Annotated in this window: 20 protein-coding genes; 9 read left to right on the top strand and 11 right to left on the bottom strand. The window is 29.3% G+C overall.

The window, feature by feature from the left end:
• The first annotated feature begins 134 nt into the window (after nucleotides 1-134).
• Nucleotides 135-9,572: a hypothetical protein gene (locus V2E24_RS02995; RefSeq protein WP_330500945.1), complete on the top strand. Its 9,438-nt coding sequence runs from the start codon at nucleotides 135-137 to the stop codon at nucleotides 9,570-9,572.
• A gap of 191 nt (nucleotides 9,573-9,763) precedes the next feature.
• On the top strand, nucleotides 9,764-10,078 hold the full coding sequence (locus V2E24_RS02990; RefSeq protein WP_330500944.1) for a hypothetical protein: 315 nt from the start codon (nucleotides 9,764-9,766) through the stop codon (nucleotides 10,076-10,078).
• 140 nt (nucleotides 10,079-10,218) lie between these two features.
• Here V2E24_RS02990 and argS read toward each other — a convergent pair whose 3' ends face one another.
• The 5 genes from argS to gpmI all read right to left on the bottom strand — a co-directional run bounded on the left by argS (nucleotide 10,219) and on the right by gpmI (nucleotide 20,211).
• Nucleotides 10,219-11,904 (bottom strand): arginine--tRNA ligase, encoded by a 1,686-nt coding sequence (gene argS, locus V2E24_RS02985; RefSeq protein WP_330500943.1) that lies wholly within the window; start codon nucleotides 11,902-11,904, stop codon nucleotides 10,219-10,221.
• Nucleotides 11,905-12,049: 145 nt separating this feature from the next.
• Nucleotides 12,050-13,237, bottom strand: a complete 1,188-nt coding sequence (gene tuf / locus V2E24_RS02980) for an elongation factor Tu (protein ID WP_330500942.1) — start codon at nucleotides 13,235-13,237, stop codon at nucleotides 12,050-12,052.
• Nucleotides 13,238-13,493: 256 nt separating this feature from the next.
• Nucleotides 13,494-16,250, bottom strand: a complete 2,757-nt coding sequence (locus V2E24_RS02975) for a transglutaminase domain-containing protein (RefSeq protein ID WP_330500941.1) — start codon at nucleotides 16,248-16,250, stop codon at nucleotides 13,494-13,496.
• A 1-nt stretch (nucleotide 16,251) separates the two neighbouring features.
• Nucleotides 16,252-18,651: a hypothetical protein gene (locus tag V2E24_RS02970; RefSeq protein WP_330500940.1), complete on the bottom strand. Its 2,400-nt coding sequence runs from the start codon at nucleotides 18,649-18,651 to the stop codon at nucleotides 16,252-16,254.
• Nucleotides 18,652-18,705: 54 nt separating this feature from the next.
• On the bottom strand, nucleotides 18,706-20,211 hold the full coding sequence (gene gpmI, locus V2E24_RS02965; RefSeq protein ID WP_330500939.1) for a 2,3-bisphosphoglycerate-independent phosphoglycerate mutase: 1,506 nt from the start codon (nucleotides 20,209-20,211) through the stop codon (nucleotides 18,706-18,708).
• 254 nt (nucleotides 20,212-20,465) lie between these two features.
• On the opposite strand from gpmI, the gene tsaE reads away from it, so the two are divergent.
• The 5 genes from tsaE (at nucleotide 20,466) to V2E24_RS02940 (ending at nucleotide 24,422) form a co-directional block, all read left to right on the top strand.
• Nucleotides 20,466-20,864, top strand: coding sequence for a tRNA (adenosine(37)-N6)-threonylcarbamoyltransferase complex ATPase subunit type 1 TsaE (gene tsaE, locus V2E24_RS02960; protein WP_330500938.1), 399 nt, complete (start codon nucleotides 20,466-20,468; stop codon nucleotides 20,862-20,864).
• Nucleotides 20,864-21,424, top strand: coding sequence for a tRNA (adenosine(37)-N6)-threonylcarbamoyltransferase complex dimerization subunit type 1 TsaB (tsaB, locus tag V2E24_RS02955; RefSeq protein ID WP_330500937.1), 561 nt, complete (start codon nucleotides 20,864-20,866; stop codon nucleotides 21,422-21,424). Before tsaE ends, tsaB begins: the two co-directional genes overlap by 1 nt.
• Nucleotides 21,424-22,383, top strand: coding sequence for a tRNA (adenosine(37)-N6)-threonylcarbamoyltransferase complex transferase subunit TsaD (gene tsaD / locus V2E24_RS02950; RefSeq protein ID WP_330500936.1), 960 nt, complete (start codon nucleotides 21,424-21,426; stop codon nucleotides 22,381-22,383). Before tsaB ends, tsaD begins: the two co-directional genes overlap by 1 nt.
• Entirely contained in the window at nucleotides 22,365-23,180 is an 816-nt protein-coding gene (locus tag V2E24_RS02945) for an HAD family hydrolase (protein WP_330500935.1), read from the top strand. Before tsaD ends, V2E24_RS02945 begins: the two co-directional genes overlap by 19 nt.
• Before the next feature lie 123 nt (nucleotides 23,181-23,303).
• Entirely contained in the window at nucleotides 23,304-24,422 is a 1,119-nt protein-coding gene (locus tag V2E24_RS02940) for a restriction endonuclease subunit S (RefSeq protein WP_330500934.1), read from the top strand.
• 108 nt (nucleotides 24,423-24,530) lie between these two features.
• On the opposite strand, the gene V2E24_RS02935 is transcribed toward V2E24_RS02940, so the two are convergent.
• The 4 genes from V2E24_RS02935 to uvrA are packed head-to-tail and all read right to left on the bottom strand — an operon-like array spanning nucleotide 24,531 to nucleotide 30,312.
• The gene (locus V2E24_RS02935) at nucleotides 24,531-25,448 is read right to left on the bottom strand and encodes an NAD(P)/FAD-dependent oxidoreductase (protein WP_330500933.1); all 918 of its coding nucleotides are present in this window, start codon (nucleotides 25,446-25,448) and stop codon (nucleotides 24,531-24,533) included.
• 43 nt (nucleotides 25,449-25,491) lie between these two features.
• On the bottom strand, nucleotides 25,492-26,493 hold the full coding sequence (gene lgt, locus V2E24_RS02930) for a prolipoprotein diacylglyceryl transferase (RefSeq protein WP_330500932.1): 1,002 nt from the start codon (nucleotides 26,491-26,493) through the stop codon (nucleotides 25,492-25,494).
• Entirely contained in the window at nucleotides 26,493-27,419 is a 927-nt protein-coding gene (hprK, locus tag V2E24_RS02925) for an HPr(Ser) kinase/phosphatase (RefSeq protein ID WP_330500931.1), read from the bottom strand. The genes lgt and hprK overlap by 1 nt, the downstream gene beginning before the upstream one ends.
• A 52-nt stretch (nucleotides 27,420-27,471) precedes the next feature.
• Nucleotides 27,472-30,312 carry an excinuclease ABC subunit UvrA gene (uvrA, locus tag V2E24_RS02920; protein ID WP_330500930.1) on the bottom strand — a complete coding sequence of 947 codons (2,841 nt, stop codon included), beginning with the start codon at nucleotides 30,310-30,312 and terminating at the stop codon, nucleotides 27,472-27,474.
• Between the two features lie 278 nt (nucleotides 30,313-30,590).
• Between uvrA and rpmF the strand changes: the two genes are divergently transcribed.
• Nucleotides 30,591-30,788, top strand: coding sequence for a 50S ribosomal protein L32 (gene rpmF, locus V2E24_RS02915; RefSeq protein ID WP_330500929.1), 198 nt, complete (start codon nucleotides 30,591-30,593; stop codon nucleotides 30,786-30,788).
• Between the two features lie 119 nt (nucleotides 30,789-30,907).
• On the opposite strand, the gene V2E24_RS02910 is transcribed toward rpmF, so the two are convergent.
• Both V2E24_RS02910 and V2E24_RS02905 read right to left on the bottom strand, forming a co-directional pair.
• Complete coding sequence (locus tag V2E24_RS02910; protein ID WP_330500928.1) at nucleotides 30,908-32,209, bottom strand: DUF2179 domain-containing protein; 1,302 nt, start codon at nucleotides 32,207-32,209, stop codon at nucleotides 30,908-30,910.
• Between the two features lie 208 nt (nucleotides 32,210-32,417).
• Nucleotides 32,418-39,494, bottom strand: a complete 7,077-nt coding sequence (locus tag V2E24_RS02905; protein WP_330500927.1) for a hypothetical protein — start codon at nucleotides 39,492-39,494, stop codon at nucleotides 32,418-32,420.
• Nucleotides 39,495-41,412: 1,918 nt separating this feature from the next.
• Between V2E24_RS02905 and V2E24_RS02900 the strand changes: the two genes are divergently transcribed.
• A complete protein-coding gene (locus V2E24_RS02900; protein ID WP_330500926.1) occupies nucleotides 41,413-43,365 on the top strand; it encodes a DNA topoisomerase subunit B in 1,953 nt (650 codons plus the stop codon).
• Nucleotides 43,366-43,370: the final 5 nt, after the last annotated feature.

Raw genomic sequence — 43,370 nt, 5'->3', positions numbered from 1 at the left:
ATTCTATAAATACACGCTTATATATATATATATATCAGTGATTATTTTCAATATATATAATGAAAGTGCACAAAAGACTTTTGTGATTTTAATCATAAATTTTTTTGATGCTTTTTAACTTATAAGGATAAAAAATGAAGAAAAATAAAAAGATTATTTTAACGGGGGTATTAGCTGGAATTGGCCTAACAGCTATGGCACCTTTTGTTGTATCTGCAAGCGAAAATAATGAAACTTCTGAAGTTTCAATTATTCAGCAGCAAATTAATCAATTTAAACAGCAAATCAGAGAGTTAATTGAACAAAAAATGTATAACGATTTTTTACCAGGATTAACTAATACACAAAAAGTATACTTACTTTCTAAATTGGACGACGTTACCGATTATAATTCTTTTGTTAACTTAAGAAAAGAAGTTTTAAAATTGTCTTTTGAGTCTATTCAAGCATATTCTAACTTGGTTGTTTTTACATTTGGGGGTAGTGAATTTTCACAAAATCAGAACACATTTAATACTCAAACAAATGATTCAATTAGCGGTGAATTTAATTCATATAAACTTTTACAAAACCCAGATTATTTATCTAATCAACAATATAGAATGGCTTTCGAAGGTTTTAAAAACAAAAATGAACAATTATGAAATGCATTTAAAAATACACAAGATTTAAGTACAACAGAAAAAATTAGTGAATTTTTAAATTCTGCTTATGAAAATTACGAAACTTTTAAAAATGCTGTGCTCGCTTTAGAAACTAATGACACGCAACCCACAGACCCTTTTAAATATTTAAAGTTATTATTTGTTAATGGTTCTTTATATGATCAAATGATTAACAATTTTACAATAAAGAATACAAATGGATATACCTTGAGCGGAGACCCCAATGTTTGACAATTTAATAACAGCGTAAATGTTTCTTCAGGTATTATTGTTGCCCAACTTACTTTGGTTATTGGTATGCTAGAAAATGAACAACAATTACTAGATTTTTATCAAACTGAAGCGTCTGAAGAACAACTGAATTTAGATCCTCAACCTAACGATATCGCGACTAAATTTTTATTTTATTTTAAGCAAAACGTCAATGTACCAGATTTAAATTTTTATACAAGATCAAGATCATTAAGTTCTACAAATACAACAGATAATCAAGTGACTTTTGCATCAACTTCTTTATACAACTATTTTAAATCTGCGTATCAACCATATTACAATTATGATATTAATTATTCTCAATCTACTAATACTCAATTATCCAACATTTACAATAATTCGTTGGTTTATTTAAATCAATATTTTAGTTATAAAGTATTTATAAATAATTATAACTTTAGACCAGAATATTCAGCCTTTGCGTTTAATATGTATAAAACAGGTTTAGGTTTAAATAAAAATCAAACATTTAAAATTTATACAAAAACAATAAATTCGCCTACAGATGTTACTGGTGGTAAAAACAACGAATCTGCAGCTTTAATAAATTTATCAGGAAGTCAAGGTAATATTCCTTTAACACGACCAAAAATATGAGGTAATTTTGCTAGTCTTTACCCAAGAAGTCAAAGTGATAGAAATGCATTAATAAACACGTTAAACGGTGATCAAGTATATCAGCAAAAAATTGAACAAATTAATACCGTTAAACAACAGCTACAAAATATAGTTGAACAAAACCCTAATAACCCAGGATTACTAAAATATTATAACGATGCAATAAATGAGTTAGAGCAGTCATCTCAAATGGTGAACTCAGCAACACTCGATAAATTGATTAATAAAGCTACAAACTATAATAATCAAGTTGAAGAATTTAAACAAATTATTGAATTAGAAAACGAAAAATCTTCAAACGAATCTAACTATAACGAAGCTTTGACCGATGAACAAAAACGAGAAATTGAATCAATAAAACAAACATTGGTAAATGGGAAAATAATTGAAAATAATCCAGAAATTCAATCATCTCTAACAGCTGCCATTGATAACGTTAAACTTTTACCAGAAATTAATGCAGCTAGACAAAAAGCACAATCAGACATTGATCAAGCCAAACAAAAATTACAAGAATATCAAAATCTTTTAACACCTGATCAATATAATGAATTAAACAAACAAATTCAAAACTTAGAAGCAACACTTCAAAGCAATACATTTACACCTGGAACTACTGATAATTCATCGTTAGCAGGTAATATAAACAATGGAATTTCTGCATTAGATCAAGCACTTGAGATTGCAAAACGGCAAAATGATGCTGCTGCACAAGAATTATCTGATTACAAACTACAAGCTTCTTCTAAAATAGATGAATTAATCCAAAGTGTTCAAACTAATCCTCATAGCTTATTAGATGAATCTCAAAAAGAAGAAATTATTAGAGAGTTGCAACAACAAAAAGATGCAATCAATTCTTCTCAAACACTCAACAGTGCACAAACAACATTTAATAATTCTGTGGTTAATGCAAATACATCAATTGCAAATAACACAATTGATAAATTGATTCAAAATGTTCAAGCTAATGATGATAATAAATTTAGCGCCGAGCAAGTTCAACAATTACTAGAAGAACTTGAAGCTCAAAAACAAAAAGCACAACAAGCCATTACAGATAACTCTACTAATCAAACACCTGAAACTACATTAACACAACAAATTTCTACAATTGTTGATGAAGCTAATGCTGCTGTGGCAAAAGTTGAAAATAAAAATACACTTGAGAAAGTTAAACAAACACTTGATTCCCTAAATTTACCACAAGCAAATCAAGATGATTTTTTAACACCAGAGCAACAACAAGATTTAAGAGATATTGAACAAAAAATATCTTCTGGACAAAATCTTTCTCCAGAAGATGAAAATAAATTAGAGGTTATTAGCAAAAATGTTAATGAATACGCTGCTATAACAAATGCAAAAAAAGAAATTCAAACCCTTTTAGATGCTCAAAGACCGCTTAACGATGATTACAATAGCTTTTTAGATCCAGAACAAAAAGAAGCTTTAAGTTCAGCATTACAAGAGGCTGAAAATGCAATAACAGATAATAATTTTACTCAAGGGCAAACTTCAGCTAATCAAAATGCTTTAGAAGCTTTAAAACGAGCAAAAAATTCACTTAACTCTGCTATAGAAACTGCTAAAAATATTTACGAACCAGCTTTAGCTAACTTAAGAGATCAAGTTACTTCAAGCATTAACGAGAGTTTACCACAAGCAATCAAAAACAGTTTAACAACAAGCGTAACTCAGGCAACTAATAAACAAAATTTAGAATCTCTACAACAATTAGCTAACGATTTATTAACTAAACAACAAAGTTTAGAGAGTGCTTTAGAACAAGGATTGCAAAAATACGAAGCTATCAAAGACAATTTAGATCAAAGTGATCCAAATGCATTGAACAATTATATAAGTACTTTAAAACAAGAAATTAGTTCATACACAGGAATACCACAAGAATTCCAAAGTTTTTTAGATGAAAAAACCACCGAATTACAAACTAAAATTAAATTAGCTGAATCTCAAGCTGCGTTTAATCCAGCTAATACACTTTATGAAGCATTAAAAGCTAATGATCAATTAACTCAAGAACAAAAAAATGTAGTTGTTACACCTGATCAAGTTTCAAAATTTGAACAAGCTAAAGAATTGATTCAAGAAAACACACCTTTAGATAGTGATCAAATTCAATTATTAAATACAATAAAAAACAATATCAATGAATTTAATGCACTACAAACACCTACAAAACAAATTGAAGATATTTTAAAAGAACAAGAGTCATTACAAGATAAATACTCACAATATTTAGAGGCTGAAGATTTACAAAACTACCAAAACGCACTTCAAGCCGCTCAGCAAGCACTTAGCGATAATGCATTCGTAAATGGGAACACAGGCAAAAACGAAGAATCCCTTGAAAATTTAAGCACCGCTAAAACAGCATTAGAACAAGCTGTACAAACCGCTAAACAAAAATATGAAGCCGCTAGCCAAGGGCAATTATCTTCAACTCAAAGAATTATCACTAATTCAGCTTTACCTCAAAGTGTTAAAGATGATTTAACACAACAAACTCAAGGTGAATTATCAAAAGAACAATTGCAAGCAATTGAACAAAAAGTCTCAAATTTAAGCCAAAAACAAAGTGAATTAAACAAAGCTTTAGAAGTAGCTAAAACTAAAGCTCAATCACTTCAAAACGATTTAACAGAAACTCAACTTAGTGCATTAAATGACTTCATTAATTCAACAGAAACACAGTTAAGTTCATTTAATCAAAATGCAACAGAGTACGAAAGTCTTTTAGAAAACAAAACAACCGATTTAGCTAACAAGATTGCTTTAGCTGATTCTCAAGCTGCGTTTAATCCTGCTAACCAAGCATATAACTCACTTAAACAAATGCAAGGAGTTGACACTAGCGCTGTAGTTGATTCAAGTCAAGAGCAAGAATTTAACACAATTAAAGGTTTAATTGAAAGCAATCAACCTATAAGTGAACAACAAAAACAATTGTTAACTACAATTAAAAATAATGTTGATGAATTTACTCAGCTTAATACACCTACAACACAAATGCAGCAAGCTATTAGCGAACAAGAGTCAAAATTAAATGAATATGCTCAATATTTATCTGATTCACAAATGCAAACTCTTAAACAAGCTTTAGCTGCGGCTAAAAACGCTCTAGAAGAAAATGCTTTTGTAAATGGTAATTCAAAGAAAAATATTGAATCACTTGGCAACTTAAACCAAGCACAGGAAACTTTACAAGACGCTTTAGATGAAGCTAAATCTCAATACGAAAAAGCAAGCGGTGATCAAAAAGCTGCTGTTAATGAAATTATTAACCAATCTAATTTACCTGAAAGTGTTAAAAACGCTTTAAGAGAAGAAGCTAATACAACCAACAAAGAAACACTAGAGAGTGTTAAAGAACAAACAAATACTCTTAACTCTAATTTAGCTGCTCTTAAAGATAAAATAAATGAAGATCAAAATTCATTCAACTCTATAGCTAATTCGCTAGAAACTCCACAAAAAGAAGCATTTACAGAAACAATTAAACAAATTAATAACGAATTGCAAAACTTTAGTGGTAACCCTGATCAGTATCAAGAGTTATTAGCCTTAAAACAAAAACAATTGCAAAACGCTTTAGATTTAGCACAAGATAATGCTCTAAACAATAACACTAAAAAAGCAATTGAAAAATTGAAACATTTAAATTTAAATGATGAACAAACTAACATTGTTATAACACTAGCTCAAAAACAAGAATTTAACGAGATTCAACATAAATTAAAAGAAAACCAAACGCTCACAAAACCACAAAAAGACTTGTTAAATGAAATTCAAAATAACATTCAACAATATATTAATATTTATAACCCTACTAAAGCTATGAATGAAGCAATTAGTGCTCAAGAAAAATTAGCTGATGATTATAGTAAATATTTAAATGAAGAACAACAAAGAAATTTAAATGAAGCTTTACAAGCTGCTAAAGATGCTTTAGAAGCAAATAAATTTATTAATAATTCTGACAACAACACAAGTGCTGCAACTAACTTGTTACAAGCGCAACAAACTTTAGAAAAAGCTTTAAATGATGCCAAAGAAATTTATGATGCTCAAAACCAAAATCAAAAAGATAGCGTTAGAAGTGAAATTGATTCAACTTTACCTACAAGTGTTAAAAATGATTTAAACGCACAAATTGATAGCGCAAATACTAAAGATGCATTAGATCAAATTAGCTCATTAAGTCAAAACTTATCAGCTCAACAAGCTAAATTAAATCAAGATTTTACAAAAGCGCAAGAAGAGTTTAATCAAATTAAAGATTCTTTAAGCGAAGCTCAAAAACAAAGATTTAATGATTTTGTTACTCAAACTCAACAACAATTAAAAGATTTTAGTGGCAGTGCGCAAGAATACCAAAGTCTTTTAGATACTAAAATAAACGATTTAGCTAAGGAATTATCTTTAGCTAAATCTAGTGCTGCTAACAATAAAGTTAACGAGGCAATTGATTCTTTAGATGATTTAGGTATTCCGCAAGAAGAAATATCCAAAGTTGTAACACCTGAACAACAACAGCAACTTAACACAATCAAAGAAAAATTGGCTAGCGGCAGTGCTTTAGATGAAGAAGAAAACCACTTACTTAAAACATTACAAGACAATGTTGAACAATTCAAAAACATCGACAAAACTCAAAATCAAATTAATGATGCAATTGCTCAACAAGAAAAAATTAATGAAGAATATGCTAAATATTTAACTCCAGAGCAAATGCAAGAGTTAAATGATGCTTTAGAAGTTGCTAAAGCTGCTGTGCAAAACAATAATTTTGAGAACGCAAACACAACTCACAACACTGAAGCGGCAAATAATTTAACACAAGCCCAAGAAACTTTAAATGAAGCAATAGCTAAAGCACAAGAGATATTTAATTCTAAAAATCAAGATCAAAAAGATAATGCTAAAGCTGCTATAGCTGATGATTTACCTCAAAGCATTAAACAAGCTTTAGAAAATGACATTAATGGAGCGCCAACAAAAGAACAAGTTGAAGCTATTAAACAACTAGCAGAACAATTATCAAAAGATATTGAACAAGCTAAAGAAAATGTAAATGAAGCCTTAGATGATTATTCAGATATTCAAAATAACTTATCTATAGCACAAAACGCACAAATTCAACAACAAATTAATAACGCTAAAAACGCTATTAATAATTATGATGGTGCCCCTCAAGATTATCCAAAATTTATCGAAGATACTCTTAAAGAATTAAACAAAAACATTGAAGTAGCTAAAATCAATGCTCAAATTAATGAACAAAAAGAATTGGCTCAAGATCAAGTACAAGCTAAAGAAAAAATTGATCAAGCTATTGAAAATACAAATAACAATGATCAATTAACTCCAGCTCAAAAACAAGAAATTATTAATAACTTAACAAAAGCTAAAGATGAGATTGATTCTGCACAAAATGCTGATGAAATTAATCAAGCTGTGGAACAGGCATTAACAAAACAAAATAAAGATACAGCTAAAGCACAAGTAGATAATTTAATTGATAAAGTTAATAATAATACAAACTTAAGTGAGCAACAAAAACAAAATATTGTAAGTGATTTACAAAAACAAAAAGATTTAATTGATAATTCTGAACAATCACAAATACCTTCAATTTTAGACAAAGCTAAAGTTATTGAAAATGTTGATACTCAAAAAGCACTTGTAGATAATGAAATTAATAATGTTCAAAATAATGACTTATTAACTCCAGCTCAAAAACAAGAGTTAATAGATAACTTAAACACAGCTAAAGATCAATTACAGCAAGCGCTTAATTCAAATCAAAACCCTTCTGCTGATCTAGCGCAAAGCGCTTTAGATTCAACTCAAACTAAAGTTGATGAGTTTAAAGAAACTAATAAAGGGCTAAATAACACTAAAGCTGACGCTAAAGATCAGTTAAACAACTTAATTAATTCAATTCAAAACAACGAAGAATTAACACCAACTCAAAAAGCTGAAATTATCAACAAGGTTAATGAAGCATTAAATAACATCAATAACGCTTCAGAAATTCCTAATGTTGAACAAATTGCCACAGAAGCTAAAAACCAAGCTAATAAAGCTTTAGAAGCTGACAAATCTCAAAACACTGAATTAAACAGCGCTAAAAACTCAGCTAAAGAAGAAATTCAACAACTTATTAATAACATTCAAGCAAACGAACAATTAACTTCAGCTCAAAAACAAGAATTAGCAAATAAATTACAAGAACAAATCAATAACTTAAATAACGCTGAAAACAACACAGATGTGCAAAATACATTGCAACAAGCTAAAAACTTAGCTAGTGAAGAATCACAAGCTAACATTAAATTAAACAATGACAAAAACCAAGCACAACAACAAGTTAATCAGCTTATTGAAAGTGTTAAAAATAACCCTAATTTAAGTGAATCACAAAAACACGAAATTATAAATGAGTTAAATAACACTAAAGAGCAAATTCAAAACGCTAAAGATAGCGATTCAATAAACTCAAGTGTTGAAAAAGCTAAAGCAGTTGAAAACATCGAAACTCAAAAAGCACTTGTAGATAATGAAATTGATAAAATCCAAAACAATGACTTATTAACACCAGCTCAAAAACAAGAGTTAATCAACGCTCTTAACAACACTAAAGACAAATTAGATCAAGCACTAGAAAACAACACTAGCGTAGAAGATAATTTAACTGCTCAATCTTTAGAATCAGCGGAAAATAAAGTGCAAGAATTTAAAGAAACTAACAAAGACTTAAACGAAAATAAAGCTAATGCTAAAGATCAGTTAAACAACTTAATTAATTCAATTCAAAACAACGAAGAATTAACACCGACTCAAAAAGCGGATATCATTAACAAAATCAAAGAAGCTATTAATGATATTAACAATTCTGCTGATATTCAAAACGTAGCTCAAATTACTAAAGACTCTGCTCAAAGCGCTAATAATTCAGTTCAAAATGATAAAGAAACTAATATTCCACTTAATAACGCTAAAGAAGAAGCTAAAGCAGAAATTGATAAATTATTAGAACAAATCAACAATAATCCAAACTTAAGTGAACAACAAAAACAAAACTTAAGCACTCAAGCACAAGAAATCAAAGACACACTAAATAATCAAGAGATTATTCCTGATGTTAACAGAGTTGTGCAAGAAGCTAAAGAAAACTTAGCAAAAGCACAAGAAAGTGATCAAGCGCTTAATAGTGCTAGAGAAAAATTCTTAGATGCGTTAGATAATATTGAGCAAAGCATTAATCAACAAAATGATTTAACCCCAAATCAAAAACAAAGCTTAAGTGAAGTAGTTAACACTGAAAAAGCTAAAGTTGATCAAATCAACAACTTTAGTGATGTTGATGTCATGGTTGAGGCAATAAAAGCTAAAATAACAAGCTTAATAGCTCAAGAAATTGTTAAAAACAGAGAATTAAATATTGAAAAAGCTAATGTTGATAACAAAATTGAAGACATAATCAAATCAATTAGTGACAATAAATATTTAAATGAAACTCAAAAACAAGAAATTATCAACAACATCAAACAAAAACAACAACAAGCGCATGAGTCTAACACTTCAGAACAATTACAACAACAATTACAAAACATTTACAACTACGTTAACTCAAATGAGGTTAAAGGTCTAGAAGTAAATAATGCTAAAGATAAATTAGTTAATGAAATTAATGATTTAATCGAAAAAGAAATTAAACAAAATCCTAACTTAAGTGAAGAACAAAAACAACAATTAGAAAAACAAGTTAATGATTTAATAAACCAAAACATCAAGGATGCAAATTCACTTTCATCATTAAAAGAAATTCAAAATAAACTTGAACAAGAAATTAGTCAATTATTACCTCAAAAATCACAAACTGGTTCTCCATCTAAAGTCGCTTTAATTGTTGGTATTTCAATTATTGCTATCGCCTTAAGTTTAGGAACATACGGAATTTACTTATTAGCTAAAAAACGTAGAAAATAATTAAGTAAAAAAAGAAACTAAGAATAACTTAGTTTCTTTTTTTGCGCTTTAGCTAGCTTAAGTAATTTAGGTTTAAGAATTAAATTGATCAAATTAGTAAATAAATGCTATAAAAAACCAAGACATGAGTCTTGGTTAAAAAATAAAAAGGAAATTAGCATTTACATTCTTGAGCGCATGAGCAGCTTGATTTGTCAGAAGCACATTTTTCTTTTGAACAAGATTGTACAGCTTTAGAATCGCAAGAAGATTCACATTTATCTTTTGAACATTCTTCTGCTTTTTTGTCACATGTTTTAGCCATTGTGCATTCGCTTTTACTTTCACATGATTTTGATAAAGAACAATCTTTTTTATCTTTATCACATGAACTTTGCATTGAACATGATTTTTCTTTTGAACATGATTTTTCCATATTTAATTCTCCTTTTTTAGCGCAGAGTTTGCAAGAGAATAATCTTTTTTCAGTATCACAAGATTTTCCAAGTAAACAACTTCGTTTTTAATATATTGGTAAAAAATAATATTAATTTCTCATCACAAATACCGAAGAAATCAATATCATTCTTCCGTTTAATATTATAGCACTCAAAAAACAAAAAAATTAAAAAATGGTTATTTTTTTAACGAAAATTAACTTTTTTGGTTACATCTGTTCGGGGGCACTAACACCAATTAACTCTAAACCAACTTTTAAAATATTTTTAGTAGCTTGGGTTAAACTTAGCAGCGCTGCTTCATTTTTAGAACCTATAATTTTGTGTTCTGAATAAAAACTGTTGTATAAGTTTGAAAGAGTAACTAAATAAGTGGGCATAAGCTGAATTTTATTAGTTTGGACAATCGCTTTAATAGTTTCACTAAAAGAATCTAAATGTAAAATTAACTTAGCCATTTTAGGATATAAGTTAAATTCTTCGTCATAATTATAATTAAATTCACCAGCTTTTTTAAGCACAGATGTTGCGCGTGAATGGGCATATTGAACACTAAAAACAGGGTTGTTCTGATCTAGAGAATTACTTTTATCAATATCAAAATCAAATTTTGTGTTAGCATCTCTAGTTACCATCATAAATCTAACGGCATCTTTTGAAGAAGCTTCTAATAAATCAGCTAAAGTAACACTGGTTCCTGCTCTTTTAGACATTTTAAATTCTTGTCCATCTTTAATTAATCTAACTAACTGAACAATTAAAACATCTAATAGTTGCTTAGGATAACCTAAACATTGTAATGCAATACTCATTCTTGCAACATAACCTGAGTGATCAGCTCCTCAGATGTTGATTAATTTACTTGAGTGCTGCATTTTTTGTAAATGGTAGGCAATATCAGGAGTGAAATATGTAAGTGTGTTGTCACTTTTAATTAAAACACGATCTTTATCATCACCAAAATCACTAGTTTTAAGGAATAAAGCACCTTCACTCATATATGTGTATTTCTTTAACTTTTCTAAAGTAGCTTCGATTTGTCCACTGTTTTTAATAGCTAATTCAGAAGAAAATTTGTCAAAAACAACACCAAATTCTTCTAAATCTTGACGAATTTTATTTAAAAGAAAATCAACGCAAACATTTCTAAATTCTCATCTTTTTTGGTCAAAATCATTCATAAAATAATCATTATATTTTTGTTTGATTTCAATTGCTAAATTAATAATATCACTTCCTCTATAACACTCTTGAGGCATTGGTAAATTTATATTAAACAACTCAAAATAACGTACTTTTGCTGATTCTACTAAATTTTCAATTTGATTTCCTGCATCATTAACATAATACTCAGCCACAACTTTTTCTCCATAAAAACGCTTAATTCTTATTAAAGTATCACCAATAGCTGCTCCACGAGCGTGTCCTACGTGTAAAGAACCTGTTGGGTTAGCTGAAACGTATTCAACATTAATAGGCTTAATAGTTTCATCTCAAATAATTTGATTTGATCCATAAGCTTCTTGTGATTCTAAAATGTTATTTAAAACGTATGCATAAGCAACATTAGTAAAACTCATATTAATAAAACCAGGTGCCGCTATATCAACATATTGGAATAACTTTTGATTATTAAGGGTTAATTTTGAAAGTTTGTCACTTATTAACTGAGCTAATTGTAAAACATTTATTTTTGTATATTTTTTAAGTATAAACGCAATATTAGTAGCATATTCGTATGTTTTTTCACTTGCGTTATTGATGTTGGGTTCACTTAAATTGAAACTCAAGTCATTAAAATCAAAATCACTTTCAAAGATGTTATCTTCTTTTAACTCTAACGTGATTTTTTGTAGTTTATCTCTTAAAAGTGAATTTAAACTATTATTTTGCATTTTTTCTCCTTAGTATTTATTTTGTATCAAAATAAATGTACCCTAATTTTACCATTTTGCCCATTTTATATTGCTTTTAAATTAAAAAAGTTAGTACCTTAAAGATACTAACTTGATATATTATAAATTATTGTAGTTGAATCAATTATTTAATAATTTTTGTAACTGATCCAGCTCCAACTGTACGTCCACCTTCACGGATAGAGAATTTTGTTCCCTCTTCAACGGCGATAGGAGCGATTAATTTAACTTTTAAGTTAACGTTTTCTCCTGGAACAACCATTTCACGTCCAGCTTCAAATTCAACTCCACCTGTTACGTCTGTTGTACGGAAGTAGAATTGTGGTTTATAGTTTTTAAAGAATGGTGTGTGACGTCCACCTTCTTCTTTTTTAAGAACATAGATAGCAGCTTCGAATTCTGTGTGAGGAACGATTGAACCTGGTTTAGCTAAAACTTGTCCACGTTCAACATCTTCACGGTTAATTCCACGTAATAATAACCCTGCGTTATCTCCAGCCATAGCTTCTTTTAAGTTTTTACGGAACATTTCGATTCCTGTAACAACTGTTTTACGTGTAGGTTTTAATCCAACGATTTCAACTTCTTCGTTTAATGTTAATTTTCCACGTTCAACACGTCCTGTTGCAACAGTTCCACGTCCTGTAATTGTGAATACGTCTTCAACAGCCATTAAGAATGGTTTGTCAAATTCTTTAACAGGAGTTTCAATGTATGTATCAACAGCGTTCATTAATTCCATAATAGCTTCTTCGTATTTTGCATCACCTTCTAAAGCTTTTAAAGCAGAACCACGAACAACTGGAGCATTATCTCCATCAAATCCATATTCTGATAATAATGATCTAACTTCCATTTCAACTAAGTCGATCATTTCATCTTCACCTTCTAACATATCTACTTTGTTTAAGAAAACAACGATACGAGGAACACCAACTTGTTTAGATAAAAGAATGTGTTCACGTGTTTGAGGCATAGGTCCATCTGTAGCAGCAACAACTAAGATAGCTCCATCCATTTGAGCTGCTCCAGTAATCATGTTTTTAACGTAGTCAGCGTGACCTGGACAGTCTACGTGAGCGTAGTGACGAGCTTCTGTTTGGTACTCAATGTGTGATGTGTTAATTGTAATTCCACGTGCTTTTTCTTCTGGTGCATTATCAATAGAAGCGTAATCACGAGCTTCAGATAATCCTTTTTTTGATAAAACTGTAGCAATAGCAGCTGTTAAAGTTGTTTTACCGTGGTCAACGTGTCCGATGGTTCCAACGTTAACGTGTTCTTTACTACGATCAAAATCTAATTTTGCCATAATATTTTCCTTTCATTTTTTATGTAATTATTTGTTTTAGCGCTAAAACCAACCAAAGTCTAGCCTTTCAACTAGATCCTATCCATTAGCCCTAATAAATAGCATATATATTTTACCAAAAAAATTTTTAATCTTATTTTTATGGAATTAAAAATCAATACGCTATCAAAGCAATAAAACTTGTAATTATTTTAACAAAAACATGGTTTTTTTAAAATATTTTTACTTAAGTGAAATTTCAATAAATTTAACTTTTTTATAGTGCTTTTGGTTTTGTAAAATCTCCGCCAGTAGCCATTGAGGCATACTCTTGTTCATTTAATTTTTGAACTTTTTCTAAGAATGTAGCCATAGCAGCTCCGCTATAAAGTGAAGGCGAGGCTGATCATCTACCTTGTTGGATTGCAAAGTGTGAATTTAAATTATTTAATGCTTCGTGTTCATAACCTCTAAAGTGTGAATAATAATCAGTACCTACAGGTCATAAAACCAAAGCAACTAACATTGCGCTTCTACCGTGAATCATAGTGTTTTCTACCATCCCAATTGGTCCGATTCAATTTCAAGTAGGATCAAAGGTTAGTCATGTTTTTAAATCATTTGATCATATTTGTGCTCATGCATGATCAATAGTGTCACTGCTTCAACCATCAACTTTTTGCAAAGCATTACCAATAATTACTCTTGTAACCATTCCTGCTCTTTGAGCCATAACTGCAAAAAGATTAGCAAAATTACCACAAACACCCATCAAATGAGTAAAAGTACCATCAATAGTGTGTCCGTATGCATAATCAAAAGTATAGTGCATATTTTGTGAAATTCACTGACTTATGGCTGTAGCTTTTTCATAATCAGTTGATAAATCTTTAGTTAGTTTTGCTATAACCTCGTCCATTAATTTTGAAGGGTTGTATCAGTTTTTGTTAAATCCATCAGTCTCTAGCGATCCATCTCCATTAGTAGAGGCTGCTAAAAAGCTATTACCTTTTCAAGATGTATCAAAAACTTCATTTCAATTTTTTTGGTTTGTCACATCTAAACTCACCAATCCATTTTGTGTGATTTTGTAATTATAAATTTGGACACTATCATGGTGAGTTTTTTGTTCTTGGTTTTTGATTCTGTTATTGTCATTAACAACATTAAAATAATAACCAATATCACGTGGTTTAACTATTTGAATTTCAAGTTGGTCATCTAAATTTCACTTAAGTTGTTGAAGAATTTGTGCGTTTTCTTCAAGAGTTTTGGAAGTGTCTAAAGTTACACTTTGTAATGGGTTTTTACCAAAAACGCTTAAGATCATCTTTAAACTCTGGTTTTTGTCATTTAGCAGTTTCTGACTTGAGTTTTCAATGTGGTCATTATAAACATTATCTTGAGTTTGTCATGAAAAAGGAATGTTGCTTTGGTTCATTTTAAAGGAGTTGTTAACCTGATCTAAAGCCACTTTAAATTTAAGTGATTCTTTTTTGAAGTGTACATCAAAAAAGAAGTTACTTTTATTAATTAAATCTTGACCTCTTGCATGTGAATAGTATGGCATTGACACACCATCACTTAAGATTAATAAATCTTGAGTTGTAAGATTAGAATTAGGTAAAGAAAAATAAAAATTACCAAATTTGTCTGTTTGAATATCGTAATTAGTATCTTTAACACTTAAGATAATGTTTGAATTAGGTGTTGCTACACCTTTAACTGTCAATGTGTTATTTGAATCTAAAATAAGATCTGGTTGAAATATTTGTGTAAAAGGTAGTAATTGATCTTTTTTGACTATAAAAAAGTTAGCATTGTTTTTTTCTTTTGAGACTGAAATGTTAATGTTGTAAAGATTATTTAAATTGTTAAAGTTTTGATATTCAAATTGATTATCGTAATTTGAGCTGATGCTGTAGCTAATTTTTGATGTGTCTACATCTTTAAAACCAATTATGTCATTATTGGCATAAGTAAGTGTTTGTAAATCCAAATTACGATTAATTTTATATTCTTGCAATTGTTTTGAAGTTTGTGAAAAATGCTGCATCAGTGCAAAAGTTTGGTTATTTGATTGATGTGATTGAATTTTTTTGGTTTTTATTTGATTATTTTGTTTATCAAAATAAATAATAGCTTTATTATCATCATTAGTAGTTAAATTGAACGAGTAAGTTGATAAATCATTAGAATTAAAAGCTATTGGCATTTGTGAGTATCTTAATTTTTTAAATGGTGCTTGTTTATCATTAATCTCTTTTTTGTCTCTAAAAATGTCATCACCTTCATAAAAATCATTATGGTTTAATTCGCTTATAGAAGGAACAAAACTTCTAATTACTCATTTTTGTTGGTCAAACGCATATGTGTAGACAACTTGATTTTGAATGATATTGGCAACGTGGTTAATTATTTTGCTGTAATTATTACTAAAGTCAAACGGAGCTTTTTGATAGTCTTTGTTTCATTTAGTAAATGGTGGCATCTTTAGCGCATAACGATAAGTAAACATATTGTTACTAAAAGCATTATCACCCAATACTAAAAGGTTTTTTGGTAAATTTACTTCTTGTAAAAAATTATTCGCAAAAGCAGCTTTTTCAATGTGGGTTATGGAATTGGCAAAAGTTACACTTTCAATGTCTTTTTGAAAAAAACTGTAAGCACCCAATCTTTTGATTGTGTATGTTTGTCCGTTTATTTGTACTTGAGAAGGAATTGTTAAATTAACTTCACTACCTAAATAATTAGCGACTAACGCTTCATTTTTATCGTTAACATAAAGATTAAATTGATCATTTTGGACGTTAGTGTTAAATGAGTCTAAATCTGGATCCTCACTTTTTTGAATTAATAATTGTTGATTAATTGTTGTTGAAGTTAAGTTATTTAAATTATCTTGAAGATTTTCATTTGTGTTTTTTTGAATTGTTTGTGTGCTGGTATTAAGTGAAAAAGTTGAGGCAAAAGCTACCACAGAAGTGAATGTGGCTATAGTTAAACTAATAATTTTATTTTTCTTTTTCATATTATTTACTTCTTTCTATGGTTTTACCGTTAGTTATATTAACAACATAAACAGGTGATCAACCATTAATATTAAGACCTGTTTCAGTTAAACCTTCAACAAAACAAATATATTCTTTTGTTATAGATGGATCTACTTTTTGAGTGTATCTCGTTCTTAAATAATAATTGTTTTCGCCTTTAAGTAAGACTTTTTGGCCATCAACTATTTCGTATCATTGGTACTTATAGTATGTATTAATTCCGCTTGTGTTAAATGGATCTACAGCTATGCGATAAAAATGATCTACTAAAACATTTGTTTCTTTTGGTTTTAAATTTTCGAAGTTAACTTTAGCCTCTTGAGCTATTTTTACTAATTGGTATTGCCCAAAATCACTTGTAAATGAGTTTAAACTAATTTGTTTTAACGCATTTATGTGGTTGTTTTTATATTTTGATTTGATGTTTGAGTTAGCAATATTAATTTCTATACCAATAAAATTACTTTGATGTTTTTTGATATATTCACTCACGTTAAAATTAAATACTCACTTAATAACCCCATCTTGCCCAACGCTTAAATTATTAGTTGAAAAACTATTATTATCAACAAAATAAGGAGTGTAAATTTTAAATACATCACCCTTGTTTATAGATACATGCGGATCATTTTCTCTAATAATTAATGATCTGTTAGAGTTATTTTGTAAATTTAGAATGATTTGATTATTTTGATCTATTTCAACATTTTTAAAAATGAATTGATCAACTTCAAAAACTCTAAATTCATCTGTAGGTATCTTAATTAATTCATTAATTAAATCTAAGTTATTTGAAAAATAACTATTTAGTGTATTAATTTGTGCTTGTTTAGAAGTTTTAAATTCTTTTAATAATTCATTAGCTTTAGCAAATTGTTCGTTGTTAAGTTTTTCTCTAAATACTAAAACGTTTGAAAATAATGTTGGTGTATTTCAATTATCACTTGCTTCAACTTTCAAGCGTAAAGCTACGTTAAAGTCTGCGTTCAAGCTAAATTGGTAATTTACACTATTAGAGTCGGCAATATCTACTCAATTGTTATCGACAATTTTTTGTCATGTGTATTTTAAGTTTTGTTTGTCTAAATTTGTATTAAGACTTGAGGTTACATTATTTTGTTGGTGTACATCAACATAATAAATATTAGCAAAAGTAGGATTTGCAAAATCTATTGCTAATTCAGACATATAAATACGATTATTTAAAATTAGTTTGTTAGAAATTACTTGTTTGTTTTTGAAAGTACCAACTAATCTAACCTCTAAAGTTTCAGCAGCTTTGATGTTTGTAACTTCTAAAATATTGTTGAAATTAGGATAATCTACTCAGTTATTTTGTGCATCTAAAGTTTGTCATGTTAAATTAGTAAATTTACTTGAATCGTAATTGGCGCTGATTGATACTTTTTGATTTTGATTAGCTACAGAATAAACTTGATATGGATTTATTTTTGTATTTGTGTAAGCGATGCTAATTTTTGGAAGCGGTTGCACATCTAAATTTATTATGTATTGTTTTTGATTAGAGTCTACAACTTTTAAACTAAAAAATTGTGGATATTTTGTATTAAGTGTGTATGAGTTTGAATTATTTTGATTAACTAATAACTCATAATCTTGCCCAATTAATGTAAATCATTGTGGATTTGAAAGATTTAAATTTGATAAGTCAATTGTTACATTATCACCTACAAACAACTCATATGAATCATCTGAATAATTGTGCTTAATTGAGTTGATTATAATTTGAGGTTCTGCAATAACAGGAGTTGTTTTAGTTGTTTGAGGATTAGGATTTTCTAAAGTGTGATTGTCGCTAGTTGTTGGCGTGTTATTTGCTGTGGTCGCTTGATTATTGTGTTCTTGATTTTCTGGTCTTTTTGTATCAGTGCTTGTATGTGTTGAGTGATGTGTTTGGTTTGTAGATTCATCTTTAGTTGTGTTTTGATTATTATTTTCGTGTGTTTGTGGTGTTTTTGGAGTATCAACTTTATTTGTTTGTTCTTTTTCTTTAGTGTTATCGCTTGTGTGAGTGTGGGTTTGACTAGAGTCTGAAATGTCTTTTTCACTGTTTTGAGTATTAGTGTTTGTATTTTGATGTGTGGTGGTTGCTTGTGTGTTGTGCTGAGATTCTTGTGTGTTACTTTGATTTTGATTTGGATTTAGTTGATTATCTGTTGTATTGTTTTGTGTATCTTTATCTGGTTGAGTTTGATTATCTGTTTGAGATGTTGAGTCATTATTTTGGTGTGATTGAGCTTGGTTTGAATTATTGTTTCTTCTTTGAGCTACGATAATTCCGCTAACCCCAGCACCTATAGCTAAAGCTGCTACACCTATGGAAATGGAAGTTACTAAAACGATTTTATTTCTTTTCATAATACCTCTATAAAAACAAAAAACCGTTTTTAAATTTAAAAACGGTTATATAAACTATTTAATGATTAAACTTTCTTCATCCATTTCTTTAGGTTTTGCAACATTAATATAGTCTAAAACAGTTGGTGCGATATTAGCTAATTTTCCATCTTTTAATTTAAGTGATTTGTCGTTTGTTATTAACATTACAGGGCTTTTGGTATGTTTTGTTGCTGGATTACCATTTTCATCTTCAGTAATTTCAGCGTTACCATGATCCGCAGTAATAAAAATTGTAATGTCGTTAGCATTAGCTCATTCTAAAATTCTACCAATTTGTTTATCTAATCACTCAACTGCAACAATAGTTGATTTTAAATTCCCTGTGTGTCCAACCATATCTGGATTGGCAAAGTTCATAATTGTCACATCAAAGTCTTTAGCGTTAGCTATTAATGCATCAGTGATTCCTTCAGCACTCATTTTTGGAGCGTCTGCGTATGAATCAACTTTTAAAGAGTCAACCAAAATTCTTTCTGAATTTTCAAAGTTAATGTCATTTCCACCATCCATAAAGAAAGTAACGTGTGCATATTTTTGAGTTTCAGCGATTCTAAGTTGTTTTTTGTTAGCTAATTCTAAAACTCTTCCAATTGGCATGTTAATAATCATTTCATCAAAAGCAACAATTGTGTTTAAACCTTCATATTTCATCATTGAAACAAATTTGTTGATTTTAACTGGATGTTGTGGTTTAAAATCGTATAAATCGCTACCGATAAAGCAGTGTGTAAGTTGTCTTGCTCTATCTGGACGGAAATTGAAGAAGATAATTGAATCTCCATCTTTAACAAAATCTTTTTTATCTAAAGATGAGTTAATTGAAGGCACAAAAAACTCATCGCTAACATTATTTTTATATGATTCCTCAACAAAATCTAATATATTGTCAAAAGTTGAATTACTATTTCCTAATAAAGCTTCGTAGTGTTTTTCTACTCTATCGAACATTTTATCTCTGTCCATACCATAGAAACGCCCACCAATAGAAGCTATTTTATACCCATATTTATTTGTTAATTCAACTAATTTTTCAAGTGATTCTTTAATTGAACGAGGTGCTACATCTCTACCGTCCCCAAAAACATGAACGCTAACGTTTTTAACACCATGTTCGTGAGCCGCTTCAATTAATCTAAATAAATGTTCATCTAAAGAGTGAACACCACCAGGACTTAAAAGTCCCATTAAATGAAGTGTTGAATTATTCTTTTTAACATCTTCAAAAGCTTCTAAAAAAGCTGGGTTGTTTTGATATGAACCATCTTTTAAAGCTTTTGAAATTAATGATAAACCAGTATAAACAACAGTTCCAGCACCAATGTTTAAATGTCCTACTTCAGAGTTACCCATTTGTGAGGCTGGAAGTCCAACATACTCACCAGAAGCTTGAATAACACTGTGAGGATATTCACTAAATAATTTATCAAAAGTTGGTGTGTTTGCTAATGCAAAAGCATTACCTTGAGTTTCTTTTCTAAGTCCTAGTCCATCTATAACTATTAAAACTACTTTTTTCATTATTTCTCCTATTATTATTAATATTTAAATTTTATAATTTTTTAAGATAAAAATGTAAATTATCTTACAAAAACAAAAATAAACTAAGATAGTAAAAGACAGCCATTTATTATCAACTTTTACTATCTTAGTTTGTAACTTTAGTTTTTTATTTAACAACAATTGCAAAATTATTAAAAAGTATTAAAATTAATTAATATACAAACAAAAGATAAAATTCTTTTGTTTCTTAAAATATGTAAAATAGGTAAAAAATGAAAATAATTAAAACTAATGATTTACTTGAGATAAAAACATTAGCTCAAGAAATTTTTGAATCACTTAAAAATAAAAAATTTTTGTTGCTAAATGGTGATTTGGGAGCTGGCAAAACTACCCTAGTTAAAGAAATAGCAAAGCTTTTAGAAATTCAAGAAAAAATAACAAGCCCAAGCTTTAATTACATGAAAATGTATGATGATAAATTAATTCACATTGACATGTATAACTATAAGGGTGATTTAGATGAGTTTGAAGCTTATTTTGACGATGTTAAGGTTGTGGCAATTGAGTGAGCTAACAAATGTAGATATGATTTTGATCAATACATTAGTGTAGATATTGAAGTTGATCAAAATTTAAAACATATTTATACAATAAAAGGAATTGAATAATGAAAATTTACTTAGATGTAACTAATCAAGAATTTTACTATGCAATATTTAATAAAAATCAAATTATTTATCGTAATTTTATTCCTCAAATCAAAAAGAAGGTAGAGCTTATACCTAAGGTTTTTGAAGATTCACTTAAAGAAGTGAAATTAAAAATGGGGAATATAGAAGGTTTTTATTTAAATGTTGGTCCTGGGTATTTTACTGGTGTTAGAATTGGCTTAGTATTTTTTAGAACTTTAGCTTTATTGTTAAACAAACCTATTTACACAATTAGTTCATTTGAAATCTTAAAAAAACAAAATCCTGATAAAAAACACTTTTACATCGACGCTCAAGGTAAAAAAGCATATTTTTTAGATTTAGATAATCTAAAAAACCAACTACAAGAATCAATTCAAGTAATTGATTTTGTTGGTGAGTTTGATAAAATTGATTACTTCAAATTTGAAAAGAATTTTGAAAATTATTTAAATTTATTCAAAAAGTATGATTATTCAAAAGTTTTAGAAATTGAGCCTTTATATATTAAAAAACCGCAAATAGGAGAAAAGAAATAATGCGTATTATCGGTATTGAAACTTCACATGATGACACTTCTATTGCTGTTATAGAAAATGGTAAAGTCTTAAAGATGTGAAGCATTTCCCAAATAGATATCTTTAAAGAATTTGGTGGAACTATTCCTGAAATTAGCAGTAGAGAACATGTTAAAAATATCGGAATCATTCAAAAGAAATTAATGAACGAATTTAACTTGAATACAATTGATTTTGTTGCCTACACTTCACATCCGGGTTTAATTGGGACATTGCATATAGGTTATTTATTTGCAAGTGCATTAGCTTTATTTTTAAATAAAGAATTAATCCCAATTAACCATTTAGATGGACATTTTTTTAGTGCAAGCATCGAAAATAAAATAAAGTTTCCAGCTTTGTGTTTGTTAGTTAGTGGCGGACATACGCAATTAATTTATGCTAAAGATAAAAATAATTTAGAAATTATTGGTGAGACTTTAGATGATGCTGTGGGAGAGGCTTTTGATAAGGTAGCAACCAAATGTAACTTAGGTTTTCCTGGCGGACCTATTATTGATGAGGCTTTTAAAAATTATAAGGGTGAATATATTAGTTTACCTACACCTAAAACAGAAGCTGAATTAGATTTTAGCTTTAGCGGTCTTAAAAGTAGTGTCTTAAACTACATCAATAAAGCCAACATGCAAAAACAACAAATAGATTACACAAAACTAGCTGTAAGTTTTCAAAAGGTTGCAGTTGATTATTTAATTCAACAAACAAAAAAAGCTATCGATAAATATCCAATTAAAACACTAATTTTAGGTGGTGGAGTTAGTGCTAATTCATATTTAAGACAAGAGTTTGTCAAGTTACATCCTAACACAATTATTCCTAATTTAAAGTACGCCACAGATAATGGGGCTATGATTGCTCAGTGTGCATATATGAGAATTAATAAGTGAAAGAGGTTTAAAGCATGAGTCAAAAGAAAATAATTTTTTATGATTTAGACAAAACAAGTTTAGATGCTAAAGTTGATAACAAATCTGCCTTTAGCGAATATACTATTAATGTAATTCAACAAGCACAGCAAAAACTTTTAATGATTCCTAGCACTGGCAGAGGTGTAAATAACTCAACATTTAGAATTTTAGATTCTATTAAAGCTAAAACATATATTTTATGAAACGGCGCCAAAATTTTTTACAACGACCAAGAAATTTTTTCTAAGTCAATTGACAAAAATGCTATGAGTAAGTTATTTAACTTAATCAAAGAACAAAAAGTTATTAGTGTTTTTAATAGCGATTTTAGACGCTCAGCATTTACTAAAAAAATTCTTCCTAAAATCGCTTCAAAATTTTATGGTGATATTAAATTTTTACCAAATTCTTTTGATGTAGATAATATTGAAGTTTTTAAAGTTATTATTTGAGATTATTCAAAAAAGAAAATTCACAAACTTCAAAAAGAATGATCTAAAATTTTGGGTGATTTTTTAAATGTATCTTTAAGTGGGCACAAAAATAATATCTTAGAAATAACACACAAGGATGTTTCTAAAGGAAACGCTGAAGTGTTTTTAGCTAATTATTTAAATATTGACACTAATGATTGTGTGCATATTGGTGATAGCATGAATGATGCTTCTACTAAAGGTAAAATCGGGATGTTGATAGCCTTAAATAATTCTGTCCAAGATTTAAAAAATATCGCCGATAAAATAAGTCCTTTTAATTACAATGAATATGGATTTGCTAAAGAAGTTGAGCAAATTATTGAAAATTATTAAATCAAACACATCCAAACGGATGTGTTTTAATTCTTTAGTAAAATTTGAACCTGAATTCGAATCTTTTGATAAATACTTTGTATTTAACGTATAAAATATAATTACTATCGATTGGAGAGTTATATGAGAGAAGTAAAAAACGTGCCTGAAATTAGATTTAATGGTTTTACTAACGCTTGGGAACATTGTGAAATTAAAAATATAGCACAAGTTGCAAATGGCAAGAGTAATAAAAATAATTCAATTGATAACGGAATATACCCATTCTTTGTTAGATCTGAAATTATATTAAAAAGTAATAAATATCTATATGATGAAGAAGCAATAATAACAATAGGTGAAGGAAATATTGGTAAAGTATTTCATTACATTAATGGTAAATATGATTTACACCAGAGATGCTATAAAATAAGTAATTTTAAAAATATTAATGGCAAATATTTTTATTGATATTTTAGTAGTAAATTTTACGAGAGAGTAATAATGTTGTCAGCAAAATCCACAGTTGACTCTGTAAGAATGGATATGATTGTAGATATGCAAATTGCACATCCAAAAGAATATAAAGAGCAGATTAAGATAGCTAAGTTATTGGATAATTTTAATACTCTCATTGTCCTTCATCAGCGTAAGTTAACTTCTCTAACCCAAATAAAAACCTCGTTATTAGATAAAATGTTTGTCTCTGAATCAGAGAGTAAGCCAAAAATTAGATTCAACAATTTTACTCACGCTTGGGAACACTGTAAATTAAAAGAATTATGCGTTATAAAAGTTGGCAAACTAAATGCAAACGCAATGGATCCGCACGGTAAATATAATTTTTATACTTCGGGGATCCAAATATTTAAAATCAATAAATATAGTTTTGAAGGTCCTTCTATAACTATAGCTGGGAATGGTGCATCAGTTGGTTATTTACATCTTGCTGACGGAAAATTTGATGCCTATCAAAGAACATATGTATTGAATTCGTTCCAGGCAGATAGAGTTTTTATTTTCTATTATTTAAAAAACAATTTGCAAACAATAATAAAAGAAGAGGCCAGATTCGGAAATATACCTTACATCGTTACAGATATGTTGAGTGAATTTGATATAAGAAAAACTTCGATCATAGAACAAAATAAAATCGGTAAACTTCTATTTAATATTGACTCTCTCATCACACTTCATCAGCGTAAGTTAAAAAAGCTTGAAGAAATTAAAAAAGCGATGCTAGATAAAATGTTTGTTGGTTAATTTCAACACAAAGATATTTTTGGTTTTATCTTAAGATAATATTGGGTATTAGCTCATAAAAAAGCAAGAAAAAAACATCTTCGACTGAAGATGTTTTTGTTTGTTAAATTAAGCTAATGAATCAGAAATTTTCTTAGCAGCAATAGCTCCATCGTTTGCCGCTGTAACAATTTGTCTAATATCTTTAGCACGGATATCACCTGCAGCAAATAATCCTTCAACTTCTGTTTCCATAAATTCATTGGTTTTAATAAAACCACGTTCGTTTGTAATATTAAGGTGTGATACAAATTCAGCTTTAGGTTCCATTCCAATATAAGGGAAGAAACTTGCTACTTCTAATTCATGAAGTGTGTTTGTTTTTGAGTCAAACACATGTGCTTTTTCAAGTGATTTATCACCTGAAAGTTTTTGAATTTGTGAGTTAAAGAATACAGTAACATTTGGTTGTTTTAATAATTCTTCAACTAATTTTTTCTCAGCAATAAATGCATCATCTCTAACAACTACATAAACATGTGAAGCTATTTTACTTAAGTATGTAGCTTCTTCAACCGCACTATTACCACCACCTAAAACGATAGTTGGGTTTTTTCCAAAAATTGGACCATCACAAATAGCACAAAAGCTAACACCGTTATTCATGTAAACATCAATATTTTCAATAAAAGTAGGAACTCTATTTTGCATTCCTGTGGCAATTAATACGCTTCTAGCCTTAAGTGTAGTTTCATCTTTTAAAATAACACTAAAATCTTGGTGTGCGTGTTTTTCGATTTTGACTACTTCACCAAATGTGTATGTAGCACCATATTTTTGAGCGTGGTCAAAAAATTGTTGTGCTAATTCTCATCCTTCAACCATTGGTGTTCCTAGCCAGTTTTCAATTTTACTTGTTGCAGATAATTTACCACCTGGGGCTCCTTTTTCTACAAAAGCTACTTTTAAATTCGCTCTAGAAGCATAAAGAGCAGCATTAAGCCCTGCTGGACCTGCTCCGATAATAACTAAATCATATTGTTGCATAAAAACCTCTTTATTAAATTAAATATTTATTTGTTAATATTTTTTAAGCTGTTTTGGTTTTTTTATTTTTAGTTAAATGAGAAATTAATTTGTAATAAAATGCTTTAAAACTTGTTGCGTTTACATAATCTATGTAAGCACTTTGGTGCATAATTACATAATCGTAATAATAACCTTTTTTAACTTTTATATATTCAACTAAACTTAAAAATTGGAAATATATAAATGCTAAAAGACCAAATAAAATAAACATAAATGATAAAACGCTATAGTAACCAAATGCCTCTTGTCTCATTGGTTCCATAACAATACGAACTACCCCATAATACACAAAGTATAATGAAGCTGTTGTTCCTGGTTTAGATAAACCAAATAAATTAATAACTCAAACTAAGATAATATAACCAAATAAACTAAATAAAGCTTCATACAAGAACAGTGGATAACGATAAGCTCCTTCTAAACCTAAAGAGTCGCTTAAAGAATCGCTAATGTACATATTTGTAGCAAAACTTTTGCCAAAAATTAATACACTATTACCACTTCAATCGATTTTTCCATAAACTTCATGGTTGGCATAGTTACCAAATCTTCCGACAAATTGCCCAATTAAAATTGTCGGGATTATGTAGTTGGCAACTAGCCTCATATCTATTTCGCTGCGTTTAGTGTATCCATAAATTAAATCACCAATTACAGCTAAAATAATTCCTCCTTGGATACTAAGACCCCCATCTCAAATCCTGTATCATGCACTCCCTTTAAAAGGTTCATTTTCATATATTAACGCCTCAATAATATATCCTAAACGTGAACCTAATAAAGAAAGAGGAATTGTGATTAACACAAAAGTTAAGAGTGTTTCAATTTTATATTTTGCTCTTATTCAGAAAAACAAAATTGTTAAAACTGAACACAAAATCCCTAACATTAACATTAGTGAATAAACACGTAAATCAAAAAATGATGTTTGAAAAATATAAGAAGGTGTGTTGGCTCTAATGGCAGCGCTAGGAACTCATGCAGCAGCTAAATTGTTAATCATTATTTTTCCTCCTTTCTTCTTCTTTCGATTTCTTCAATTAAGTTTTGTCCTTCGTGTCTTGCTAAGTAAGCGCTTACAGCTGCCTCAATTAAGCTGGCTGTGTTTCCTCCATCTTTAAGTGGAATTTGGATTTTTTTAATTGAACTTCCTAAAATTGGAAACTCTAAAAAATTAATTCCTAATCGATCAAGTTGATTTTGGTATTCTTTATTAACCAATTCTACAACCAATCTAATACTGCAGTTACTTGCAACTGAATTAATACCATAAGTGTATTTAACATCAATAATCCCTAGTCCTCTAACTTCTAGGAAATTACGAGTAATTTCAGGGCTACGACCAATAAAGCGATCGCCTAAATTTTTAATTAATACAGCATCATCACTAATAAAAACGTGACCCCTTTGAATTAAATCAAGTGTAGCTTCACTTTTACCTGAGCCACTAGGACCAATAATTAAAACTCCAATTCCTCCAATTAAAACTAAACACCCATGCACTTGTACTTCTTCTAAATAAAAACTATTTAAATAGCTTCCAATAGTTGTTGTAACTGATGAGGAATTAGTATTAACAGCGGCTATAGGAATGTTGTATTTGTTAGCCACTGAAACTATTCATTTTCTAACTGTATTGGTTACCCCTTTAGACAAAATAACCAATGGTGGTTTTTGTGAAAAGACAAAGTCAATGGCCTTAATTGCATTTTCTTTGCCAATGTTCATAAATCATTTGCTTTCGGTAGTTCCTCAGGCAATAATATTTAAATTAGCACGAGAATTAGGAACTAATTGCGCTAATTCCAATCCCACACGTTTGATAGCTGGACTTTGAATATCTAAATAATTAAGTGAGGGTGAATCGTTAATAATTTCTAAATTAAAACGTTCAATCACTTTTTTTGAATTTATTTTTTTATTGTTCATTTTTCTCCATTTTTATATTTAAATTTTATATTTAAATTTAAAAAATGTGATTTTATTTTAAAATATCCTTTAATCATTGTCCAGTGTAGCTACTTTCAATTTTAGCTACTTGTTCAGGTGTACCTTTGGCAATTACTTTTCCACCATTAACCCCACCATCAGGTCCTAAATCAATAATATAATCAGCACACTTAATTAAATCTAGATTATGTTCAATAACTAAAACACTATCACCATTATCAACAATTCTATTTAAAATTTTAATTAAACGCGATACATCATATGTGTGTAATCCTGTGGTTGGTTCATCTAAAACAAACAATGTTTTACCAGTAGGTTTTTTTTGTAAATATGTGGCTAATTTAACACGCTGAGCCTCTCCACCACTTAAGGTTGTGGAGCTTTGACCTAGTTTAATATAACCTAAACCAACTTCTTCAAGAATTTTTAACTTTTCTAATAATTTAGGTTTGTTATTAAATATTTCAATGGCTTGATAAACTGTTGAGTCTAAAATGTCAAAAATGTTTTTGTCATGATATTTTATTTCTAATGTTTCGCGATTGTATCTTTTACCATCACACTGATCGCAACTTATATAAACATCAGGTAAAAAGTGCATTTCAATCTTAAGTGATCCATCACCACTACACTTTTCGCATCTACCACCATCAACATTAAAACTAAAGCGTCCTTTTGTGTAACCTCTTACACGCGATTCTTCAACATTAGCAAAAATTTCACGAATATCATCAAACAACCCTACATAAGTAGCGGGATTACTGCGGGGTGTTTTACCAATAGGACTTTGGCTTACAGGTATAACCTTGTCGATATTAAATAAACCACTAATAGAGTCAAATTTAGCTTTTTTGAACTCATTAACTTGGTTTTTATTTAAATAATATTGAATACCATTAACTAATATTTCATTAACCAAAGTACTTTTACCTGAACCACTAACTCCAGTAACTGCTACTAATTTACCTAGGGGGATGTTAATGTCAATGTTTTTGAGGTTGTTTTCTTTAGCACCTTTAATAATAATTGATTGACCATTCCCGCTTCTGCGAGATGTTGGTGTTTCAATTTTTCACTCACCACTTAAATATTTACCGGTAATAGAATTAGGATTTTGTGCGATGTCATTAACACTTCCTTGTGCTACGACCTCACCACCATATTCTCCAGCCTTAGGACCAATATCAACAATATGATCTGCGCTAAAGATAGTTTCTTCATCGTGTTCTACGACAATTAAAGTATTACCAATATCTACCATTTTTCTTAACGCGTCAATTAATTTTTGGTTATCTTTTTGATGTAGTCCAATTGAAGGTTCATCTAAGACGTATAACACACCTGTTAAATTAGAACCTATTTGCGTAGCTAAACGAATACGTTGCGATTCTCCACCGCTTAAAGTTTCACTATTACGATCTAATGTTAAATAATCTAGCCCAACATTTTTTAAAAAAGTTAAACGGTTAATTAATTCGCTAATAATTAACTTTGCAATATTTTCTTCGTTTTGACTAAAGTGGCGATTTTCTAAGTTTATAAGCGCATCAGCTACACTTAAGCGCGTAAAATCATATATATTTAAATTATTGACTTTAACAGCTAAAGCTTTATCATTAAGTCTTGAACCTTTACATACTGCACAACTAAAAGTTCCCATGTATCTTTTGAGTCAATCTCTGATTCTATTGCTTGATGTGTCATAATATTGTTTTTCAACTTTAGTTAAAACTCCGTCGATAAACTTATTACGTCTAGTTTTATTACCTGAAGAACTTTCTAAAACATACTCTATTTCTTCTTTACTTCCGTATTTGATAATATCTAATTCAAATTTAGACATCTCATCAATAGGTTTGTCCACAGATATGTTATAGTGATTTAATAACACCTCAAACTCTTGTCACTCTAAATTTAAAGTATCAAAAGTATTTTCAAAAATTTTGATCGCTCCTTGTCTGATAGTACGTCAGCTTTCAGGTACTAACGCATCAAAATCAGCTTTTAAGTCTACACCAATTCCTTTACAGTGCTCACACATACCATAAGGTGAGTTAAAAGAAAAAAGTCTAGTTTCAATTTTGGGCATTTCAAAATCTTTATAAATACATGAGTGAGATTTAGAAAACAATTTAGTTGTATTATTAGTGTGATTTTCAACCTTAAGTGATCCATTAGCTTTTTGTGTAGCTATATCGATAGCTTCGGCAATACGATTGTAATTATCTTGGTTTAATGCTATTCTAGTAATTAACAAATCAATTGTGTGTTTTGTGTTTTTATCAAGTTGAATATCGTCAAATTCTAACTGATACATTTGATCATCAATTTTAGCCCTTAAATAACCTTCTTTTTTAAGTTTCTCAATAGTTTTAGCATGTGTCCCTTTTTCTTGCTCAACTATTGGTGCATAAATATATAAAAGTGAATTAGCCGGTTCACTGTAAAGTGAATTTAAAATATCTTTAGTAGTTTGCGAAGAAATTTCAATATTGTGTTTAGGACAATAAGGTTTTCCAATTCGTGCAAACAATAGTCTAAAATAATCATAAATTTCTGTAACTGTTCCAACTGTAGAACGAGGATTGTTGTGGGTTGTTTTTTGTTCAATGCTTATTGAAGGGCTCAAACCATCAATACTGTCCACATCAGGTTTACTAGTACCTCCTAAAAACATTCTTGCGTAGCTGCTTAAGCTATCTACATATCTTCTGCGTCCCTCTTCATAAATAGTATTAAAAGCTAAACTACTTTTACCGCTTCCACTTAAACCTGTAAAAACAATTAACTTGTTTTTGGGTAAGGTAAGCGAAACGTTTTTAAGATTGTTTTCTCTTGCTCCCTTGATTATAATTTCTTGGTCTTTAGACATTAAGTGTCCTTTCGCTGTAAAATTAATTATCAATTAATAAAAGTATAAAAATATCTTTTTATATTATAAACTTTTATTTAGTTTTTGAAAGTAATAAATTAAATAAAGATTACGAAAAAGTTAAAAAAAGCTAAATTTAAATGATAAAAATTAACTTTTTGGCAAAAAACTAGTTCCTTTTACAAATAAAAAAACACAAAATAAAAGTTTTATTTTTTTAAACTTAATATATAATATTAATGCTATTTATAAAGATACCACAAAATAAGGAGGAACTCATGGCAATTGTACCAAAGCGTAAAACATCTAAACAACGTAAACACAAAAGAAGAACCCACGATGCACTTACAACACCTAACCTTGTTGCATGCTCAAATTGTACACAATTAATTGAACAGCACTGTGTATGCAGATTCTGTGGTTTCTATAAAAATAAAAAAGTTGAAGGATATAAAGCCTTAAACGATAGAGCTTAATAATCTATAAATAATCAAGAAATGCTTAATAGGCATTTCTTTTTTTATTTTTAATGAAATTATAAATATTATCAAAAATAAAAAAGTTAATGACTTAACATTAACTTTTAGAATTATTATTAGAATTTCTTCTCAGGTAAGTATACGTACCCATCAATAGCATTAACTTCACTAACGGCTATAAACGCTTCAGGATCTATCTTTCTAACATCTTTAATAATACGTGGAATTTGTCTAAAAAGTGTAATTGAAGTAATTACATCAATTTGTTTCTTAGAGTATCCTCCCTCACCTTTGAAAAGCGTAATACCTGTAACAATTTTACGGTCTAGTAAAATTTTATCTTTAACATCATCACAATACATTGAAAAAATTTCAACTCTGACTAATTTAAATTTAGGATAAAGCTTATTAAGTACAGCAATATAAACGACATTACTTAAAATAGTAGCTACAAAATTAGGAGATAAATACATCTCAAAACCTCAAGCTTTATCGGCTAAAATTCTTAAAGCTTGATTATTAGCTCCGTTTAATTTTTCAGCTTCTGATAATAAAAGTGAACCTGGTAATCATGAACCGACTAACACAGAAATTAAAACGATTACAATATTCATGTATCCGCTTATAGTTCCAAAAGATTTTTGTTTTGTGTTTGCATATCACTCACCAATTACACCAGTAACTCCGGCTGTACCACCTAAAATTGCAATAATGGCAAAAACTCATGCTAGCATAAATCCATAACTCATTGAATAAATCATCAGCGCAATAATATTACCACCTTCATTTCAAAATAAAGGTATTAAATTGCTAAGTTTCTTTTGATATTCTGGTAAAGCCTCTTGAACTGCTTTATTTGAAAAATCACCAATTAAATAAACTTCGTTTGCTCCAGGAATAAGACCAATACCAATTGATGTAAATGAGCTAACAATTAAAAATAAAACTGTTAATATTGTAAATATTCTTCCTATTTTATAATAACCAAAAATAAAAATAGGAATACTTAAAATAATATAAGCTAATCAGAATATAATTTGGTCAATTAAATTACGTACATCAGCAGCGACACTAGCGGGTAATTTAACCACAACTAACCTAGCTGCCGCTTGACCAAATGCAGCTAGCCCAAAATTATAAATACCAACGTTTTTAACAAAGAAAACGCTAATTACACCAAAAAATATCGCAACAATTGTTGTAATAATTAAAACCTTATACATTGGCATAGGCGAATATAACTTAGATATTTTTAACCCAAAATTATTCATTTTGGTTCTTCTATAAGTTGTGTTAGCTTTTATAACTTTAGAATTTTTATTAACAGTATTAAATTCATCTTGATCTTTATCATAAATTTCTGTCAAGACATTTTGTTTCTTTTTTCTAAAAAGTTCTATTTTCTTTTTATCTGACATAACTCAATCACCTCCTTTTGTAAAAAATTAAATAAAAAAAATAAAATTGCCCTAAGGCATTTTTATTATCATACAACATTTTAAGCATTACATAAATAAATAGTTTTATATGTGGAAAATTCGCACAAAAAAGCCAGAAACTGGGTTTTCTGGCTTTTTAAATTGATTTTAGTTATTCTGGGAATAAATGATTAATAACTAAAATTTATTATTCAGTTTGTCCTGCATCTGATCCAGTAGTTGCTGAAGTTTCTCCAGTGTTAGCTGGTTGAGGTTGTGCAGCAGCTGGAGCAGCTGAAGAATCTGTTCCTTCGCTAGCGGCTGTTGAAGTACCTGGAGTAGGTTCTGCAACTGCAGCTTCTGGTTGAACTTCTTCAGCAGCTGGTGCTACATAATCAAATTGACTAATTCAAGCGAATTTTTCAGCTGTTTCTTTGTATTTACTATCAGCTAAAGGACCTTCTGTAGCTTTTGTAACTACTCTATAGTTAACACCAATACGACCATTGTATTTGTCATCAACCACTGAAGTTATAACAACTTGTAATTGATCTAAGTATTGTTCAAATTCTTTAGAAGTTGTTAAAGTTCCTTCTGTGTATTGTGCTATTTTAGCTTTTTCTTCAGCTGTTGCTGTTTCTTTATTGTAGTTTACAACAGCAGCAGCAGCAGTCATGTCAAAGTTTACTGATGAATTGAATTCAGCTGATGCATTAGCAATAGCATTTGATACACCTTTTAATAAATCAAGACCGGCTTTTGTTGGTTGATTTAAGAACACTGTTCTTGTAGGGATTGAAACTGATGGTTTCTCTTGATCATATTTATCATATGTTTCCACAACGTAGTTTAAAACGAATGATACTTGATATTGATCACTTGAAAGTACATGAGCGTCAACAACTTTGAAGTTTACAAGTAAAGGTGATTGGAATGAAGCTGATGAATTTTTGAATGCCGCATCTACTATTAATGAAGCTACAAAGTTTTTATTTGATTCATCACTTCCTGCTCTGTTATATTGCTCAACTAATGAAGAGTTTTCACCGTTTGTCATAAATGAATTAATTGTATTTACGACTTCTTCAACACTCATAGCTAATGCAAAGTTAACATGGTCTTGTGAAGTTCTCTTAATAATTCCAGCTAATGATGGAGAAATATTTTGTCAGTAGTATGATAATTGTTTATCCATTTTAGCTTTTTTATCTTCATCACTTAAATTAGAATCTCTATTTTTATCATAGATTTCTTTTGCTCCGGCAGTTAATTTTGCAAATGCATCATTTGTGTAAGTATTTAAACCTAAAGCCATTTGGTAAATAGGTTTGTAGTTTTCATTGGCTTGATCACCAAAATTAAATTCTGAAGCGTTTGCAAAAGCGTTTGCGTTAGCTAATGAACCATTAGATAAAACATTAAATTTAACCATTTCGGCTAATTTTTGAGGGTTTTTGATGTTTTCTAATGAAATTACTGCATTATCATTAAGAACTGCATTAGAAATGTTTGCGTATTGTGTAGCAGCATTTAATAATTGTAGCTCTCTTTGAATTTCTTGAGCTTGGGCTTGGTTAGCAACCAATTGTGATTTGAACCCTGTAAGTTTTACTAAGAATTTAGGAGATGTAACGTTGTTAGATACGAATTTATTTCCTAATGTTAAAACTACATATAAATCAGTTGTAGTATTCAAGTTTTGTAATAATGGAGCTAATTCATTATTTACAATTTGATATGAAGCAACAAAGAATCCCTCTTGAGCAAATTTAGATTCTTTACTAAATTGAACAGATTTAACTTCTTTTACAGTGATTTCGCTAAATGTAGGTTGAGAATATTCAATATCTTTAGCTGGGCCAGAAGCTACAACAGATAAATCAGTTGGATTTTCTAATGTTAAATCTTCTTTAACTAAATTATCAATTACTCCGCTTCCTTGTTCAAATACATTATTGTATGGTTTTACACCTGTATCTGTAGCAACTAATGATAAGTAATCGATAATATCACGAGTTTCTTTAGGTAATTGTGTAGAAACTAATGTTGTACTTGCTAAAGCAGATTCAATCATTTGTCTCTTAATTTGTTCTTCTTTAGTTAATTGCTCATTTGTCATTAAGTTGTATAGCACAACTTCAGAAGTAAATTGTTTTGAAGTTACACCTGAGAATCCTAATTCTGATTTTTTGTTTACAACGTAATCCATCATTCCCATTTGCTCAGGATTATTTGAAACTAAAACGAATGAAACAATAGCACTGTTTGGTTTAAATCCTTTTTCTACAGAAACTACTCTTAATGAAACTTTGTTTGTGTTTGCAAAGTTTGTATCTAAGAAGTTAATCATATCTCAAGCGTTAACATTCTTATCTTTGTATAACATTGTTGAATTTGAAATTAACATATCAGATGTTAAATTTGTAACACTAGCAAATTTAGGATCTACACCTAAAACAAGATTTGCAGATTGTCCATTAATTTGAGACATAGCAGCTACTGTGTTAAGTCTTTCAACTTCTTTTTTGTATGCTGCATTGTAAGCTTCTTGAGTCATTAAAGTCATTGTTCCTGTAAGAACTCTTGATGAAACTTGATTTGACCCTGTTAATTCTTCATTTGTTGAAACTAATTTATATTCAAATGAAATTGTTCCTTTTTGGTTATCAACTTCAATTGAGCCTGGAACGAATACACCTTTAACATTTGCTAATAAATCTGATTCTTGTGATTTTAAAGTAACTTCAATGTTTTCAATGTGTCTAATAATAACATCGTTTGCTACTGAAGGTAAGAATTGAGATAAATCATACTCAGTAGGTGTTTTAATTGAAGCTGTAATTTGTTTTGCTTTAGCAGCTACAGCATTAACTTGTGTTGTTACTTGTTGTTTTAATGTTGCAAAGCCATTAACTGAAATTTCTTTTGTAGCTTTTACTTCAGGATTTTCATTGCTTGCTATTTCAACTGTAACAACTACAGAATCATTATTAGCTGCATCAGCACCCTGAGGTAAGGCTACGGATTTAACTGATAATGTGTATTGTGATTGTTGGTTGCTTTCTGTGTTTTCTGTAGAAGTAGGTTGTGTAGGTAATGTCGCATTGAATAATGAAGTAACATCATCCATAGCCACAACTTTGACAGGTGTCACAGCATTTTTAGCTTTATCTCCTGCACCTGTGTAATTTACAGTAACATTTGGAAGTTGTTGGTTTAATGAGTCAACAAGTTTTTCTTTTTCGCTTTCAGCTAATGTTTTAAATCCACCAAATGTAGCTGTCATTGTTTCTGTTTCAACAGGTACTTGTTTTCCATTTACTTCAGTAATCATACCTGGTTTAGTAGATACTATCTTATAAGAAATAGTTAAGTTTCTACTTGATTTGTCATTTGGGGTAGTAAGAGCCACTGCTGTTATAACAACATTAGCTTGTTCATCTTTATAATTTGCAATTTCACTAAATGCGTCTTTAATCTGTTGTGCTTTAAGAATTGAAATATTTCTTAAAGGAGCGAAGCTAGCCAATTGATCTTTAGTAACATTTTCTTGTCCTGATAATGAATCTAAATTGTTGTATTGATCTGTTGAAACATATCCTTGTGTTTCGTATTGGAATTGAACTTTTAATTTAGATAATCTTGCTTTTTCTTCTTCAGCAGAAATTGAAAATCCTTTTACAACAACACCTGTTACACTTGCTTTAATTGTTCTGTCGTTTTGAGCTTGAATTGTTGGTAAATTATCTAACACTCTAGAAATTTCAAAAGTTAACTGAGCTTCTCCACTAGTACCTGGAACAGGCATAATTGTGTTTTGAACTGGTGTGAATTTAACTGATGAAATTGGGTAATTTAATAAATCTTCAAATTTTGAATATTCATCAGAGTTCTTAGAAATTAATTCTTTTAATTTAGCTGTAAATTCTCCGTCAGTTAAACCACTTACAAGAGTAGCTTTAAAGTTTGTGTAATTTTGTTGTGTTCTAGCTTGAGCAACTTGTGTTGTAGATTTATTTGGTGTGTAATCATAATCAACGAAAATTCTTTGATTTGATTGAGCGTCTTTTGTTAATAATTCAGCTAATTTACTTAATAATTGTTGTTCTTTAGCTTTGTTTGCAGTATCTCTTTGTTTTTGTGTTTCAAAACCTTTTATAGTAACGTTTTGAATATCATTAATACTTCAATCTGGGTGGTATGGATTTACTAATGTAAATGTTAATTTAACAACACCTGTTTCCTCGTCTGATATTTCAGCGGCTAAAGCTTTAAGTTTAAATACATAATTTTGACCATAAGGTGTTTGAGGATCTAATGCATGAGATTCTCTAGCTCCTGTTTGAGGATTTTTTGATTGGTATTGTGAAGGAATATAGAAAGGTGAATATGGAGCATTTTCTCCCACTAAGTAGCTATAGTGTGATAAAATTTCATCTTTTTGTTCTTTTGTAAGACCTTCTTTTGTAGTAACTGCCTCTGATATTAATGTTTGGGCTTTGACATCAGTTAAAGTGTTGTTAGCAATATTAACAAATGATATAACTCTATTATTTTGAGTTGTTTGGCTTATTATGTCGTTAGCTGTTAAAATTCAATTTTCTTTAATTTTTTGAGCTTCTTCATTGTTTAAGAATCCAGATAATCTTTCATATCTAATAACGCTATCTGAAACATATTGATTTTGAACGATAACGTCACCTTTTGCACTTAATTCTTGTCCTTGTGTTACTGGAATTGAATATTCACTTGTTCCTAAACCAGGAATTAATGCTGCAACTAAGTTTCCTACATTAACTTCTCCGTTTTGAACATTTGGGGTAACGTCAACTGCTAAGTATTTTAATTCAACTTTTTTAAGTTCAATACCAGGAACTAATTCGTTTAATCTTGTAACGATTTCAGATCCATCTACTTTTGTAGCTGGTTGGTTAGTTTGGAAGTTAGATTCAAATCCATTAACATTGTTAAATAATGAATATAATTTTACTTCTTTACCATCGATAACTTTAGATGGGTTAAATGTATCGAATACAGATACGTTTGTAACCGGAGCTAAATCTTGATTGTTTAATGTAAATTTAATACTATTTGTTGAGTCAGTACTTTTAACGATTGAGTATGATTGCATTAAAAGTGAAACATTTCTCTTAATTTTATTAGCGTTTTCTGTTGTTAAGAATCCACTAAGCGCGTTGCTTAATGTTAATGTTGCTGTTACATCTTCCATTCCTGGTTTAGTAGAAACAACAGTAGCACTTACAGCTAATGTTCCTTTAGCATCATCAGCAACTAATTGAACACTTTGCACTTTAGCAGAAACTTCCCCAGAAGATTCAACAGCTAATGATGTTGTTAATATTGAATTGTTTGAAGCGTTGTAATCGAATGATTCAGCAGCACTTACTTCATTATCATATTCAGTTTTAAATACACTTGGTAAAACTTGGGCATTTTTAGCAATTTGATTAAATGTTGACTGAACGTAGTATTTCGCAGTTTCGCTATACACTGGTGTAGCATTTAATGTTAATGCCGCTAATCTTTTTGCTTCTTCAGCTTTTTGATCAACTGTAACTACTGGTTTTTCTTGTGGAGTTTCAGTTGTTTCTTTTGATGGTTCTTCAGGTTTTACTTCAGGAGCAACATATTTTGTGAATCCTGCAAGAATTTTTGTACCTGTAAGTTTTGCTAATCCTTTAGATAATTCAAATTTAACAAGAATTAAATCTGGGTGTGTTACAAGTGTGTAAACTTCTAAAGGTTTAAATTCTACATTAGCGTAGTCTTTTAAGTTATCCACTTCTTGAGTTGATGCTAATGTTGAATTATCAGCAAATTCAATTTTAGAATCTTTGTTGTAGTTGTAAGCTACGCTCATAATGTCTTTATAATTTTCTGTTCTATTATATAAATTATAAGCTTCTCTTGCTGTTGAAGGGTTTGTTTGGTTTTCAGCACTTTGAGTAACTGGAACTAAAACCAATTCTGTTAAGGCGTTATCTAAGTAGTTCATGTCTGCGTAGTATTCTGCTTCAGCAGTCATAAACCCTGAGATTTCAACACTCATTTGTGATGATTTAACATCTGCCATGTCTGCGTTTGAAGATACGATTTCGTATGTTACAACCGCTGTGTTTGACATGTAGTTTTGGTCCGCTTTTGGAGCGATTGACAATACTTTAACTACAGCAGGAGCAACATCACCGTTTGTAACAGTTACGTTTGCAACGTTTAAATTAGATAATTTTGTATTTGCTTTATCTGTGTAGTCAAATTTAACATTGTCTAAAATTTGTTGTTTAGCAGCTTCAAATTCTTTGTGGAATGCTGATTGCATTTGTTCATTATATGTAGATAATGATTTAAATCCACCCATTTGAACTGTTCTTGTTACTTTAATTTCTGGGAATTGTGTAGAAGTATATTGGAATACTACGTCTAAAACATTTTTTTCTTCGGCTGTAGCGTTTAATTTTAATTCTAATAATTCAACACTAGCATTGATGTTAGATGGTGCCTTGAATAAAATGTGAGCGTTTTCGAATTCAAAAGCTTTTTGAGCTGTTGATAATTCGTTTGGTAAGTAGTATTGCGCTCTATCTCCGTTGAAAGCTACCACTGGAGCTTTAACAACGTTTTGAAGATTATTTCTAACAGCTTCTTTTTCAGCTTCTAATCTTTGAGCTTTTTCAGCTTCAGCTTGTTTAGCTCTCATTTCTTCTTCAGCTTTAGCTTTTTCAGCTGCTTCTTGAGCTTTTTGTTCAGCTTCTTTTCTTTCAGCTTCTAATCTTGCTTGGTTTTCTTTAGCTTTAGCAATAGCTTGTGGTGTTTCGTCAGCACTTACTACAGGTCCTAAAACATCAAAATCTTCTGTTTGTTCAAAAACTTGACCATTTGAAGATGCTTCAGGTTTAGATTTAACTAAAACTGTAACTGTGTATGTATATCTGTTTGAATCTGTGTTAAATACTGGTTCATTCTTATCATCTAATTTGAATTTTGAGCTAACGATAGAAGCCTCGAATTTGCTTTTATCAAATCCATTTTTACCTGTAACGTAATTAATCACAGGAACTAATCCATTAATCTTACCGGTTTTTGGATCAATTGATTGTTGTGAAATTGTTACGCTAATATTTTTCAATTGCTCATCAGTAGTTTTTTGAGTTATTGCTTCATTTTCTTTTGAAGAGTCGTAGCAACTAACTGCAAGTGCTCCTGCGGCTAGACCAATACCAGCTAACGAAGATGACAAAATAACTATTTTTTTATTCTTGTTCATTTTGTTTCCTTTTTGTTGATATTTGTTTAAAAATTTAATTTTAAAAATTAATAATTCTAAAAATATAAATCGTAAGCTCGTGGTATAGCTTACAAATTTTTATTTTGTTAATATGAGACAAAATATAGATGTACATTTGCTATCGATACTATATTTACCATATTTACGTCTCGTAAAAATTATAACACGAAATAAAAAAACTGCCTGAGCGGCTAATGATTTAATTTTTTGACTTATCGCTGTGTAAAATAGGCTAATAAATAAATTTATAATAAAAAACGAAATTTAAAAACAATTTTTTTGACTTATTGCTGTGTAAAATAGATATTTACAAAAAAATAATAAAAAAATCAAAAAACAGGCAAATATTTACTAATATGCCTGTTTTATGATACTAAAAAATTATGAGCGACAATAAATAATATGCAGCGTAGGATAACAATTTAAAAAATATATAAAAAACAAATTTTTACGAGCATTAATAATATGAAACCCACTCTTTTTTAAGTCAAAATAATTTTAATAGATTTTTTAACAAATGCAAAATATTTTTTTATATTTTTTGCAAGGAAAAGTTAAATATTATTTCTATTAAAAAGGTTAAATTAACTCATTTGTTTAATTGATTTGTTAAAAACAAAAATTCCACCTAAAAGGCGGGCTTTGGTTTTTAACTCGGTTCCTAAGTTATTAACAAAAATAAAGGAACCAATTAAATTATATTGTAACAATTGTAATAGTTACAAAAATTTTTGAAAAAAGCTGAACTTATTTGAAACTGTATCTATGCTTTTGGGATTTAGATAAATATATAGATATAAACTTAGAATAAGTGAATAACAGCAAAACATATATTTGTCAAACTAATAAAACACTTTTAAGCTTTTTTTATTAATAAAAATAAATTAAAACTATTATTAATTAATAATAAAACAACTAAAAAACAACAATTTAAAAACAGGTTTTACAAACTTAAATTTTTTATTAACAATAAATTCTAAAGTTATGTTTTATTCGAATCAAAAATACTTTTATCTCAAACAAATTCAACAAAAGCATATTTTCAATAAAAGGTATCGTTATTTTAAATTAATAAATTGATCTGTTTTTTAATTATTTATAAAAATAATAAAGATAAATAAATATCAAAATATATAAAGACGATTTTCAAGTTACTAAATTAAAGATATAAAAACTAATTTAGTAATTTATAAGATTACAAAACAATCTATTTTTGTTACAAAGTATTTACAAATTTAAAGAGTAAATTTAAATAGCAACATTACAAAAATTGTGATTTTTCTCTTAAAAAACAAGTTTTTAACAAAAATAAATCAATAAAAAATTGGAAAATTTTCACATGTTTTTTTAGCTTATGTTCTGATATAAAACACAAAAAATAAATAGTTAATATTATGTTTCTTTATTTTTAGTAATTAATTTAAAGTATCTTTAAATAATTTTTATTTTATATTTTTTAAAAATAAATATTAAATTGACCAATAACACTGTGCCACAGTCATATTAATTTTTTGATAATTTTATTTATTTGTAATTTTTACGAGTTTTTTGATTGCTAAAAATACTAATTTAATAACAAAAAATATTAGCTAAATTACAAATAAAAGTAATTTGTCAGCCTTAAAATTCTGCTTTTATAAGACTTGTTTTAAGGCAAATAAATTATTGTTTTTAAAAATGTTTCCCGATTATTTTGAGATATAGGCCTTAATTATGGTGGTATAATTCAATAATACGATTTAAAAAAATATATACTTAATTGGTATTTTATAATTTACCTTAATTTTAATTAATTTAATCTAAAATATTTATCTTTTTTCTATTTTATTTATTTTATTTTATACATATTCAAATTTCTAAAATTATTAATTATGCCAATTATGAACCTAGGAGAATAATGGCTGATAATAATAATTACAGTGCTAGTAATATTCAGCACTTAGAGGGTCTTGAACACATAAGATTAAGACCTGGGATGTACATTGGTACAACTAGTAAGACTGGATTGCACCATATGGCATGAGAGATAATTGACAATTCTGTTGATGAACATATGGCAGGATTTTGTTCTCATATTGAAGTTACTATTACAAAAGATAACCATCTGATTGTAAAAGATGATGGTAGGGGTATCCCAGTAGATATACATCCGCACTTTAACATAAGTGCTTTGGAGGTTGTTTTAACACAAACAAACGCTGGTGGTAAGTTCAATAAAGATTCTTATGCTTATAGTGGTGGATTACACGGAGTTGGATCAAGCGCAGTTAATGCTCTAAGTGATTTGATGATAGCAACTGTTAGAAGAGATGGTAAAATTTATCAAGCTAAATTCGCTGATGGCGGAAAAATTACTCAACATACTAAAATTATCGGTGAAACAGATCTAAACGACACAGGAACTACTATAGAGTTTCACCCTGATTTTAGTATTATGGAACCTAATGTTTTCGACAAAGAAGTAATAATTGACCACGCTAAACAAATAGCTCACCTTAATAAAGGTTTAAGTGTTAGCGTCAGGGACTTAAGAGATAATACATATGAAGAATTTATTTTTGAAAATGGGATTATCGATTATGTAAATGAATTAAATGAAGGTTTAAAACCTTTAGAAGATGAAGTTGAATACATATCTCAAGAATATATCGCATCAACTAGTGACGGCGCAAAAGAAGACGGTACTAGGATGCTTGTTGAAATTGCTTTTCAATATGTAAGTGATTTTTATCGTCCAAACATTATTTCATACACCAATAACATTTCTACGCATGAAGGTGGAACCCATGTGGCAGGTCTTTATGATTCACTTATTAGAATCATAAATAACTACGCAATTGAAAATAACATTGTTAAAAATGAAAGCGAAAAGTTTTCACGAGATGATGTTATCGAAGGGCTAACTGCTATTATTTCAATAAAACACCCAAATCCACAATTCGAAGGACAAACTAAAGCTAAATTAGGATCAAAAGACGCTAGAACAGCTGTTAATAGAATTTTTAGCGAATACTTTGAACGCCAAATGGCTGAGAATCCTGAATATGCAAAAAAATTAATTGAAAAAGCCCAGCAAGCGCGCAAAAGTCGCCTAGCTTCAAATGCAGCTAGAGATAACGCTAGAAGAAAAAGTGCATTTGATAATGGCGGATTGCCAGGAAAATTGGCTGATTGTTCATCTAAAAACGCTGAAATTTCCGAATTATTCATCGTTGAGGGTAACTCAGCTGGTGGAAGTGCAAAAATGGGTAGAGACAGAAATACACAAGCGATCTTACCACTTAGAGGAAAAGTTTTAAACGTTGAAAAAGCACGCCAAGAAAAAGTATTAGAAAACGAAGAAATTATGTCTTTAGTTACTGCATTAGGTACTGGCATGGGTGATAATTTTAACATCAACAAATTAAGATATCACAAAATTGTTATTATGACTGACGCTGACGTTGATGGTGCACACATTAGAACTTTATTGTTAACATTCTTTTACCGTTATTTTAGAGAATTAATTGAGTATGGATTCATTTTTATAGCTCAACCACCTTTATATAAAATTTCGCATGGTAAAACTATTCACTACGCATACACAGATGAACAAAAAGATAAAATATTATCTACACTAAACCCAAACATTAAATTTAACATCCAACGTTACAAAGGACTTGGTGAAATGGATGCTGATCAATTATGAGAAACAACTATGAACCCAGAGAATAGAAATCTTTTACAAGTTCAAGTAGAAGACGCTTACAAGGCTGATTGAGCCTTTTCAACACTTATGGGTGAAAAGGTTGAACCAAGAAGAGAATTTATCGAGAAAAACGCTAAATTTGTTAAAAACCTTGATATTTAAATTAG

Origin of the sequence: Mycoplasmopsis ciconiae, from assembly GCF_036350065.1 — a bacterium.
Classification (GTDB): Bacteria; Bacillota_I; Bacilli_A; order Mycoplasmatales; family Metamycoplasmataceae; genus Mycoplasmopsis; species Mycoplasmopsis ciconiae.
This window is presented reverse-complemented; position numbering and strand designations above follow the sequence as displayed.